Genomic DNA, 57,333 nt, shown 5'->3' with positions numbered 1-57,333 from the left:
TCTTGGCGCCGGCGTCCTTGAGCTGCTTGGTCAGCACCTGGGACTCGTCGTACTGGCCGCCGTAGTAGAGGATGTCGGCGCCCGAGTTCTTGATCTTGGTGGCGAGGGTGGAGAAGTCGCGGTCGCCGGTGTTGACGTGGTCGGTGCCGACGATCTTGCCGCCCTGCTTGGCGAACTGCGCCTTGAAGATCTTGGAGAGGCCGGCGCCGTAGGTCTGCTTGTCGTCGACGACGAAGGCCTTCTTCTTCTTGAGGCCGTTGTACGCGTAGTCGGCCGCGAAGGCGCCCTGGAGGGCGTCGGTGGTGGCCGTGCGGAAGTAGGACTTGAACGGGCGGGACTTGTCGGTCTGCCAGTTCTTGCCCTGGGTCAGCTCGGGCGCGGTGTTGGAGGGGGAGATCTCCACCAGGTTGGCCGAGGCGAGGGTCTGCTGCATCTGGGTGGCCACGCCGGAGTTGAGCGGGCCGACGACGCCGAGGACGTCCTTCTCCGCGACGAGCTGGGAGGCGTTCTGCTGGCCGGTGGCGGGGATCGCCTTGTCGTCCAGTGCCTTGATCTTGAAGGTGACGCCGGGGACGGTCTTGTTCTTGTTGGCGTCGTCGACGGCGATCTGGGCGCCGTACTGGATGCCGAGACCCGTTGCGGAGTTCTGGCCGGTCAGCGGGGCGTCGACGCCGATCGTGACCGTCACGTTGCCGCTGTCGCTGCCCTTGCTGTCGTCATTGCGGGAGCCGCAGGCGGTGAGGGTCAGAGCTCCGGTGGTCAGAACGGAGGTAAGAATCACCAGAGAACGCTGTCGCACAATCGATCCTTTCCGCAGGCACGTTTGCCCCGAGTGGTGGGGATTGGGTGCCGCGCCGGTACCGAACTCCCGATGGAGCGGTGACTGGCCGTGACTCTAAGCGTGTGTGGACAACGTGGAGGAGTGCTTGTCCAAGGCTGTGACGCTCTTGTTATGACACGAGGTAATGCAGAGCGGTACGCCGTGGGGGGAACGCATGAATTGAGGTCGATTCGCCCTGTCCACATTCTGAGAACCCGCAGGACCGTGTCGACGTGTTCAGGCGTCTCGACCGTTTTGGTAATTACGCGACTCTGTTGCTGCAGGCGACTTCCTGGGCGGTCGCGCGGCCCTGGGGCGGGTGGACGCGGTGGCCGAAACCGGGAATCTGGATTGCACGCTTATTACATAGAGTTACCGCAAAGGAAAGGAGTCCGACGGCTTCGGCGCTTTCCCGCACGCCGCCCGCGGGGAGGGTTGCGGTGATCTTGTGGAGAGAGTGTCCCTTTGCCCCGAAGGGGAGGTGCGGCGGTATCCGGACGCGCTCGCCGGCGCCGGCGCCGTTTCGTCCGGGGGTGGTGCACGCGGGCTCGCGGGTCTGTTCGGTCCGTCAACTCGACTGTTTCGGTGCGGTGATGACGCCGCCTCAGATGTCGGAGCCGTCGGACGAGGGTGGGGCGCCGGGGCTCGGGCAGGGGGGGGAGTGACGGTGCGTCAGGTCGCTGCGCGGGGAAATGGCGGGGCGTCAAGTCCCGGGTGCGGCGTGTGCCGCTGTCCCAGGTCGCGCGGGTGGGGAGGGAACGGGTGGGAGGTGGCCGGCGGGACCTCGGCGGCCCCGCCGGACGGCGGTCAGGCGCCGGTGTTCGGCACGTGCGCCTCGTCGCCCTTGCGGACGTCGCGCAGCAGGCAGGTGAGCCGGGCGGTGCAGACCCGGCGTCCCTCCTCGTCGCTGATGACGATCTCGTAGGTGGCCGTGGAGCGCCCCCGGTGCACGGGAGTGGCCACGCCGGTCACCAGCCCCGAGCGGGCGCCGCGGTGGTGGGTGCAGTTGAGGTCGACGCCGACCGCGATCTTGGAGCTGCCGCCGTGCAGCATGGAGCCGACCGAGCCCAGGGTCTCCGCCAGCACCGCCGACGCGCCGCCGTGCAGCAGCCCGTACGGCTGGGTGTTGCCCTCGACGGGCATGGTGCCGACGACCCGCTCCGCCGACGCCTCCAGGATCTGCACGCCCATGCGGGTTCCGAGGTGGCCCGCGGAGAACAGTGCGGGCAGGTCGACGCCGAGCGCGGCGTACTCGTCGACGACCTCCTGCGGGAATTTCACCTGCTGCAGCTCACCCATGGGCGCGGCTCCGTTCTGGTCCAGCCGATCACGTCGCTGAGCGAACGCTCAGTCGGTCGCCGATTGTTCCAGACGGCCTTCCGGACGGGTCCGCGGGCGGTCGCCCGCCCGGTTCCCCGGCGCCTCCGCCGCGGCGTGCTCCAGCCGGATGACGACGGACTTGCTGGCCGGGGTGTTGCTGGTGTCGGCGGTGGCGTCCAGGGGCACCAGCACGTTGGTCTCCGGGTAGTAGGACGCGGCGCAGCCCCGGGCCGTCGGGTAGTGCACGACGCGGAAGCCGGGCGCCCGCCGCTCCACGCCGTCCCGCCACTCGCCCACCAGGTCGACGTACGACCCGTCGGCCACTCCCAGGGCGCGCGCGTCCTCGGGGTTCACCAGCACCACGCGGCGGCCGCCCGTGATGCCCCGGTAGCGGTCGTCCAGGCCGTAGATGGTGGTGTTGTACTGGTCGTGCGAACGCAGCGTCTGCAGCAGCAGCCGGCCGGCGGGGAGTTCGGGGTACTCCACGGGGGCCGCGGTGAAGTTCGCCTTCCCGGTCGCGGTCGGGAAGCGGCGCTCGTCGCGCGGCGCGTGCGGCAGGGTGAAGCCGCCGGGGCGGGCCACCCGCGCGTTGAAGTCCTCGAAGCCGGGGACCACGCGTGCGATGCGGTCGCGGATCGTCGCGTAGTCCCGCTCGAACTCCTCCCAGGGCACCTTGCTGTCCGCGCCGAGCACCCGGCGCGCCAGCCGGCACACGATGGCCGGTTCGGACAGCAGGTGCCGGCTCGCCGGCTCCAGGCGGCCGCGTGAGGCGTGCACCATGCCCATGGAGTCCTCGACGGTCACGAACTGCTCGCCGCCGCCCTGCAGATCGCGCTCGGTGCGGCCCAGGGTCGGCAGGATGAGGGCGCGCGCGCCCGTGACCACGTGCGAGCGGTTCAGCTTGGTCGACACGTGCACGGTCAGCCGTGCGCGCCGTACGGCGGCCTCGGTGACGTCCGTGTCGGGGGAGGCGGAGACGAAGTTGCCGCCCATGGCGAAGAACACCTTCGCCTCCCCGTCGCGCAGCGCGCGGATGGCCCGCACCACGTCGAAGCCGTGCTCGCGCGGCGGCGCGAACCCGAACTCCTTCTCCAGGGCGTCCAGGAAGGCCGGCGCCGGCCGCTCGAAGATGCCCATCGTGCGGTCGCCCTGCACGTTGGAGTGGCCGCGCACCGGGCACACGCCCGCGCCGGGACGGCCGATGTCGCCGCGCAGCAGCAGGAAGTTGACGACCTCGCGGATGGTCGGCACGGAGTGCTTGTGCTGGGTGAGGCCCATGGCCCAGCAGACGATCGTCCGCCGGGAGGCGAGGACCATGCCGAGGGCCCGCTCGATCTCCGCGCGCGTGAGACCGGTGGCCGCGAGCGTCGCGTCCCAGTCGGCGGCGCGGGCGGCCTCGGCGAACTCCTCGTACCCGTGGGTGTGCTCCGCCACGAACTCCTCGTCGACCGCGCCCCGCGTCTCGAGGATCAGCTTGTTGAGGAGGCGGAACAGGGCCTGGTCGCCGCCGATGCGGACCTGCAGGAACAGGTCGGTGAGCGCGGTGCCCCTCAGCATGCCCTGCGGGGTCTGCGGGTTCTTGAACCGCTCCAGACCGGCCTCGGGCAGCGGGTTGACGCTGATGATCCGCGCGCCGTTCGCCTTGGCCTTCTCCAGGGCGGAGAGCATGCGCGGGTGGTTCGTCCCCGGGTTCTGCCCGGCCACGATGATCAGGTCGGCCCGGTGGAGGTCCTCCAGCAGGACGCTGCCCTTGCCGACGCCGATGGTCTCCGACAGGGCCGAGCCGGACGACTCGTGGCACATGTTGGAGCAGTCGGGCAGGTTGTTGGTGCCCAGCTCGCGCGCGAAGAGCTGGTAGAGGAACGCGGCCTCGTTGCTGGTGCGGCCCGAGGTGTAGAAGACGGCCTCGTCGGGGGAGGCGAGCGCGGAGATCTCCCCGGCGATGATGTCGAAGGCGCGTTCCCAGGTGACGGGCTCGTAGTGCGTGCCGTCCTCGGCGAGATACATGGGATGGGTGAGCCGGCCCTGCTGGCCCAGCCAGTACCCGCTGCGCCCGGCGAGATCGGCGACCGGGTGCGCGGCGAAGAACTCCGGGGTGACCCGGCGCAGGGTGGCCTCCTCCGCCACCGCCTTGGCGCCGTTCTCGCAGAACTCCGCCCGGTGCCGGTGGTCCGGCTCCGGCCAGGCGCAGCCCGGGCAGTCGAAGCCGTCCTTCTGGTTCACGCGCAGCAGGGTCAGCGCGGTGCGCCGCACACCCATCTGCTGCTGTGCGACACGCAGGGTGTGGCCGACGGCCGGCAGGCCCGCCGCCGTGTGTTTGGGCTCCGCGACCTGCGGCGCGTCCTGGACCGGATCACCCTTGGGCGGCTTCGTCGCCATCGTCCGCTCCCCTTCGACTGCGTGTGAGACGTCCTACGTCGATCCTCCCACGGCACACCGGCGTGCGGCCGGGCGCACCGGGCCCCGGCACCGCGGCCGAGGGCGGCGGGGCGAGGGGGCGCCGTGCGGCCCCGCGGGGCACCGCCCGCGGCGCCCGGGCGGTGCCGCCGCGGCGCCCGGCGCGTGGCGGGCCGGTCCCGGCTGTCGGTGGGGCGTGGCAGGATCGGGGACGTGGCAGAGACAGCATCGAAGAAGACCGAACCCAACCCCGGCGGCCGTCCCCGGCTGATGCTCATGGACGGGCACTCGCTGGCCTACCGCGCGTTCTTCGCGCTGCCCGCGGAGAACTTCACCACCGCGACGGGCCAGCCGACGAACGCGATCTACGGCTTCGCGTCGATGCTGGCCAACACCCTGCGTGACGAGGCGCCCACGCACTTCGCGGTGGCCTTCGACGTCTCCCGCAAGACCTGGCGCTCCGAGCGCTTCACCGAGTACAAGGCGAACCGCTCCAAGACCCCCGACGAGTTCAAGGGGCAGGTCGAGCTGATCGGCGAGCTGCTCGACGCCATGCACGCGCAGCGCTTCGCCGTCGAGGGCTTCGAGGCGGACGACGTCATCGCCACCCTCGCCACCCGGGCCGAGGCCGAGGGCTTCGAGGTGCTGATCGTCACCGGCGACCGCGACTCCTTCCAGCTCGTCACCGAGCACACGACCGTGCTGTACCCGACGAAGGGCGTCTCGGAGCTGACCCGGTTCACCCCGGAGAAGGTCTTCGAGAAGTACGGACTGACGCCCGCCCAGTACCCGGACTTCGCCGCCCTGCGCGGCGACCCGTCCGACAACCTCCCCGGCATCCCGGGCGTCGGCGAGAAGACCGCCGCGAAGTGGATCAACCAGTTCGGCTCGTTCGCGGAGCTGGTCGAGCGCGTCGACGAGGTCAAGGGCAAGGCGGGCCAGAACCTGCGCGACCACCTGGAGTCGGTCAAGCTCAACCGGCTGCTCACCGAGCTGGAGCGCCAGGTCGAACTGCCGAAGTCGGTCACCGACCTGGAGCGGGCGCCGTACGACCGCAAGACCGTCGCGATGGTCCTGGACACCCTGGAGATCCGCAACCCCTCGCTGCGCGAGCGGCTCTTCGCCGTCGACCCCGGCGCCGAGGAGGCCGAGGCCACGCCGGTCGCGGCCGAGGGCGTGGAGCTGGACGGCACCGTCCTGGGCACCGGCGAGCTGGCCGGCTGGCTCGCCGGGCACGGCATCGGCCCCCTCGGCGTCGCCACGGTCGACACCTGGGCGCTGGGCACCGGCTCGGTCGCCGAGGTCGCCCTCGCCGCGGCCGGGGGAGCGGCGGCCTGGTTCGACCCCGCCGAACTGGACGAGGCCGACGAGCGCGCCTTCGCCGGCTGGCTCGCCGACGCCGGCCGCCCGAAGGTGTTCCACAACGCCAAGGGCGCCATGCGGGTCCTCGCCGAGCACGGCTGGCGCGTCGAGGGCGTCGCGATGGACACCGCGCTCGCCGCGTACCTGGTCAAGCCCGGCCGCCGCTCCTTCGACCTGGACGCGCTGTCCCTGGAGTACCTGCACCGCGAGCTGGCCCCCGCCGCCGCGGCCGACGGCCAGCTCGCGTTCGGCGCGGACGAGGGCGCCGAGGCGGAGTCCCTGATGATCCAGGCCCGTGCCGTCCTCGACCTGGGAGAAGCGTTCGAGGGGCGGCTCGAGGAGGTCGGCGCCGCCGATCTGCTGCGGGACGTGGAGCTGCCCACCTCCGCCCTGCTCGCCCGTATGGAGCGCGACGGCATCGCGGCCGACCGCGCCCACCTCGAGGCGATGGAGCAGACGTTCGCGGGCGCCGTGCAGCAGGCGGTGAAGGAGGCCCACGCCGCCGCCGGCCGCGAGTTCAACCTCGGCTCGCCCAAGCAGCTCCAGGAAGTCCTCTTCGGCGAGCTGGCCCTGCCGAGGACGAAGAAGACGAAGACCGGCTACACCACCGACGCCGACGCCCTGGCCTGGCTCGCCACCCAGACCGACAACGAACTGCCGGTGATCATGCTCCGGCACCGCGAGCAGGCGAAGCTGCGGGTCACCGTCGAGGGCCTGATCAAGACCGTCGCCGCCGACGGCCGCATCCACACCACGTTCAACCAGACCGTGGCCGCAACCGGCCGGCTGTCGTCCACCGACCCGAACCTGCAGAACATCCCGGTCCGCACCGACGAGGGCCGGGCGATCCGCCGCGGCTTCGTGGTGGGAGAGGGCTTCGAGTCCCTGATGACCGCCGACTACAGCCAGATCGAGCTGCGGGTGATGGCCCACCTCTCCGAGGACAAGGACCTCATCGAGGCGTTCACCACGGGCGAGGACCTGCACACCACGGTCGCCTCCCAGGTCTTCTCGGTCGGGCGGGACGCGGTGGACGCGGAGATGCGCCGCAAGATCAAGGCCATGTCGTACGGCCTGGCCTACGGGCTGTCCGCCTTCGGCCTCTCCCAGCAGCTCAACATCGAGGCGGCCGAGGCCCGCGGCCTGATGGACACCTACTTCGAGCGCTTCGGCGGCGTGCGCGACTACCTGCGCCGCGTCGTCGACGAGGCACGGGCCACGGGGTACACGGCGACGCTCCTCGGACGCCGCCGCTACCTGCCCGACCTCAACAGCGACAACCGCCAGCGCCGCGAGGCGGCCGAACGCATGGCCCTCAACGCCCCCATCCAGGGCACGGCCGCCGACATCGTCAAGATCGCCATGCTCAACGTCGACCGGGCCCTGCGCGAGGCGGACCTGAGGTCCCGCCTGCTTCTGCAGGTGCACGACGAGATCGTGCTGGAGATCGCCCCCGGCGAGCGCGCGGCCACGGAGGAACTCGTCCGCCGCGAGATGGCCGGCGCCGTCCGGCTGCGTGCCCCGCTCGACGTCTCGGTGGGCGTGGGCCCCGACTGGGAGTCGGCGGCCCACTGACGCCCGCCCGGTGTCCCGCGCACCGCGCGGCTCCCCGGATCCGCGCCCGGTTCCCCGGACACCCGCCCGGGGACGCGGCGATCCACGCACCGCGTCCCTCCCCGGCGCGGCGCCGGCCCCCTGACCGGCGGAATCCCGGCGGGGTCCGTCACTCACGTGGACCCCGCCAGAACGCACCCCGCCGTCCGCAGCCGCAACACTGCGGACATGGGTATACGCATGCTGCACCGCAGGACGCCCGAGGTACGGGGCGGCATCCGGGCCGAGGCCGGCAGGGCCTCCGGCCCGGCCGCGGCCGCCTCGCCGGTCCCGGCCCTCGCGGCCGGCGCCGGCACCGCCCGCGTCCCCCTCGGCCCGGTCGCGGCCGCCCGCAGAGCCGCCCCCGGCCTGCTGCGCCGGCCGGGCGCCCGGCTCCGCCGCACCGCCGACCGGCGCGCCTGGGCGGACCTCGCCCACGCCTACCTGGCGCTGCTGCTGACCGCGGTCCCCCGGACCCGTCCCAGACGCACCCTCACCGTGTTCGTGGCCGCCCTCACCGAGCGGCCGTCCGGTCCCGGCCCGCACCGGCCACCCCACCAGGACCGCCCGGAACCCGGACCGGACGCCACATCCTGACCCCGGCCGCGTACAGCAGCACCCCGAGCAGCAGTCCGGCCCCGGAGCCGAAGCACAGGGTCGGCACCAGATCCAGCGGACGCACGGACACACCCGGGTACGCCCACCACCGCGCCGCCCGCTGCACCGCCCCCGCCAGGACACAGCCACCGATCACCGCCGCGGCCCGCCAGCGGTCCCGCGCGGACAGCGCCGGCACCCCCGCGGGCTCCCCGGCGGGCGCCCGCCGCAGCGCCCCCAGCAGGAACACGGCGATCACCACGGCCGCCACCGCGGACGAGCCGTACTGCAGCCACGTGTACCGCGGCAGGCCCGCCACCGCCCCGCCGAGCGCCGGGACCAGCCGCGACCCCCACCGGTCGTGGTGCGTGAACGCGTCCCACACGACGTGCGTCAGCGCGCCGAGCACCGCCGAGGCGTACCAGCGCAGCACACGCTCGGCCCCCACGCGCGCGCGTGGCGCCCCGCAGCGCAACAGGGCGGCCCCGCGCCCCTGGCGGGCCCGGGGGAGCAGCGCCACCAGCGGCTCCCGTACGAACAGCCACAACCCCACCAGCGCCCAGGCGATGAGCACGTCCACGCCGGCCACGCCCGGCAGGGAGTGGGTGACCGCCCCGAACCCCATCGCGTCCCGCCGGACGCTCGCCGCGTAGTAGGTCACGTCGGGTGCGAAGGACCCCGCGACGAGCACGGCGGGCACCAGCCGGCCCCGGCCCCCGCCGTCCCGGCGGACGGCCGGCAGGACGGCCGCCGCGTGGCTGAGTGTGAACGGCAACAGGTCCCCCTCGGGCGGGCGTCGGCCACGGCTTCGCGACCGTTGATCACGTCCGGTCCAGTATGCGTCGGCGCCGCAGGTGGTCCCCGCGGCCCGGTGGTGTCGGCCGGCCGGTGAAAACCGCACCCGAACGGGTGCCCCCGGCAAACAAGTTGTCGTAGTGTCACCTGGGCTGCCGTGCCGGGAGGCACGGCAGCCACCCGTCGCACGGACGGAAAGGCGGAACAGGGGCAACCAGAGCACCGGGTCAACCGTCACACCAGAGCGAGGCAGACAGCCGGAGACGGACGCGATGGGCGTCCACGGGAGGGGTTCACTCTATGGCGGCGCATTTCGGCAGGCGGCTGCGCAAGGGAGCGGCGACCACCGCGGTGGCCGCGGCGGCGGTCGCGGCACTGTCCGCGTCCCAGGCTCCCGGAGCGGCCGGCGAGGACCCCGGCAGACCGGCCTCGGCAGGCGTCGGCACACCCGTGCCCGATGCCCCCTCCGGCGGCGACGCCACCGGCAACTCGCCGTACTACACGGACCTTCCGCCGCTCAACAGTCCCAACCCCAGCCCCTCGTCGAAGGCCGGTGACCCCGTCGCCCGGGGAGAGGCGGAGGCCGGCATACCCGCGACCGTCCTCGACGCCTACAAGAAGGCCGAGGCCGAGCTGCGCTCGTCCAAGCCCGGCTGCAACCTGCCCTGGCAACTGCTGGCCGCCATCGGCAAGGTGGAGTCCGGTCAGGCCCGCGGCGGCCGCGTCGACGCGGACGGCACGACGCTCGGCCGGATCCTCGGCCCGCAGCTCGACGGCAACGGCTTCGCGCTCATCAAGGACACCGACCACGGTGAGTTCGACGGCAACAGCCACTACGACCAGGCCATCGGCCCGATGCAGTTCATCCCGTCCACCTGGGCCTGGGCCGGCCGGGACGGCAACGCCGACGGCAAGGCCGACCCGAACAACGTCTACGACGCCGCGCTCGCCGCAGGCCACTACCTGTGCCGCAACGACTGGGACATGTCCACCGAGCCCGGCCTGCACAGCGCGATCCTCAGCTACAACAACTCGCAGGACTACCTGAACCTGGTCCTGAACTGGCTGCACTACTACCGCAAGGGCACCCACTCCGTGCCCGACGGCAGTGGTGGCGCGCCCGGCCGCCGCAGCGACGACGGCACCCCGCGCCCGCACACCCCGGCACCCGCCGACCCGCCGGGGACGAAGCCCGGCCACCAGCCGGACCCGAAGCCCAAGCCCGCGCCCAAGCCCGCGCCCGAGCCCAAGCCCGACCCGAAGCCGCAGCAGCCGGGCGGCGGCGGCCAGAGCCCCGACCCGCAGCCGTCGGAGCCGCCGGTCCCGCCGAAGCAGCCCACCCCGTCCGAGACCGTGGACCACCTCGAGGACGCCGGCACCGCGCAGCTCACCGCGATGGCCGGGGACGCGTTCGGGGAGCGGATCGGCACCCGCGCCGAGACCAGGGCGGGAACCGCCGTCGCCAAGGTCAGGATCCGGTTCACCATCACCGGCGACACCGACGCCGCCTTCGCCGGCGGCGAGAGCGTCGCCACCGTCGCCACCGACGCCAAGGGGGTGGCGCTCGCACCGGCCCTCCAGGCGGGCGAGAAGACCGGCGACTTCAAGGTCACCACGGCTGTCGTCGGGCACCAGGTCAAGGCCGTCGGCTACACCGCCACCGTCACCGCCCGCGCCGCCGACACCCTCAGCCGCACCGGTGACACCGAGCTGACCTGCACCCCCGGCGGCGAGTTCGCCGAGCAGGTCCAGGTGGAGGCGACCTACAAGGGCGCCGCCGCCGACCGGGTCGCGGCCACCGCCACCCTGATCAGGACCGCCGACGACGCCACCGAGAACGACAAGGGCCCCTACTTCAAGGACGCCGACGGCAGGACCGTGCGCACCCTCACCGGCCTCATGACCGACTCCGAGGGCCGGCTCACGCTGCCCGAGCTGTACGCGGACGACACCACCGGCACCTTCCTGCTCCGGGTCACCACGCCCGGCGGCGGCACCGTCACCGTCGAGCTGCGGGTCGCCGCCGCCGACGCCCCGGCGAGCCCCTCGCCGAGCCCGTCCGCGACCGCGACCTCCTGACGCCAGGCACGGCCAGACGCCGCGCGCGGCGCGCATCGCGCGCGGTACGGCCGTCACCCGACGGCCGAGGGCGCCCGTCCGCCGCGGCGGACGGGCGCCCTCGGCCGTACGACCGGTCAGCGCCGCAGCCGCGCGTTGGTGTGCCGGGTGGGTTCCGCGGTCGCCGGGTCCTCGGGCCACGGATGCTTCGGATAGCGCCCGCGCAGCTCGGCGCGCACGCCCCGGTAGCCGTCCCGCCAGAACGACGCGAGGTCGGCCGTGACGGCGGCGGGCCGCCCGGCCGGCGACAGCAGGTGCACCAGCAGCGGCACCCCCGCCACGGCCGGCGTCTCACGCAGCCCGAACATCTCCTGGAGCTTCACCGCGAGGACCGGCCGCTCCGGATCCCGGTAGTCGATCCGGATCCTGGACCCGCTCGGCACGGTGATCCGCTCCGGCGCCAGCTCGTCCAGCCGGGCCGCGTCCCCGCTCGCCCACGGCAGCAGCCGCGCCAGCGCCTGCCCGGCGTCGATCCGCGCGAGGTCGGCCCGCCGCCGGGCCCGGCCCAGCTCCGGCTCCAGCCACTCGTCCACGCGCGCGTGCAGCGCCTCGTCGGAAACCTCCGGCCAGGGCGCCCCGGCATGCGCCCGCAGGAACGCCAGCCGCTGCCGCAGCACCGCCGCCTCCGGCGTCCAGCGCAGCAGCCCCAGCCCCTCCTGCCGCAGCCCGTCGAGCAGGGCCGCGCGCACGAGCACGGGATCGGCCTCCTTCAGCGGCCTGACGGCCAGCTCCACGGCACCCAGCCGTTCCACCCGGCGGGCCACGACGTCCCCGCCGGCCCAGCGCACCTCGTCCCGCTCCGCCAGGAGCGCGCCGGCTGCGGCCCGGGCCACCTCCTCGGAGACGGCCGCGCCGAGCCGCACGCGCGCGTGGCCCCGCCCGGCACCCCGGTCGGCGACCGCGACGACGATCCAGGGCGCACCGTCCAGCGCCGACCCGTCCCCCAGCTCCGCCCGGGTCCCGGAGACCATGAGATACGAACCGCCGTCCAGCCGCGCCACCCGCTCCGGGAACGCCAGCGCGACGGTGGGCCCAACCAGCCCCTCCGTCCCGGACTCCGAGCCCGCGACGGCCCCGGCACCCGCCCGCGCCCCGTGATCCCCGGCGGCCGGAGCGGAGGGATCCGCCGAGACGGCCCGCAGCCGCCGCACCTCCGCGGCCCACCGCCCCGCGTAGGCGTCACCGCCACGCCGGGCACGCCGCAGGGCCCCGGCGAGATCGTCCCCGTACTCCCGCGGCACCTCCTCGGAGAGCAGGGCGACGGCCTCCGCACCGCGGCCCGAGGTGTCCAGCAGGGCCCGCCCCAGCCGCGGATGCACCCCCAGCCGGCCCAGCCGCACCCCGAGCCCGGTGGCCCGTCCGGCCGGATCCACCGCGCCCACGGCCGTCAGCACCTCCCGCGCCGCCGCCATCGCGCCACCGGGCGGCGGATCCAGCAACGCCAGCCCCGAGGCGTCGGGATCCCCCCAGCAGGCCGCCTGGAGGGCGAACGCCGTCAGATCGGCCACCTTGATCTCCGGCGCCGGGAAAGCCGTCAGCCGGCCGTCCTCCGCCTCCGTCCAGCACCGGTACACCACACCCGGCGCCTCCCGCCCGGCCCGCCCGGCCCGCTGCCGCCCGGCGGCACGCGACGCCCGCACCGTCACCAGAGCGCTCAGCCCGCGCGCGTGATCCACCCGCGGCTCCCGCGCCAGCCCGGAGTCCACCACCACCCGCACCCCGGGCACCGTCAGCGACGACTCGGCCACCGACGTCGTCAGCACCACCCGGCGCCGCTCCCCGGGCGCCAGCACCGCGTCCTGCACGGCGGCCGGCGCCCGCCCGTGCACCTGGAGCACGTCCACCGCACCCAGATCCCCGAGCTGCCCCGCCACCCGCGCGATCTCGCCCACACCGGGCAGGAAGCACAGCACGTCCCCCTCCCGCTCGGCCAGCGCCCGCCGCACCACCGAGGCCACGTGGGCGAGCAGCGCCGGATCCACCCTCATCCCGTGCGGGGGCCGCACGGGACGCGCCGGAGGCGCCCACACGACCTCCACCGGATGCGCGACGCCCGCCGCCTCGACCACCGGCGCCCCGCCCAGCAGCCGGGCCCACCCCTGGGCGTCCGTGGTCGCCGACGCGGCCACCAGCCGCAGTTCCGGGCGCAGCGCCTGCCGCACGTCCCACAGGAACGCGGCCACCGTGTCGGCGTCCAGGTGCCGCTCGTGGCACTCGTCGATCACCACGACGTCGACGCCCGCCAGTTCCTGGTCCCGCTGCAGCCGCTGCAGCAGGACGCCCGTGGTCACCACCTCCACGCGCGTGTGCCGCCCCACGACCCGCTCGCCGCGCACCGTGTGGCCGACACTGCCGCCGGGCCGCTCACCGAGCAGCCACGCCATCCGGCGCGCCGCCGCACGCGCCGCGATCCGCCGCGGCTCGGCCACCACCACACGCCGCGCGGGCCCGCCGCCGGCCAGCCCCGCCAGCACGAGCGGCACCAGCGTCGTCTTGCCGGTGCCGGGCGGCGCCACCAGAACGGCCGTGCCGTCCGTCTCCAGGGCGTCGGTCAGAGCGGGCAGGGCGGCCCGCACGGGCAGCGCGTCCAGGGCGTCGTAACGGATCACGCCCCCAGTGTCGTACGGAGGCGGCGACGCCCCGGACGCGCGTGCGTGCCCGGACCCGCGCCCACGGGCCCGGGCATCCGGCCCCGCCCGCGCCCACGGACCCGTGGGCGGCGGTGGGCGGCGCGCACGGACCCCGTGCTCAGTCCCGCTCGCACACGAAGATCGCCGTGCCGGGGATCAGGTTCCCGCGCAACGGGGACCAGCCGCCCCACTCGGAGGTGTTCCACGCCGGCCACTCCGGCTCCACGAGGTCCACCAGGCGCAGACCCGAGGCCACGACGTCCCGGACCCGGTCCCCGAGCGTCCGGTGGTGCTCGACGTACACCGCCCTGCCCTCCTCGTCCTGCTCCACGTAGGGCGTGCGGTCGAAGTAGGAGGACGACACCGACAGCCCCTCGGGGCCCGGCTCGTCCGGGAAGGCCCAGCGGACCGGGTGCGTCACGGAGAAGACGAACCGGCCGCCGGGCCGCAGCACCCGGCGCACCTCGCGCAGCACCAGCCGCGGATCGGCGACGAACGGCAGCGCCCCGTACGCGGAGCACGCCAGGTCGAAGGAACCGTCCGCGAACGGCAGGGCGCCGGCGTCGGCGCAGACGAGCGGAACCGGTCCGCCGATCCGCAGCGAGTGCTGGAGCTGGCGGTGCGACAGGTCGAGGGCCACCGGCCGGGCGCCCTGGGCCGCCAGCCAGCGCGAGCACTGGGCGGCGCCCGCCCCGATCTCCAGGATCTCCTTGCCCTCCAGTTCCTCCGGCGGGCCCAGCAGCTCCGCCTCCACCTCGTCCAGGCCCTCCGGACCCCACACGAAGCGGTCGTCGCCGAGGAACGTCCCGTGCTCGGTCTGGTAGTCGTCCGCGTTGCGGTCCCACCAGCCCCGGTTGGCCCGGCTGCTCTCCGCGACCCCCGCGTGACGCCGGGTGGCCTCCGCCTCGAACCCGTCGGGGTCGAGCTGTTCCGGCTCTTGGATGATCGGCTCCCTCGTCGTACTCTTCCGTCCAACCCGCCGGGCGCGACACGGGGGGACGAAGGCCCGTGTGGCCTCGCGGGACGATTCCTGTGCCGCTTATGCGGCGATCCGCCCCGGGTGTGCGCCTTCGCGCATTGACCATGCCCGGCTGCCCCCGTATGCTACAAGTTGCGCTGCGGGCCTGCGCACCTCAGACGTAGCAGGCTGCGCTCGCATCTGTTGTATGTCCCCTCGGTTGTCGAGGCGCCGTCACCAGTTCCTGGTGGGGCGCTTCCTTGGCTGTCCGGCTTCTGCAGAGCGATACGGGCTCCCGGCGTAGCAGTACCTACGACTTCAATGTCCGTACCGGAGCCCTTTCCCACATGACGAGCAGCACCGAGACCACCGCCACCACCCCGCAGGTTGCGGTCAACGACATCGGTAACGAGGAAGCCTTCCTCGCCGCGATCGACGAGACGATCAAGTACTTCAACGACGGCGACATCGTCGACGGCGTCATCGTGAAGGTCGACCGGGACGAGGTCCTGCTCGACATCGGTTACAAGACCGAAGGTGTCATCCCGAGCCGCGAGCTCTCGATCAAGCACGACGTCGACCCGAACGAGGTCGTGGCCGTCGGCGACGAGATCGAGGCCCTGGTCCTCCAGAAGGAGGACAAGGAAGGCCGCCTGATCCTCTCGAAGAAGCGCGCCCAGTACGAGCGTGCCTGGGGCACCATCGAGAAGATCAAGGAAGAGGACGGCATCGTCACCGGTACCGTCATCGAGGTCGTCAAGGGTGGTCTCATCCTCGACATCGGCCTCCGCGGCTTCCTCCCGGCCTCCCTGGTCGAGATGCGTCGCGTCCGCGACCTCCAGCCCTACGTGGGCAAGGAGCTCGAGGCCAAGATCATCGAACTGGACAAGAACCGCAACAACGTGGTCCTGTCCCGCCGTGCCTGGCTCGAGCAGACCCAGTCCGAGGTCCGCCAGACGTTCCTCACGACCCTCCAGAAGGGTCAGGTCCGCTCCGGCGTCGTCTCCTCGATCGTCAACTTCGGTGCCTTCGTGGACCTGGGTGGCGTCGACGGCCTGGTCCACGTCTCCGAGCTGTCCTGGAAGCACATCGACCACCCGTCCGAGGTCGTCGAGGTCGGCCAGGAGGTCACCGTCGAGGTCCTCGACGTCGACATGGACCGCGAGCGTGTCTCCCTGTCGCTGAAGGCGACCCAGGAAGACCCGTGGCAGCAGTTCGCCCGCACCCACCAGATCGGCCAGGTCGTGCCCGGCAAGGTCACGAAGCTGGTTCCGTTCGGTGCGTTCGTCCGCGTGGACGAGGGCATCGAGGGTCTGGTCCACATCTCCGAGCTGGCCGAGCGCCACGTGGAGATCCCGGAGCAGGTCGTCCAGGTCAACGACGAGATCTTCGTCAAGGTCATCGACATCGACCTCGAGCGTCGTCGCATCAGCCTCTCGCTGAAGCAGGCCAACGAGTCCTTCGGTGCCGACCCGGCCTCGGTCGAGTTCGACCCGACCCTGTACGGCATGGCCGCGTCCTACGACGACCAGGGCAACTACATCTACCCCGAGGGCTTCGACCCCGAGACCAACGACTGGCTCGAGGGCTACGAGAAGCAGCGCGAGGAGTGGGAGCGCCAGTACGCCGAGGCGCAGTCCCGCTTCGAGCAGCACCAGCAGCAGGTCATCAAGTCCCGCGAGGCCGACGCCGCCGCTGCCGCCGAGGGTGGCGAGGCCGCCGCTCCGGCCGCTTCGGGTGGCGGTTCGTACTCCTCCGAGGGTGCGGACACCTCCGGTGCCCTGGCCTCGGACGAGGCGCTCGCCGCGCTGCGCGAGAAGCTGGCCGGGGGCCAGAGCTGATCCAGGCCGCCAAGGCTTGACCGTCGGCAACTGAGGGGCCGCACCTTTCGAGGTGCGGCCCCTCTGGGTTTCCGGGACCCCTCCGCCCCGGCCCCCATCGCGGGGCCGGGGCGGACGGGCTCCGACCGCCTGGCCCGTCGTGGGCCGTCCGCCCACCGCCGGCTCGTCGTGGCCGTCGGCGCCGTGCCCGCCGCACCTCCCGAAGGGTGCTGGCTGACGGGGTGTCAGGGTGACGGGCGAGAGAGACCTGATCAGCACTGCGCTCCGGGAATGCCCACGCTCCAGGGCGCGTTGTCCATGAGGAACACGAGGAGGAGCGGTCACAGTGCTTGATCCGCAGGGTTTGTACGCATGGGAGCCGAAGGGCCTCGCCGTGGTCGACATGGCGCTCGCCCAGGAGTCGGCCGGACTTGTCATGCTCTACCACTTCGACGGATACATCGACGCGGGTGAGACCGGCGACCAGATCGTCGACCGGCTCCTCGACTCGCTGCCCCACCAGCTCGTCGCACGCTTCGACCACGACCGGCTCGTCGACTACCGGGCCCGCCGGCCCCTGCTGACCTTCACCCGGGACCGCTGGACCGACTACGAGGTGCCGGCCATCGAGGTGCACCTCGTCCAGGACGCCACCGGCGCCCCCTTCCTGCTGCTGTCCGGCCCCGAACCGGACATCGAATGGGAACGCTTCGCCGCGGCCGTACGGCAGATCGTGGAACGGCTCGGCGTCCGGCTGTCCGTGAACTTCCACGGCATCCCCATGGGTGTCCCGCACACCCGCCCCGTGGGCCTCACCCCCCACGGCAACCGCACCGACCTGGTCCCCGGGCACCGCAGCCCCTTCGAAGAGGCCCAGGTGCCCGGCAGTGCCGAAGCGCTGGTGGAGTACCGCCTCATGGAGAGCGGCCACGACGTCCTCGGTGTCGCCGCGCACGTGCCGCACTACATCGCCCGCTCCCCGTACCCGGACGCGGCGCTGACCGTCCTGGAAGCCGTCACGGCGGCCACGGGGCTGGTGCTGCCGGGTCCCGCGCACGCACTGCGCACCGAGGCCCACCGCGTCCAGACGGAGATCGACCGGCAGATCCAGGAGGGCGACGAGGAACTGACGGCACTCGTCCAGGGACTCGAGCACCAGTACGACGCGGCGGCGGGCGCCGACACCCGGGGCAACATGCTCGCCGAACCCGTCGACATCCCCTCCGCCGACGAGATCGGGCGCGAGTTCGAACGCTTCCTGGCGGAGCGCGAGGGCGAGAACTGAAGGGGCCCCGCCCCGTCCCGCGGACCGGCCCCGCGCAGCCCCGGCGCCGGCAGGGCCTAAGCTTCCGCCCATGCTGAAAGTGGGCCTGACCGGCGGGATCGGCGCCGGCAAGAGCGAGGTGTCCCGGCTGCTCGTGGAGCACGGGGCGGTACTGATCGACGCCGACCGCATCGCGCGTGACGTCGTGGCCCCCGGAACACCCGGGCTCGCGGCCGTGGTGGACGCCTTCGGCACGGACATCCTCACCCCCGACGGCGGTCTCGACCGGCCCCGGCTCGGCTCCATCGTCTTCGCCGACCCCGGGAGACTGGCCGTGCTCAACGCGATCGTGCACCCCCTCGTCGGTGCCCGCTCCCAGGAACTGGAGGCGGCCGCCGCCGAGGACGCCGTCGTCGTCCACGACGTCCCGCTGCTCACCGAGAACGGGCTGGCACCCCTGTACGACCTGGTGATCGTCGTCGACGCGAGCCCCGGCACCCAGCTCGACCGGCTGGTACGGCTGCGCGGCATGACCGAGGACGACGCACGCGCCCGCATGGCCGCACAGGCCACCCGCGAGCAGCGCCGGGAGATCGCGGACATCGTGATCGACAACGACGTACCGCTGGACGCGCTGAGGAAGCGCGTGGCGGAGGTCTGGGACGCCCTCGCGCACCGGGCACACGAGCCCCGGACGCCGTCCGCGGACGGCGGGCCGCCACCGGGCGGAGCGGAATAGCCGACCGCGGCGGCGCGTTGAACCGCTGCAGCAAGGGAAGGACTCAGCCGTGCCCGAGACCAGTGGTTCGACCGGACGTACTCCGGAGACGCATGTCATCGACTTCCGCGCGGCCGAACAACTGCTCAACGCGCGGGATCCGCGGGGCGCGGTGAAACTGCTCGACGGCGTCGTCGCAGCACACCCCGAGAACACCGCGGCCCGGCTGCTGCGCGCGCGTGCCTTCTTCGCGGCCGCCCAACTGCGCCCCGCCGAACTGGAGTTCACGATCGTGCTGGAGCGGGAACCGGACAACGCGTTCGCGCACTTCGCCCTTGCCCGCACCTACGAACGCCAGGGCCGCCCAGAGCAGGCAAAACGTCACTTCCGGCTGGCCGCCGCGCTCGACCCCAACCCCGAGTACCGCAAGGCCGCCCGGTTCGACTCCTGACCGCGGCGGATCGGGTCGGCACCGTCACGGATGCCGGGCACGCGGCGGCCGCCGGCGCCCCGGCCCGCTCTCCGGCGGCCGGTACGGGGGGACCTCCCGCCCCGGCTGGTAGTGCGGGCCCTGCCGCAGATGCCCGAGGACCACGGCCATGTCCACCGTGGCCACCAGCCACAGCACCCCGCACGCCGCCGCCCAGCCAGGGCGCCCGGCCAGCGAGAACGCCGCCGTTCCGAAGATCGTCCAGACGATCCCCCACAGGCTCAGCCAGAACCGCGCCCGCAGTGCACTGCGCGCGGTCACCGGCTCACTGCCCGTACGCATCCGGATCACCGTTCCTGACTGCAACGTACTCTTCCCGGACGACACGACCAAGGGGGTCACCGCTTGCTGCCCGACGCCGACGAACTCGCCCGGGAACTGATGGACCTGGCCGTACCCCACGAGGACATCAACGACCTCGTACGCCTGAGCCGCCGCGTCCGCGACGACCCGGAACTGCGCCGGTGCCTCGAGAACGCCGTCAGCGACCTCGTACGCGACATGGGAGCGCCCCTCGGTGGCGCCGACCTGCCGGACCTCGACCGGCCACCGGGCCCGCTGCGACGCTGCTTCCCCGTCTACGTCCTCGTCGCCGCCCTGCCGTACGTCCGCCGCCACCACCGAGAACGCGGCATCCCGGCCGACACCACCCGGCGCACCCTCGCCGACCTGGGCCGGAACATGGCCGCCCACCGCGCACGGCACGGCCTGACCGGCCTCCAGAAGCCGCGCTGGCTCACCCTGCACTTCCGCGGCGAGCTGTACCAACTGGGCCGCCTGCAGTTCCAGCGGACCACGCTCGGGCAGCGCACCGGCACGGCCCTCGCGGCGGCCGGACTGGACGTGACCCCGCGAACGCCCTGCCTGACCCTGCACGTACCCGACTTCTCCGGCCCGCTGTCACCGGCCGCCTGCGACCGCTCCCTGGCCCTCGCCGGCGACTTCTTCGCCCGCCACCACCCCCAGGACAGACCCCCGGCCGCCGTCTGCCACTCCTGGCTGCTCGACCCCCAGCTCAAGCGGTACCTGCCCGCGCACTCCAACATCGTCCGCTTCCAGGAACGCTTCCGGACAGCCCACCAGGACGCCGAACCGGCCGACACCGAACCCGTCCGGTTCGTCTTCGGCGACCCCGACCTGCCCCCCGCCGACCTGCCACGGCGCACCTCCGTCGAACGGGCCGTCGGCGACCACCTGAGATCCGGAGGACACTGGTACGTCGGCCACGGATGGTTCCCGTTCCCCTGTTCCTGACTCGAACGAGTGAACCCCGCCCTCCGCGGAACGCCCCTCCCCACCCCACCCGTTGTCCGGGCATGACGATCGAAAGGCGCGAAGGACACGAAGGAACGGGCCCCGGCGCGATCACCCCGGACGGCTGCGCCGTGGAGCTGTACGCCCGGCTCCCGGCCGGCGGCGAACCGGACGTCATCGCGGGCGCCGTGCCTCCCGGGTCACACATCCTCGAACTGGGCAGCGGAGTGGGCCGGGTGACCCACGCCCTGCTCGAACGCGGCTTCACCGTCACGGCCGTGGACGAGTCCGCCGAGATGCTCGCCCGCGTCCGCGGGGCCCGCACGATACGCGGACCGATCGAACAGCTCGACCTGGGCGAGAAGTTCGACGTGGTGATGCTCGCGTCGTTCCTCGTGCACGCCGGTGACGTCGACGTGCGCCGTGCCCTGCTGCGCACCTGCGTCCGGCATGTGGCTGAGGGCGGCTGCGTGCTCATCCAGCGAGAGGGCGAGGACTACCACTCCGACGTGCCGAGGGAGCGGACCGACCCGAGCGGCTTCACCGTGCGGATCGTGTCGGACGAACCGGTCGGCGACGGAGTGCGCTCGGTGCGCGCCGAGTACGTCTTCCCGGACGCGGTCTGGACGCAGACGTTCCGCAGCCGGCCCCTGACCAGGGAGCAGTTCGAGCGGGCGCTGGCCGAGGCGGGACTGAAGGTGGACACCTACCTGACCCCGGACCGCATATGGGTGAGGGCGATACCGGTGGCGCCGGACCGATGAGTTCTCCGGTCGGGCCGGGTCTACCCCCGTGACAGCAACCGGGACCGCTTCACCAGGAGACCACCATGTCCGAGACCGCCACCCCCGCCACCTCTGGTGCCTCCCCGACCGCCCGCGGTCGCCTCGCCCGGATCGCCCTGCGCTCGGTGCAGGTGCTGCTCGCCCTGTTCTTCGGGATCGCGAGCGCGCTGCCCAAGCTGATCGCCCACCCGTCGGCCGCCGAGTCCTTCGACAGGATGGGCTGGGGCAGCGCGGGCATGTACACCATCGGAGCACTCGAACTCGCGGGCGCCGTCGCGCTGCTGGTGCCGGTCCTGCAGTCGGTGGCCGCGATGGCGCTGAGCGCGCTGATGGTCGGGGCGTTCATCGTCCAGCTCACCGTCTTCGACGGTCAGTACGCGGCGACCCCGGTGATCCTGATCGTGCCGCTCGCCCTGGTCGCCTGGACCCGGCGCGCCCACAACCGGGACCTGCCGGCCCTGCTGCGAGGTACCGGACGCCGGGCCTGACCGCGAACGGGCCCGGCCGGCGACGTCGGTGAAGGCCCGCGGCCGCGGCGGGTGCCACACGAGGCGATGCGCGGGACACCGGAGGGCGCGCGGCAGCGGACCGGAGACGAACCGGGGGAGGGAGGGGATGGGGGGGGAGGCCCCCGGAGGTGGAACTCACCGCCCCCGTGTACGCCCTCCGGCGCCCCCGGCCCCACCTGCCCTGCCGCGCCCGCCGGAGCCTCGCGTACGTCCCGGGCCGCCGGGCCCAGCCGGACCACCGGCCGCACCGGGAACACCCGGGCCGCCGGCCGGTGCCCCCGGCCCGCCGGGCAGGCCGAGGCCGCGCAGCCGTTCCAGTTCGCGGCGGTCCCGCTTGGTGGGGCGGCCGGCGCCGCGGTCGCGGAGCCCTGCCGGAGCCACGGCCTCGCGGGGCGGCGGGGGCGGGGAGTTGTCGACGTAGCACTGGACGGCCACCGGGGCGCCGACGCGTTTGCGGATCAGCCGCTTGACGATCACGACGCGTTCCCGGCCCTCGTGCCGCAGGCGCACCTCGTCGCCGACGCGCACGGAATAGGCGGGCTTCACCCGCTCCCCGTTGACGTGAACGTGCCCGCCACGACAGGCGGTGGCGCCCAGGGAACGGGTCTTGATCAGACGGACGGCCCAGATCCAGCTGTCGATCCGTACGGTCTCCCCCTGCCCCGGACCGGCCGCCTCGGCGGCGGCCACCGCGGCGGCCACCCCCGGATCGAGCGGCGGGGAGTCCGCCGCCCCGGAGGCCTCGGCGTCCCGGACGGGGGCCGGTTCGCCCGGCCCGCCGCCGTCACGGTCCACGTTCTCGTCCCCATCCTCGGAAGCCATGCCCCCGACCCTAAACCCCGGGGCGGGGAAGCCCGGCGGGTTTTTGCGGGCGGGCGGCGCGCGGGACGAATCGGCCCCCGGCGGGCATGGCACGCGAGTTCGCCGCAGTGCCCGCCCGGCCGCCCGCCGTCCGTGCGGGGATCGGTGGCACGGGACGGGCGTACGACGGGCATACGGTGGCGGCATGGACGACAGCGGTGACCTGGCCCGGCTCGACCGGCGCGTCGCGGAGTGCCGGGCCTGCCCCCGGCTCGTCGAATGGCGTGAGGAGGTGGCCCGGACCAGGCGGGCCGCGTTCGCCGACTGGACCTACTGGGGACGGCCGGTGCCCGGCTTCGGCCCGGCCGACGCCCGACTCGTGATCGTCGGACTCGCCCCGGCGGCCCACGGCGGCAACCGCACCGGCCGCATGTTCACCGGTGACCGCTCCGGCGATGTGCTGTACCAGGCGCTCCACGACGTGGGCCTCGCCTCGCAGCCCACCTCCGTGCGGGCCGGGGACGGTCTGGAGCTGTACGGAGTCCGTGTCACCGCGCCCGTGCACTGCGCCCCGCCCGGCAACAGACCCACCCCCGGTGAGCGGGACACCTGCCGCCCCTGGCTGGTCCGGGAGCTGCGGCTGCTGCGGCCGACGCTCAGGGCCGCGGTCGTGCTCGGTGGCTTCGGCTGGCAGGCGGCGCTGCCCGCGTTCGCCGGGGCGGGCTGGCCGGTGCCCCGGCCGCGCCCCGCGTTCGCCCACGGCACCCGGGTCGCCCTCGGCGACCTGGACGTCTTCGGCTGTTTCCACGTCAGCCAGCGCAACACCTTCACCGGTCGGCTCACCGCCGAGATGCTGCGCGACGTGCTGCGCACCGCCGCGGCCGCGGCAGGGCTGCCGTAATGGCCCCGGCCTTCGGGCCCCGTCCGCGTGCCCCGGTCCCGCGCGTCCCGGCCCCGCCGTGACGAGCCCCCGGGATGCCGCGGGCAGTCGCTCCCGGGCCCTCCCGGGGTGCCGCCGGGAGGGCCCGGGGCTCAGGGCCGCCACACGTACCGCACGTCCGGTTCCCGTTCCTCGTTGCCGCTGCCGTCCGTGCGTTCCACGGCGACGAACCCGTGCCGTTCGTAGAAGCGGTGCGCGGCCTCGTTGACCTGGAAGGTCCACAGTGCCAGCCCCTGCGGACCGCGCTCCTTGGCGAGGGCGACGAACCGGTCCCCGATGCCGCGCCCCCGCCAGCCCGGATCCAGGTAGAGCTGGGACAGAAGACCGTCGTCCAGGACCATCACGCCGACGATCCCGCTACCGCCCGCCGTGTCCTCGGCGACCCAGGTCTCCCGCCGCGGCACCACCACGTCGCGGAAGTGGGCCCGTACCTCGTCGTCGGTGCGGGGCCGCACGACCGTGGGCAGGGCGGCGGTGAAGGACCGCAGCCAGACGTCGGCGGCCGCACCGGCGTCGGCCGCCACCGCCCGCCGCAGCACGATTCCGTCCCCGGACGTCATCGGTCCGCGCCCGCCTCCGGTACCACTGCCGTCGCCGTGATCTCCACCAGTTGCCCGGTGTAACCGAGGCAGGAGACCCCGAGCAGCGTCGACGCATGGGGTCCACGGCTCAGCCCCGACGCCTCGACGACCTCCCACACCGCGGACAGTACGGAGGGCTCGTCGCTGACGACGTACACCTCCGTCCGCAGCACGTGCTCCAGGCCGCTGCCGGCGGACCGCAGTTGTTCCGTCAGGTTGGCGATCACCTGCTCGGCCTGCCGCACCGGATCCCCCGGACCGACCACCTCACCCTTCTCGTCCAGCGGCACCGTCCCCGCCAGGAAGGCGAGCCCGGTGCCGGCCTCGACGACGGAGGCGTGGGAGTACGTGGGCGGCGGGAAGAGCGCATGGGACGTCACTCGCCGGATCATGGCGGCTCCTGGGGTGGTGGGTGGACAGCCTCCCGATCATCTGAGGATCACCCGGCCCCGCGCACCCGAATTTCCGCCGTGACGGCCGGGACGCCGCCGAGCGGCGTCTCCTCAGGCGGCGTCGCGGCCCCTGGGCGGCGGCCTCACGGCGTACGGGGCCGCGCATCCCGCACGCCCGTCACCGATGCCCCTGCCGCGCCGCCCGCCCGGTCCCGCCGGCCGACCCGCGACCGGGGCGTGCCCCTGGGGAAACCGGGGCGTGCTCCTGAGGAAAACGCCTGTTCCAGGCCGTTTCACCGCGCCGAAAAGCCGTCGTTTCCAGGAGACCGTGGCGCGGCGTCTATCCTGGGAACCGCACCTCACCGCGCCCGGCCACTGTCGTCCGAAGGCCCAACCCGCCCTAGTCCGGACAGGAGCTCCGTGTCGCGCCCCGCCGCACTGTCACCGCCACCCTGGCTCGCGCACGCCCTGCGTACTCAGCGCGGGCCCGTCCCGTGGAGCGCGCTGACCCGGGGCGCGCTCGCCGCCGGGCCGCTGCTGCTCGCCGCAATGCTCGCGGGCCGGACTCCGCTGGGCGTGCTCGCCGCCATCGCCGCGATGCTCGCCGGCATCAACGACCGGCCCGGGAGTAGGCGTGCCTCCGTCAAACGGCTCGGGGCGCCCGCGCTGGCCGGAGCCGCCGGACTGCTCGTGGGCACATATGCCGGGCAGCACCTGTCCGCGGTGCCGCTGACCCTGCTCCTCACCGTGCTCGGACTGGCCGCCGGCGGCATCAGCGCCGTCGGGCCGGTCGCCTCCGCAGCCGGCACCCAACTGCTCGTCACCGCCGCCGTCGGCGCCGGGACACCGGCGCCCGGCAACGGCTGGCAGCAGGGCCTGGCCTTCCTCGCCGGGGCTGGCTGGCTGCTCCTGCTGCGCCTCGCTCTGCCCACGCCCGGCTCGCTCGCCGGTGACTTCCGCTTCGACGGCGAGCGGACCGCGGTCGCCGACGTGTACGACGCCGTCGCCGCGCTGCTCGACGCCGCGGGCAGCGGGAGCGCCACGGCCCGGCGGGCCGCCCTCACCGCCGCCCTGGACCACGCCCAGGACGCCCTCACCGGCCCCCGGCTGCGCCGCCGCGCGAGCTCCGCCGCCGAGCGCCGGCTGCACGCCCAGTTCACCGCCGCGCTGCCCCTCGCCGAGGCCGCCACCGCCCTGGCCTGGGCGGGCGAGCCGGTCTCCGCCCGGGCGGCCGAGGGGCCCCGCCGGCTCGCCGCCGCGGTGCGCGGCAACACCGGCACCGGACCGCTGCCCGCCCCCAGTCGGTCGGCGCCCGCCCTGCGCGCCCTCGACGACGCCCTGCTGCGTGCCGCCGAGGCCTTCGACCGGACCGGGGAAGCCGAGCACCGGCCGCCCGCCCGGCGGCGGGGGCTACGCGACGCCGTCCGGGCCGCGTTCGGTACCGGTGGCCGGGAGTACGGGCTGCGTGTCGCCGTCTGCTTCGGGGCGAGCGCGGCCGTCGCCCAGGCACTGCACGACGCCCGCTGGTACGGGCAGCACCAGCACTGGTACTGGCTGCCCGCCACGGCCGTCTTCCTGGTCAAGCCGGACCTCGGGCCGCTCGCCTCCCGGGTGCTGTGCCGGGTCGCGGGGACCGTGCTGGGGGCCCTGGTGTTCGCCGGGTTCGCCGCGCTGCTGCCCCGGCCGGAGGGGCTGGTCGTCCTGGTGACGGTGTGCGGGGCGCTCGTCCCCCTGTCCACCCGGAACTTCGCCGCGCTGACCGCCGTCATCACCCCCCTGGTGCTCGCCCTGGTCATGATCGGCGGCGAGCCGCAGGCGTCGCTCAGCCGTATCGCCGAGACCCTGCTGGCCTGCGTGATCGTGCTGGTCGTCGGGCACCTGCCGATGTCCGGCAGGCGGGGCGGCGGGGTACGGGCCCGGCTCGACACCGCCGGGAGCGCCGCGCGTGCCTACCTGGCGCACGTCCTGAACGAGTCCGGTGACCGCGCGCAGCGGTGGGCGTTGCGCAGGGAGGCCTACCGCGCCCTCGCCGAGGCCCGTACCGCGATCGCGGTGTCCGCCGCCGAGCTGCCCGCCCTGGCCCGCCACACCGAGGGCACGGACACCGTCGCCGTCGTGCTGGAACGCCTGGTGGACACCACCACGGCCTGTGCGGTGCACCTCGACGACACCGGGCGGCTCACTCCTCGGCACACCGGGCTGCTGCGGGACCTGCTCGACGAGCTGGAGCGGCGTGAGGCGTGGACCGCGCCGCCCGCCGCCGCATAGCCCCCGCCCGGCAGGGACGGCACGGGCGGCAGGGGCGGCCCGGCCCGCACCGGGAGGGGCGGTCCGGGCGGAAAGGTCCTGACGCGCGGCCTCCAGTGCGCCGGGAGCCGCGGGAGCCGCCGGCCGTTGGAGGGCGGACCTCCAGGTGGCCGCCCGTGGGAAGAATCTTCGCGGACTTCGATGAGTTCCGCATCCGTCGGCGGTCACCAACCGGAAGCGAATTGACACAGACCGTAGGACAGGAGGACCCATGTCGCTACCGGAGATCGTCTCGCGTGAGCGGTGGCGCGCGGCGCGGGAGGCGTTGCTGCTCAAGGAGGAGGCGGTCCGCAGAGCGCTGGAGGTGCTGAGCGCCGAGCGGCGGCGGCTGCCCATGGTGGAGGTCGACCCGGAGTACGTGTTCGAGGGCGGTGACGGGAAGGCCACCCTGCTCGACCTCTTCGAGGGCCGGACCCAACTCGTGGTCCACCACTTCATGTTCGCTCCGGAGTGGCCGGCCGGCTGCCCCTGCTGCGCGGCCTTCCTCGACCAGGTCGGCCACCTCGCCCATCTGCACGCGCGCGACACCTCGTTCGCCGCCGTCTCCCGGGCGCCGTTCACCCGGATCCTGCCGTTCAAGGCGCGCATGGGCTGGGTGGTGCCCTGGTACTCCTCCTGTCACAGCGAGTTCGACCGCGACTTCGAGGCGACCGTGGAACGGGCCGGGGACCTCGTCGAACGGCCGGGGCTGAGCTGCTTCCTGCGGGACCGGGACCGGGTCTTCCACACCTACTCGGTCCACGACGGCGCTCTGGACGCGCTGGGCACCACCGCGGGCCTGCTCGCGCTGACCGCTCTGGGCCCCAATCCGCCGGGCGGCGACCGGCTCCGGTACCACGACGAGTACGGGGACTGACGGACCCATGGCCCCGAGGTGCGACGGCCACGACGACCGTTCGCGGGGCGAGGGGCACGACGGCCGGCGCGGGGCGAGGGGCTGACAGGGAAGGCACCGTACCGGTCCCCGGACGTACGGTTCGTGTCGCAAGGTGAACGGACTCTCACGGTCCGCGCCGAACCGGTGTCAACCATGTCTCAGTCGGGTCACCGGGCGAGGCGTTCACCCTCCTCGGAGCGTTGACTCATACGAGTACAACGCTCTCTGGAGGTGCGAGATGGTGAACGGGCGAACGGTGCTCCAACGGTTTCCCGCCGGTGGCCCGCGCGGATCGTGGCCCGCGGAGGAGTTCGCGCACGCGCGCCGGCTCGAGGGACTGCCCGCCGAGGTCGTGATGGACCTGGCGACGGACACGTTCCTGGTGATCGTGCCCGGCGGCGACGGCGCCGAGTGAGGCCGCTCAGGCCGGCTTGGGGGCGGGGACCCTGGCCGTGAACTGCTCGGCCTGCAGCGCGTACAGCTCCGCGTACACCCCGCCCCTGGTCAGCAGCTCGTCCGGGGTGCCCGACTCCACCAGCCGTCCGTGCTCCAGTACGTGGACCAGATCGGCGTGGCGGACCGAGGCCAGCCGGTGAGTGATCAGCACGACGGTCTGGCCGTTGCCCGCCAGCGCCCGGATCTTCTCGAACACCTCCAGTTCGGCCCGCGCGTCCAGCGCCGCAGTGGGTTCGTCCACGATCAGGATCCGGCCGCGACGGTAGGCGGCCCGGGCGATGCCGAGACGCTGCCACTGGCCGCCGGACAGCTCGTGGCCGCCGCTGAACTCGCGTGCGAGCAGGGTGTCCAGACCGCGCGGCAGCTCCGCGACCACGTCCTCGGCGCCCGCCTCGGCCAGCGCCGTGGCCAGACGTTCCTCGGTCAGGGAAGCGGAGGGCCGGCCGACGGCCACGTTCACCCGGGCCGTGAACGGCCAGCGCTTGAAGTCCTGCGCCACCATCGCGACGCGCTCGGCGAGCAGCCGCCGGTCGGCGTCCGCCGCGTCGACGCCGTCCCACAGGATGCGGCCCCGGTCCGGGGCGTAGAGCCCCGCGAGCAGCTTGACGAGGGTCGTCTTGCCCGAGCCGTTCTCCCCGACGAGCGCGATGATCCGGCCGATGGGGAAGGTGAGGGACACGTCGTCGAGGGCCGGGCGGGCCGCGTCACCCGGGTAACTGAACGTGACGTGCTCGAACCGGATCTCCTCGGGCTCCTCGGGCAGCGGGCTGCCGCCGGCCGGGATGGCCCGTTCGGCGCCCTCGGCGTAGAGCCGCTGCAGATCGCCCACGAACAGGGCCTGCTCGTGCAGCTCGTTGATCTGGAGTACCAGGGTGTCCAGGCTCCCCGCCCCGGTACGGATCGCGATCACGGCGGTGCCGGCCACCGCCAGCGCCATCGCGCCGGTCAGCAGCAGCGCGCCCAGGGTGACGTACGTCGCGACGGTCGCGAGACCCGTCCAGGCGGCCGCGATCAGGCCGGTCCGGGCGGCCAGCCGGGACAGCCGGGCCTGTTCGGCCTCCGCGGACTCCGACATGGACCGGTAGTGCCGCAGCAGGAACGGACCGACGCCGTGCACCCGGATCTCCGGGGCCGCCGCCGGTTCGGTGAGCAGGTGGCCGATCAGATGGCCGGCACGGGAGTGCTGTACCCAGACGTGGAAGGACTCGTAGCGGCGGCGGGCGTTGGTCAGGGCGCTCCAGGCGCTGGGCAGGGTCATGGTCACCAGCAGCGGAAGCAGCGCCGGATGCAGGACGGTGAGCACGCCGGCCGCGGCGACCAGGGAGATCACCGCGTTGATCACCCGGGCCCCGTACATGATCATGCGACGGGCGGACTGGGCGCCGTAGCGGGCGGTGTCCAGCAGTTTGTGGAAGGCGTGGTCCTCGATCGCGGCCAGCTCCACATTGGCCGCCCGCTCCAGGTAGAGCTCGGTCGCCACCCGTTCCACCTTGGGTTCCAGCCGTCCGGTGGCATGGGTGGAGGCCGCCCGCAGCAGCGCCGTGACCAGCATCATGGCGGCCACGACCGCCAGGGCGGGTACGGCGTCGCGCAGCCGCCGCTCGATGTCCGTCCCGGCCAGCAGCCTGCCGAGCGCGCTGTTCACGGCCAGCAGACTCACCGCCTGGGCCACGCCCCGGCCCGCCTCGGCGACCAGCACGGTCCGCGCGGCCGGCGGATCCGCCTGCCGGGCCAGCCGCAGGCTGGCGGCCAGCATGCCGGGCAGCCGGGCCACCATCGCCCGGAAACCCAGCTCCAGGAAGGCGTCGGCATGCTTGTTCCATCCCATGTCGTAGCGCAGCGCTCCGCCGAACAGCAGCCGCTCCGACGCAGAGACCTCCGGCCCCGCCGCCGCACGCCTCTTCCGCACCAGGAACCTCCCCCCGGGGCACCGTGAACCGCTCCCCGCTCCCCGCCAGGCCGTGGACCCTTGTCGGGCTCACCGTGCGGCCCGCCCGGGCCTCGGCCGGACGGGCACGGCCACTATCGCGGCCGGGCCGGTGCCGGGGCAGGGCGCGAGCGGGGGTGCCGGGGGCGCACGGGGAGCACGGGCGGGGGAGCGGCGGCTCGGGGAGCGGGGCGCGGTTGTGAGGGGCCCGCGGGGGCGGGTCGCCGAGCCCGGGCCGCGAGCCGCTTCGGGCCGCCGGCCGTGCCACGCCGCAGGTCGCGCCCGGTCACGCAGTGCGTCGGGCGGCCTGCCGCCTCACGCCGAGACGGCTCGGGACCAGTCCGGCGTCGTGCCGGTCACCCGGCACAGGGCCAGGTACAGGGGGATCGGCGGCGTGTAGGGGACGGTGCCCTCGGGGCGGTGGATCAGACGGGCGGTACCGGGGACGGGCGCGCCCAGGGCGTAGCGGGTGGGTGCCGGCCAGGGGAGGGCGTAGTCGGAATCCGAAGGAACGATCCACCACCAGTGGGCCCCGTCGGCGTACACGCAGCCCACCCGGGGCAGCCGCGGCAGGATCAGTGGTCCGAGGTGGTCCGGAACGGCCACGGCGTCGCAGCCGAGCGGGGCCGTCATGCCCTCCGGGACCGCTGGGCGGCGTCCCTGGGCCGGTACCTGCCGGTGGCGTCCGAGACGGACCAGGGTGTCCAGGCCGAGCCCTCGGCCGCACTCCTCCGCGGCGCTCACAGGCGTTCCCGGGTCCGGCGCCGCTGCGCCGGTGCCCGGTGCCGGGCCTGCGCCTCCTCGTCGTCGCCCGGGCCGGGCGGTGGCCCGCCGGGCTTGGGACGGGTGCCCCAGCCCAGGTCGTTGTGCGGTTCGGTGAGGTCGTGGGCCGCGTCGGTCTGGCGGGCCAGCTCGGCCCAGACCAGCAGCCCGGGCCCGTGTTCCTGGGCGCCCCAGGCCCGGCACATCGCGTCCACCAGGAGCAGTCCCCTGCCGTGTTCCTCGTCGGGCCGCTGCGGGGAGGGGTGGGGTTCGCCGGGTGCGCAGCCCTCGTCGTGCACGGCTATGCGCACCGTGTCGTCGTGGTCGTGCAGCTCGCACACGACACGGCTGCTCGCGGTGTGCACGATCGCGTTGGTGACGAGCTCGGATATGACCAGGGCCGCGGTGTCGCAGGTGTCCTCGCACACCGACCAGCCGGTCAGCCGGGCGCGCGCCAGACGTCTCGCCTGCGCCGGGGAACCCGGGTGCGCGGCCAGCTCGAAGCGGAACCGGCGCCCGGCGGCGCTCCCGTCACGGGCCGCCGCCTCACCCGCACTCGAACCTGCCCGAGCCGGGGAACACCCGTCGGCACCGAGACGCAGAGGGTCTGCGGCGGCGTCTGTTCCTAAGGGCGGGGACGGAATCACGCTTGCCACTATCTCCCCGGCGTGGACACTTGGCAAGTGTCACTCTGAAAAATGCAGAGTGTTGTGTGACCCGGTTGTCGGCCGTGGCACACTGCTCGCAACAGCACCTCGAACGGCGCCAATTGGGACCATCGGCGATCCAATGGATCTTCGAACGGGTCTTCGAATGGCGCCGTAGGGCTGTCAGGAATCCTTGTGCCGTGGCGGATCGTGTCGGAGGTGGAGCGTGAGCGAACCGCGGTCCGCGCCGACCGTGGGCCAGGTGGTCCTCGGCAGGCGCCTGCTGGACCTGCGGGAACGGGCCGGGCTGAAGCGTGAGGAGGCGGCCCGCGTCCTGCGCGTCGCCCCCGCCACCATCCGTCGGATGGAGATGGCCGAGGTCGCCCTCAAGATCCCGTACCTGCAACTGCTGCTGAAGGCCTACGGCGTTCCCGACGACGAGGCCGAACTCTTCGTCCAGCTAGCCGAGGAGGCCAACCGGCCGGGGTGGTGGCAGCGGTTCCACGACATCCTGCCGGGCTGGTTCTCGATGTACGTCAGTCTCGAGGGCGCGGCCGGCCTCATCCGCTCCTACGAGCCGCACTTCGTCCCGGGCCTGCTGCAGACCGAGGACTACGCACGCGGCGTGTTGAGATCGGGGGCCATCGGCCAGACCAGCCCCGACGACATCGAGCGCCATGTCGCGCTGCGCATGCGGCGCCAGAACCTGCTCACCCGCCCCGACGCCCCCCGTTTCTGGGCGGTGATGGACGAGACCGCTCTGCGTCGCCAGGTCGGCGGCCCCGAGGTGATGCGCGCGCAGATCGACAAGTTGCTCGAGGCCACGAAGCTGCCCAACGTGACGCTCCAGGTCGCCCCGTTCGCCAACGGGCCGCACCCGGGTACGTACGGGCCCTTCGTGCTCTTCCGGTTCGCCGTGCCCGAACTTCCGGACATGGTCTACAGCGAGTACCTGACCGGCGCGGTCTACCTGGACGCGCGCTCCGAGGTGGCGACCCACCTGGAGGTCATGGACCGCATGGCGGCGCAGGCCGCCACCGCACAACGCACGAAGGAGATCCTCCGGGATCTCCGCAAGGAGCTGTGAATGGACCGCATAACGCCGCGCAGTCACGTCTACAACGGCATGCCCGCGCGGGAGCTGGGCAGCGAGGGGTGGCACAAGCCCTGGAGCGGCGGCAACGGCGGGAACTGCCTGGAGGCGATGAAGCTCGCCGACGGCCGGATCGCCGTACGCCAGTCGACCGACCCGGACGGGCCGGCGCTGATCTACACCTCGGACGAGATGACCGCCTTCATCGAGGGCGCCAAGGCGGGGGTGGCCGACTTCCTGCTCTCCTGAACCGCTGATGACTATTGCTTGTCGCTCAACATCCTTCTTGCGAGATCGACTTGATTCCCCGGCACGTCGGACGCCCGCGGGCGGCGCATGACGGGGCAGACCCCGACGGCCGTCCGGATCGACGCCGGCAGACCGGGTCCGGTGCACAGGTGGGACCGGTGCCTCTGCGGTGGGGACAACCGCGCCGTCGGCCGGCGCATGGGCCGGCGCATGGGCCGGCGGATTGCGGCACTCGGCCCCCGCGTCCCGGTGGAGGCTCCCGTCAGCCGCCGCGTCGGCACGCGCGCGGCGGTGCGCCGCCGTCAGCCGTCAGCCGTCAGCCGTCAGCCGTCAGCCGGTGAGGCTAGGCGGTCATCGGCCGGTCGTACGCCGAAATCGGTGCCGGAAGACGTGAATCACCCGTCAGGTAGTGGTCGACGGCCGCAGCCACCGCCCGCCCCTCCGCTATCGCCCACACGATGAGCGACTGTCCGCGCGCCGCGTCCCCGGCGGCGAATACACCGGCGACGTTGGTGGCGAAGCCCTCGTCCCGGGCGATCGTGCCGCGTGACTGCATGGCGAGCCCCAGCTGCTCGACGAGCCCGTCCTCGCGGTCGGGCCCGGAGAAGCCGAGGGCCAGCAGTACGAGGTCGGCGGGCAGGGTGCGCCCCGTGCCCGGAACCGGCTGCCGCCGCTCGTCGACCTCGACCAGGTGCAGCGACCGGACGTGCCCGCCGTCGTCCCCGGCGAAACGGAGCGTCGACGCCGCGAACAGCCGGGCGTCGGCGTCCGCCGCCGGAGCCGTCCGCAGCTCCCGGGCCTCCTCGTGCGCGGCCGACAGCCGGTAGATCTTCGGGTACGTCGGCCAGGGCTCGCTGTCCTCGTCGCGCTCGGCACCGGGCTGTGCGTAGATGTCGAGCTGGCTCACGGACGCGGCACCCTCACGTACCGCGGTGCCCAGACAGTCGGCACCGGTGTCCCCACCGCCCACGATCACCACGTGCTTGCCGGCCGCGGACAGCGGCGAGACCTCCAGGTCGCCCGCGCACACCCGGTTGGCCAGCGGCAGGTACTCCATGGCCTGGTGTATCCCGCGCAACTCCCTTCCCGGCACCGGGAGTTCCCGCCAGGCCGTGGCACCCGTGGCGAGCACCACCGCGTCGTAGCGCGAACGAAGCTCGGCCGCCGGGACGTCCCGTCCGACCGCCGTCGACGTACGGAACTTCGTCCCCTCGGCCCGCATCTGCTCCAGCCGCAGCTCCAGATGCCGCTTCTCCATCTTGAACTCGGGGATGCCGTAGCGCATCAGGCCCCCGAGCCGGTCGTCCTTCTCGTACACCGCGACGGTGTGTCCGGCCCGGGTCAGTTGCTGCGCCGCGGCGAGCCCCGTCGGTCCCGACCCGATCACCGCGACGGTCCTGCCCGAGAGCCGTTCCGGAGGTCGTGGCGGGGTGAACCCGTCCGCCCAGGCCCGGTCGGCGATCGCGCACTCGACGTTCTTGATGGTGACCGCCGGCTGGTTGATCGCGAGCACGCATCCCGCCTCGCAGGGCGCCGGGCACAGCCGCCCGGTGAACTCGGGGAAGTTGTTCGTCGCGTGCAGCCGGTCGCTCGCCGCCCGCCAGTCCTCCCGGGAGACCAGGTCGTTCCACTCGGGGATGAGGTTTCCCAGCGGGCAGGCCTGGTGGCAGAACGGGACACCGCAGTCCATGCAGCGGTCCGCCTGCTTGCTGATGATGGGCAGCAGCGCCCCGGGGACGTAGACCTCGTCCCAGTCCCGGACCCGTTCCTCGACCGGCCGCCGCGGCCACTCCTGCCGTGGCGTCGTCATGAACCCCTTGGGATCGGCCATGGTCGTGTTCCTCGCGTACGTGTACCCGCGGTACTGGGTGTACGACGGGCCGTGCGTCATCGGGCGGCACCCTTCCGGCCACGATACGTCCCCGCCCGGACCCGCGCAGAGCGGCGGACAGCGCTTTCTCATGGGCCTTCCCCGGCAGGAGACGGGCTGCCTCCCCGCGGTGCCCGGAGCGAGTGGGCGCCGGCCCCCGGAGCCTCAGCCGACTTCGGCGGTCCCGGCCCATCCCCGCAGCACACCGGCCACCGTCGCCGCGATCCGCCGCCGTGCCTCGTACCTCGGCACACCGCTCATCAGCAGCCGGTCGTACGGAGTGTCCGCATGGCGTACGGCGGCCATGACCGCCGAGGTCACCGCCCCTTCCGTCAGCGCGCGCCCGGCCGCGCTGCGCCCCACCCTGCCGCTGCCCCTCGCCGACGCGTGCGCCGCGATCGCCCATGCCCGTTCGGCCGGGCAGCCCGGAAACAGACGCACGATCTCCGCCGCGAACGCCGCCGCGAACCGCTCGTCCTCCGCCGCCCTGCGCCGGGCGTCCCTGGCCCGCCGCAGGCGTCGTGCCTCCGCGTCCGCCAGACAGCGTTCCTCGGCCCGGGCCAGTGCCCGCTCCTCCACGAGCAGGCCCTGCCTTTCGTACCGGCCCCGGCGCCGGTCGAACCGCACCACCACCGCCCACAGCTCGCTCTCCTCCCGCGCTCTTCGCGTCAGGGCCGTGTCACCGCGCGGCAGGAAGACCAGGTGTCCGAGGTCGACGCAGTCCAGACAGCGTGGTGCCCCACCCTCCAGTACGAGCAGCGACAGCGGACCACGCCGGCACCCGGCACAGTGCTTGCGCCGCAGGGGCTGGACCACGACAAGGCCGCCCGGGACCGGGGGAGTTGCGGATGCCGCCATGGGTGGTGCCTTCCCCGTCCCGGCCCTCCCCTCCCGCGCCGCCGGCCCGCACCCGGCATCATGGGCCCGTGCGACTCGAAGCGATCACCTGGGACCGGCTCGCCGAGCGGCTCGCCGACCGGCTGCTCGACCTGGAGCCGGCCGGCGGTGGCGCCTGGACGCGTACCGGCTTCGACGGAGCACCGGCCGCCCGTCCCGGTGACCTCGCCGACCGGGTGGCCCAGGCGCTGCGCGTGCGCGGGCGGCCCTCGCTCGTCGTCGGCGCGGAGGGCTTCCTGCGCCCGGCGTCCCTCCGGCTGGAGCACGGCCGCCGCGACACCGAGTCGTACTACAGCGGCTGGTTCGACACCGGCGCCCTGTGGCGTGAGGTCCTCGGCCCGCTCGACCCCGGCGGCAGCGGCCGCGTCCTGCCCGACCTGTGGGACCCGGTCACCGACCGTGCCACCCGCAGCCCGTACGTCCAGCTCCCGCCCGGCGGCGTCCTGCTGCTGCACGGCCCGCTCCTGCTGCGCCACTGGTTCCCGTTCGACCTGACCGTCCACGTCCTCCTCTCCCCGGGCGCCCTGCGTCGCCGCACCCCGGAGTCCGACCACTGGACCCTGCCCGCGTTCGAGCGCTACGCGGCCGAGGCCGCGCCCGCCGACACCGCCGACGTCCTCGTGCGCGCCGACGACCCCGGACATCCCGCATGGCACGGCTGAACCGGACGGCCCGCCGCCCATCCCCGTACGTGAAGGGCCGTGACCTTCCGCCTGCCCGGGTCAGAGCCAGCCGTTGCGCCTGAAGCCCCGGTACAGCACGAGACAGGCCATCGCCATCACGCCCATGACCAGCGGATATCCGAACCGCCAGTGCAGCTCGGGCATGTGGTCGAAGTTCATGCCGTAGACCCCGCACACCATCGTCGGCACGGCGACCACCGCCGCCCAGGCCGTGATCTTCCGCATGTCCTCGTTCTGGGCGACCGTCACCTGCGCGAGGTGCGCCTGCAGAATCGAGTTGAGCAGTTCGTCGAACGCGGCTATCTGATCCCTGGCCCGCATCAAGTGGTCGGCCACGTCCCGGAAGTACGCCTGTATCTCCGGGGCGATCACCCTGATCGGCCGGGTCGCCAGGTCCTCGACCGGACGTCCGAGCGGCACCACCGCGCGCTTCAGTTCCAGCAGTTCACGCTTGAGCTGGTAGATGCGTCCCGGGTCGGCCCGGGCGCCGCCCTCCGAGAACACGTCCGTCTCCACCTGCTCGATGTCCGCCTGCACCGCGTCCGTCACGCTCAGATACTCGTCGACGACATGGTCGGCGATCGCGTGCAGCACCGCCGCCGGCCCCTTGGCGAGCTGCTCCGGATCAGCCTCCAACTCCTCGCGCAGCGGCCCCAGCGACCCGTGCCGGCCGTGCCGTACCGTGATGACGAACTCCTCACCGACGAACACCATGATCTCTCCGGTGCCGACCACCTCGCTCGTCGCCGTCAACTGCTCGTGCTCCACGTAGCAGACGGTCTTGAACACCGTGAACAGGGTCTCCGCGTACCGCTCCAGCTTCGGGCGCTGATGGGCCTCCACCGCGTCCTCCACCGCCAGCGGATGCAGGTCGAAAAGCCGGGCGAGGTCGCTGAACTCGCCGTCCGTCGGCTCGTGCAGCCCCAGCCAGACGAACCCCTCGCCGCTCTTGCGCACCTTGGCCACGGCATCCACCAGATCCGAGCACCCCGGCACCCGGACCCCGTCCTGATACGTCACGCAGTTCACCACCGACGAACCCAGCGGAGACCGGGCGGGATGGCTCAGGTCCACGCGCGGCCGCCGCCGTGCCAGCCGCGCCACCTTGCGCAGCCCGCCGGCCCTGCCCAGTCCGGTGACCTTCCGCAGATTCCCCGCCATCGACATCTGGATCTCCTCGCGTGGATCTCCTCGCACAACGCTTTCGCGCCCTGCCCGGCAAGTGTGCCAGCCCCGGGAAATGTCCGGGCGGGCCTGTGGGAACAGCCACTTCCGCTTTCCACCCGCCTGTGGACAGCGCCTGTTCCCGCCTACCCTTCCCCCCGAGTGCGATGCCCGCGCCATGACATCGTCCGACGGCTGTCTCCCGGACGACCGGCAGGACGAGGCGGAGGTCACTGCGGCCCGGGGGGCGCCTATTGATCGAGGACGCCGCCCCGGCCCTCCACCCGCTGCCCTGTCCCGACGGCACGGCCCCGAGCAGCGTCTCGCCGACCGGCTGCGGAGCGGCTTCCGCAGCCTGGCCGCCGAGCGGGGCGCCGACCTGTCGTACGGCCGCAGGCCGCCCGCGCCTGCCGCGTGAGGCAGGACTGCACGAGGTCGGGGCCGACGCCTGCTTCCTCCTCACCTCACCGGCCTGCACCGCCCCGGAGTCCGCCACGGTCCGTCAGATCCGGGGCCGGCTGGTCGCCGCGGGTCTCGCCACCGACGAGGACATCGACCGGCACCCGGCCAACGTGCGGGCGGGCGACACGGACCCGGCCACCGCACCGATGATCTCCGCGTGGGGACGCAGGGCCCGGCCAGGTGCCTGTTGCGGAAGTCCCGCCCGCCCCGTGACCGGACGACGGGACTCTCACACCCCTCCCTGGCCGGGCGCCGGGCGTCCTGCCCCGGTGCGGTCGGAACGACCCGGTCAGCCGGGTGGGGGCGGGCCGCCGGAGTCCCGGTGCGGCGGTCTGCCGCCCACCCTCCGCACCGCCAGCGCGCCCGCCCCGCAGCCGCTGGCCGCCGCCTCCGCCGGAGCCGCGCCCGCCAGCAGGGCGGCCAGGAACGCGCCGGTGAAGGCGTCGCCCGCGCCCGTCGTGTCCACCGGATCGGCGGGCACGGCCGGAATCCGGTCCACCAGGATCCCCGAACGCGCCACCAGCGCCCCGTCCGCACCCGACTTGGCGGCCACCAGCGGGACCAGACGACTCAACTCGGCGGCCGCCTCACCCGGCTCGGTCAGCCCCGTCAGCAGGCACGCCTCGTCACGGCTGGGCAGCAGCACGTCGACCCCCTGCGCGAAGGCCAGGAAGCGGTCGACTCCGAAACGCTCCAGGAAGCCCGCCGACGCCGGATCCAGACTGACCGGCACGCCACGCGCGCGTGCCGCGGCAAGAGCCACCCGGGCGAGCGCACGGCTCCGCTCCGAGAACAGCAGGTAGCCCGACAGATGCAACCGGGCGACCCCCTCGAGCAGGGCGTCGCTCCAGTCGGCCGGTGCCAGCCGCAGCGACGCACCGCTGTCCGTGAGGAACGTGCGCTCGGCCGACGCGCCGTTGTCGACGAGGCAGATCACCGTTCCGGTCGCTGCCTCCCCGTCGATCACCAGCAGGGGCCGCACTCCGGCCCCCACCAGCTCCCGCTCGTGCCACCGTGCCGCATCCGCGCCCACCCGGCCCAGCAGCCGCACGTCCGCACAGCCCGTGTGCGCCGCCCAGCAGGCCACGTTGGCGCCCGCGCCGCCCGGCAGGGCCCTGATCGCGGCGGCCGTGTCGGTACCGGCCGCGAGCGGCCCCCGGTGCCGGGCGACGACGTCGGTGACGACATCCCCGACGACCAGCAGCGCTCCGCCCCCGCCGGAGCTCACCCCCTGGCCCACGCCGTGGCGATCCGTGCCGCCAGCCGCACGTTGCCGCGCACCGCCGCCAGGTTGGCGTTCAGCGAGGCCCCGTCCGTGTGCCGGACCAGGTAGTCCAGGAGGAAGGGCGTCACCCCCTGCCCGGTGACCCCGTCCTCCTCGCAGGCGCGCAGCGCTTCGGCGAGCACGCGCGCGTGCAGTTCGGGATCGAGCTGCTCGTCCCGCGGGACGGGATTCGCGACGATCAGTGCGGAATCCGGTGTGTCGAGCGCGTCCTGCGCTCGCATGACCCCCGCGACCTCCTCGGGGTCATCCAGGGTCCAGTCGACCGGATGCCCGGAGTCGGACAGGTAGAAGCCGGGGAACCGGTCGGTGCGGTACCCGGCGACGGCCACGCCCAGCGTCTCCAGCCGCTGCAGGGTCGCCGGCACGTCCAGGATCGACTTCACCCCCGCGCACACCACCGTGATCCGGGTCCTCGCCAGCAGACCCAGGTCGGCCGACTCGTCCTGGGTCACCGTCCACTGCCGGTGCACACCGCCGAGCCCGCCCGTGGCGAACACCCGCACGCCCGCCAGCGCAGCGAGCTGCGCCGTCGCCGACACCGTGGTCGCCCCGCCCGCGCCCGCGGCCACGGCGAGGGCCAGGTCGCGATGGCCCAGCTTGCGGATGCCGTCCTCGTTCGCGACCCGCTCCAACTGCCCCTTGTCCAGGCCGACACGAGGCCGGCCGTCCAGCACGGCGACGGTAGCGGGAACAGCGCCCTCCCGCCGCACCGTGTCCTCCAGTTCCAGCGCCACCGCCAGATTGCGCGGACGCGGCAGCCCGTGCGCGATGATCGTGGACTCCAGCGCCACCACCGGCCGCCGGGCGTCGAGCGCGTCCCGGACCTCTTCCGACACCACCAGCACCACGTGCCCGCCTCCTGTCCGTCGGTCCCCTCCTCATCCCTGGCGGGCGCCGGACCCGGATAAACGCTTGCGGCCTGTGGGGGACACCACCAGCCTGGGCCGCATGACCGACCACACCGCCCGTCTCGACCATGTCGTCCTGTGGGTCGCCGACCCCGTAGCGGCCGCCGCCTTCTACGAGAACGCCGTCGGCCTCGAGCCCCTGAGGCTCGCCGAGTACACCGACGGAAAGGTGTCCTTCCCCTCCGTACGCGTCAACGAGGAGACGATCCTCGACCTCGCGCCGCGGTCCCTCGCGGCACGCATGAACATGCTCCCCGGCGCGGCGGACAGCGCCGGCCACCCCGTCAACCACGTCTGCCTGTCCCTGCCGTCCGCCGGATTCGACGCCCTGCGCGCCCGTCTGGACCAGCGGGCCGTCCCCCTGACCGACGTCGGGTACGGTTCCTTCGGCGCCCGGGGTGAGGCCACGCGCAGCTTCTACTTCCAGGACCCCGACGGCAATGTCGTCGAGGTCCGGCACTACGACTAGCCCTGGCCCGGTCAGAACAGCGGCTCGGGCAGCACGCCCTCCAGCGCGAGCAGCTTCCGCTTGGTCTCCAGCCCACCCCCGAAGCCGCCGATGCCCCCGTCGCTCTCCACCACCCGGTGGCACGGCACGACGACCGGCAGCGGGTTGGCGCCCATCGCCGCGCCCACCGCCTGCGCCCCGCCGGGCTGCCCGACCCGCCCCGCCAGATCCCCGTAGCCGACCACCGTGCCGTACGGCACGGAGGAAGCCAGTTCGCGCAGCACCTGCCGGTTGAAGCCGGAGATCAGCGACCAGTCCAGGGGCAGGTCGAAATCGTGCCGAGTGCCGGCGAAATACGCCTCGAGCTGCCGTATCGCCTCCGCCGCAAGCTGCGACCTCGGATCCTCGACGGGTTCGGCGCCCAGCCGGGCGGCCAGCCGTTCCAGAGCCCGTTCACGCACCCGATCCGTGGCATGGAAGACGACGTTGACCAGTCCCTTGCCGGTCGCCGCCAGCATCAGTGGACCGATGCCGGTGTCCACGACGGCCCACACGACCCGCTGCCCGTCCTGCCCATGACTGTCCATGCGGCCACGGTACGACCCGGCACCGACAACGCCCCCGCTCGCCGGGCCCCGGTCAGCCCGTGCTCAGGGCCGCCCGGACCACGTCCGGCCTGTTGGTGATGATGCCGACGACGCCGTAGCGCGCGACCTTCCGGGCGGTGGCGGCGTCGTCCACCGTCCAGGCGCACACCCCGAGCGGCCGGCCGTGCGGCCCGCGGAAGGCGCGCAGGGCGGCCACGTAGCTCCGGGAGATCGACCCGTACGAGGGATTGATCAGGTCGGTGAAGCGCGCGTACCGCTGAAGCTCGGCGAGGGACGGCCTGCCGAGATAGGCGGTGGTGAGCGCCGGCTTCAGCGCGTGCACGGCGCGCACGCTGTCCGCGCTGAAGCTCTGCACCACGAGCCGGCCGAGGTGCGCCCGGTCCAGCCAGCCCTCGTTGCCGAGCAGCGTCATGGTCTGCCGTTCAATGCCCGGGTACAGCTCGGGGTTCTTGATCTCCAGGAGCAGCTTCTCGTGATTGTGCTCCACCCGTCGCACGTACTGCTTCAGGGTCGGCACGCGCGTGCCCGCGTACGCGGGCGAGAACCAGCGGCCCGCGTCCAGCCGGGCGATCTCCGCGGCGGTGAAGTCCTTCACCTTCCAGGGCGCCCGGCCGGGGAAGACGTCCGCCACGTTCGTGGTGCGCCGCAGACTGTCGTCGTGGATCACCACCAGTTCGCCGTCCTTGGTGCGCTGGACGTCGTTCTCCACCCAGGAGAACCCGAGCCCCGCCGCCTTGTCGATGGACGCCAGGGTGTTCTCGGGCGCGTAGGCCGAGGCGCCGCGGTGGGCGACCACCACGGGCCCGTGGACCCGATCCGCCCGGGCGTCGCCCACGGTCCCGCGGACCTCGCCCGCCCGGGCGTCGGACGTAGGGGTCGGCAGCACCGCCGCCCCCAGGATCGCGGTGGCAGTGGCGGCGATCGCGCGCGCGTGCATGAACCGACTCCTCTCGTCCCGCGAATACCGACAGCATCAGAGTGGCAGCAGAGAGTCAACGGCACTCGGGCGCGGAACGGCCACGCCGTGAACGCATGCGGTCAACTCCGCTCACCGGGGCCGCACATCCGGGGCAAGGGCGTGTTTCTTTGCCGGAAAATCGTTCGACCATTCCGGTGCGGGTCATACTCTCTGCGTCAACCCTGACCGCCCGTGCGGTTCTGGGACGGGGGCGCAGTTCGGATATTCCGGGACGCAACAGGGCGGAAGGGCTGCCGCGCATGCAGGGCACGGTCGACGAATTCAGCTACGGGGTGGTCACCCCGCTGGTGGCCTATGCCATGGCCTGCCTCGGCGGCTCTCTCGGGCTGCGCTGCACCACCCGCGCCCTGCAGGTCACACGGTCGCGACGGCCCGCCTGGCTGGCCCTCGGCTCGGCCGCGATCGGATCCGGCATCTGGACCATGCACTTCGTCGCGATGACGGGCTTCCGCATCGAGGGGGCGCCCATCCAATACGACCAGCCCATCACCTACGCGAGCCTCGGCCTGGCCATCGTGATGGTCGGCGTGGGGCTGTTCATCGTCGGCTACCGGGGGGCCGACGGCACCGCCCTGTTCACCGGTGGCACGATCACCGGTCTGGGCGTCGCCTCGATGCACTACCTCGGCATGGCGGGCATGCGCTTCGACGGACGGTTCAGCTACGACACGGCCACCGTGGCGGCCTCCGTCGTCATCGCGGTCGTGGCCGCCACCGCCGCCCTGTGGGCGGCCGGACGCGTCCGGGGCCTGCTGTGGAGCGTCGGCGCGAGCCTCGTGATGGGGCTCGCAGTCACCGGCATGCACTACACCGGAATGGCCGCCCTGGACGTCCACCTGCACAGTGCCTCCGCTTCCGCCGGCGGCGGGCCGACGGCCTCCGTGCTGGTGCCGATGCTGATCGGGCCGCTCGCCTTCCTGCTGCTGGCCGGTGCCGTGATGATGTTCGACCCGTTGATGGTCATGGGCCGGCCCGCCCCGGCCCCGGTGGAGGACAAACCGGGCGTCCCGGCCGCGGCCGTCGCCTCCCACCTGGCCCGCCGCACACAGCGCTCCCCGGTCCGCCGCCCGGCCGACCGACCGCGGCAGCACGCCTCCCGGACCCCGTAGAGCCGCTGACCGGGACCCGTTGTCAGTGGGGGGTCGTACGGTTGATGGCATGCGGCCCGTTTCCCACATCGAACGCACGGTGGCGCCCATCGAGGTCGTCAGCCCCTACCAGCCCAGCGGTGACCAGCCGACGGCCATCGCCGACCTGGCCAAGCGCGTCGAGGCCGGTGAGAAGGACGTCGTCCTGCTCGGCGCGACCGGCACCGGCAAGTCCGCCACCACCGCGTGGATGATCGAGAGGCTCCAGCGTCCCACTCTCGTGATGGCGCCGAACAAGACGCTGGCCGCGCAGCTGGCCAACGAGTTCCGCGAGCTCCTGCCCAACAACGCGGTCGAGTACTTCGTCTCGTACTACGACTACTACCAGCCCGAGGCCTACGTCCCGCAGTCGGACACCTACATCGAGAAGGACTCCTCGATCAACGAGGAGGTGGAGCGGCTGCGCCACTCGGCGACGAACTCGCTGCTCACCCGCCGCGACGTCGTCGTGGTCGCCTCGGTGTCCTGCATCTACGGCCTGGGCACCCCGCAGGAGTACGTGGACCGGATGGTCCCCCTCCGGGTCGGCGACGAGATCGACCGCGACGACCTGCTGCGCCGCTTCGTCGACATCCAGTACACCCGCAACGACATGGCCTTCGCCCGGGGCACCTTCCGGGTCCGCGGCGACACCATCGAGATCTTCCCGGTCTACGAGGAGCTGGCCGTCCGCATCGAGATGTTCGGTGACGAGATCGAGGCGCTGTCCACGCTCCACCCGCTCACCGGCGAGATCATCAGCGACGACCAGCAGCTCTACGTCTTCCCCGCCTCCCACTACGTGGCCGGACCCGAGCGTATGGAGCGGGCCGTCAACGACATCGAGAAGGAGCTGGGGGAGCGCCTGGCCGAGCTGGAGAAGCAGGGCAAGCTCCTGGAGGCGCAGCGCCTGCGCATGCGCACCACGTACGACATCGAGATGCTCCGTCAGATCGGCACCTGCTCCGGCGTGGAGAACTACTCGATGCACTTCGACGGCCGCCTGCCCGGCTCGCCGCCCAACACCCTGCTCGACTACTTCCCGGACGACTTCCTGCTCGTCATCGACGAGTCGCACGTCACGGTCCCCCAGATCGGCGCCATGTACGAGGGCGACGCCTCCCGCAAGCGCACCCTGGTCGACCACGGGTTCCGGCTGCCCTCCGCACTGGACAACCGGCCCCTGAAATGGGAGGAGTTCCAGGAGCGCATCGGGCAGACCGTCTATCTGTCGGCGACCCCGGGCCCCTACGAGCTGTCCCGCGGGGACGGGGTCGTGGAGCAGATCATCCGGCCGACGGGGCTGGTCGACCCGGAGGTCGTGGTCAAGCCCACCGAGGGGCAGATCGACGACCTGGTGCACGAGATCCGCAAGCGCACCGAGAAGGACGAGCGCGTCCTGGTCACCACGCTCACCAAGAAGATGGCCGAGGATCTCACCGACTACTTCCTGGAACTCGGCATCCAGGTGCGCTACCTGCACAGCGACGTCGACACCCTGCGCCGCGTGGAGCTGCTGCGCGAACTGCGCTCCGGCGAGTTCGACGTCCTGGTCGGCATCAACCTGCTGCGCGAGGGCCTGGACCTGCCCGAGGTGTCCCTCGTGGCCATCCTCGACGCCGACAAGGAGGGCTTCCTGCGCTCCGGCACCTCGCTGATCCAGACCATCGGGCGCGCGGCGCGCAACGTCTCGGGCCAGGTCCACATGTACGCGGACAAGATCACCCCGGCGATGGAGAAGGCCATCGACGAGACCAACCGGCGCCGGGAGAAGCAGGTCGCGTACAACAAGGCCAACGGCATCGACCCGCAGCCGCTGCGCAAGAAGATCAACGACATCGTCGCGCAGATCGCCCGCGAGGAGATCGACACCGAACAGCTCCTCGGTTCCGGCTACCGCAAGCTGAAGGACGGCAAGGGCGCCAAGGCACCCGTCCCCGCACTCGGCGACCAGGCGGCCAGGGGCGCGAAGGCCGGCAAGGCCGCGAAGTCCGCCAAGGGCAAGGCGGCGGCCCCGGTGCCCACGGACCGCCCGGCGGCCGAACTCGCCGAGCAGATCGAGGAGATGACGGAGCGCATGCGGGCAGCGGCTGCCGAGCTCCAGTTCGAGATCGCCGCCCGGCTGCGCGACGAGGTGTCCGAGATGAAGAAGGAACTGCGGCAGATGCGGGAGGCGGGCCTCGCCTGAGGACCCGTCGGCGACCGCCTCCTGGCCCTCCGGCGGTGCCGGACCTCGGTATATGCGCCAAGTGTTGCAACACCGACACAAAGCGCGAGCCGGGGTTCGGCCCCGTCAGGGCCCCTGCGTAGGGTTCTGGCAACCGCGCGGTGCGCGGCAACCGGGGAACACCGAGAGGGGAATCAGCCGTGACCGTCAACTTGTCCAAGGGTCAGGCCATCAGCCTGGAGAAGCAGGACGGGGCCAGCCTGAGCGCGGTCCGTATGGGTCTCGGCTGGCAGGCGGCGCCGCGCCGCGGCCTCTTCGGCTCGCGCACGCGGGAGATCGACCTCGACGCCTCCGCGGTGCTGTTCGCCGACAGGCAGCCGGTCGACGTCGTCTTCTTCCGGCACCTGGTGAGCGACGACGGCTCCGTGCGCCACACCGGTGACAACCTCGTCGGCGGTGCGGGCCAGGGCGGCGACGACGAGGCGATCCTCGTCGACCTGCAGCGCGTACCGGTCCACGTCGACCAGATCGTCTTCACCGTGAACTCCTTCACGGGCCAGACCTTCCAGGAGGTGCAGAACGCGTTCTGCCGCCTCGTCGACGAGACCACGGGCCAGGAACTCGCCCGCTACACGCTGGCGGGCGGCGGCCAGTACACCGCGCAGATCATGGCGAAGGTGCACCGGTCCGGCTCGGGCTGGACGATGACCGCCCTCGGTGAGCCGGCCAAGGGACGTACCTTCCAGGACCTCATGCCGGCGATCCAGCCGCACCTGTAGGACCGCCGCCGGACCCGGCGCGCGCGGCACACGACTCAGAGGGGCGACGGCGATGGCGGCCGAGCTGGTGCGGGGACAGAACCACCCACTGCCCCAGGCACGGCTGGAGATCCGGATCTCGGCCGGATCGCCGGTCCTGGCCGGTGCCACGCTCGGCGACGAGCGCGGCACCGTGCGCGGCGCCGAGTGGGTGGCTCATCCCGGCGCCCCCACGCTGCCCGGGATCGAGGTGTCGCCGCAGGCCGCCGCGGAACACCGCCTTGCCGTCGACCTGGCCGCGCTGCCGGAGGCGGTGCACCGCGTGACCGTGCTGCTGGCCCTGCCGGAGCGCCCGGGAGGCCCGCTCCGGTTCGGCTCGCTGGCCGCCCCGAGGGCGGCGGTCACCGCTCCCGGCGGCACCGAGATCGCCCGCTTCGTCCTGACCGGCCTGGACGCGGAGTCGGCCGTGGTCGCTCTGGAGCTGTACCGGCGGCAGGGCGCCTGGAAGGTGCGCGCGGTGGGCCAGGGCTACGCCGGTGGCCTCGCCGCCCTGCTCGCCGACCAGGGTCTGGCCTCGGCCGCCGAACTCGCCTCGGACGTCCGGGAGGCGGTGGCCCGGAGTCTGGCCCGGGCCGTACCGGCACCGCGGCCCCCGGACCCGTCGCCCGCCTCCGGTTCCGCGCAGACCGGACCGGCCGCGGCTCCGCGGGAGGCCGACCCGGCCGGACGGCGGGCGGCGGACGGCCCGATCGACTACACCCACCCCGGCCGCCGCTCCGGCACCTGCCCATCGCCCGCACAGCCGCCCGCCGCGCCTCCCGCGGCCTCCGGCGGGCAGCCGCCGAGACCGGTCGCGGGCGACGCGGTGGGCTGGTCGATGGACGAACGGCTGTACAACCAGGTCTGGGGGATGTTCGAGGACCTGGCCCGCACCACGGCCGCGTACCGCAGCGCCGTCGACTTCGCCGGCTCCCGCCTGGAGAAGGAGACCGACCAGGCCCTCGCCGACCCGCGCGTCCGGCTCGGCGCGGCGGGCGACGCCGCGCGGGAGGCGGCGCGCGCCCGGCACGCCCGACTCATCGAACAGGCCCGGGCCGCGCTCGACCGTGACGTCGCGCAGCTCACCGCCGAGTCCGAGGTGGTCGAGCCCGCGCTCCCCGCGGCCTGCGCCCGCTGGGACAACCCCGTCTGGCACGGCTACCGGGTGCCGGCCGAACCGCCGATGGCCCTGCGGCTCGGCGACCTCCACCTGCCGGAGAGCGCTCCGCTGCGTATACCGCTGCTGGCCAGGCTGCCGCTTGAACGCGGCCTGTGGATCGACAGCGGCTCCGCGCCCGGACCGGACGACGCCTCGCCGGACTCCGCGGGGACCCGCCGGCTCGCCATGGACGTCGCGGTGGCGCTCGCCGTCCGGTTGCTCGCCGTCCATCCGGTGGGGGAGTTCGACGTCCAGGTCCTGGACCCGGCCGGTACGGGCGCCCAGGCACTCCTGCCGCTGACCCGGACGGGGGCCGTCACCGGGCCGCCCGCGGCCGGAGCGGCGGGCGTGGCCGCCGTCCTGGGACGGCTCACCCGGCGGGTCGACCTCGTGCGGATGGCACTCCGCGGCGGGGCGACCGACTCACTGCCGCCCGGCTTCGACGCCGCCCAGCAGTTGCTGCTCGTCAACGACTTCCCGCACGGCTTCGACGACCGGGCGGTGAACCAGCTGCGCTATCTCGTCGACGAGGGCCCGGCCGTCGGCGTCCACCTGCTGATGGTCGCGGACCGCGCGGACGCGGCCGCCTACGGCCCGTTGCTCGACCCGCTGTGGCGTTCGCTGATGCGACTCACCCCTGTCCCCGGCGACCACCTCGCCGACCCCTGGGTCGGTCACGCCTGGACGTTCGAGCCCGCCCTCGTTCCGCCCGGCAGCGGCATCCTCCAGCAGGTGCTCACCGAGGTGACCGCCGCCCGCATCAAGCATAGGTAAAGTGCTCCTGAGCTGCTAATTTGAGCTCTCTTTTACCAAATACTTTACCTTTCCTTGGTAATTGGGGTACTGTTTTCCGTGCGGAGGGGAGTACTCCCCGACTGCGGCGCACCCGTCAGTACGGACCGTCATGGATCCCGGGGCGCCGGCCCACGCGGGTGGAAGAGACCTCCGGCAATGACAACGCGGATGTGTTTGCCATGACCTGTGCCGGAGGTGCCGTGGAAGTCTCCCCGACCCTGTGGGTCCTCACCATCGTGGGTCTCGTCGTCCTCATCGCGGTCGACTTCGTCATCGGGCGCAGGCCCCATGACGTGTCGATCAAGGAGGCGGGCATCTGGACAGCCGTCTGGATCGCCCTCGCCGGGCTCTTCGGCCTCGGCCTGCTCCTCCTCGGCGGCGGCGGGCCGGCCGGCGAGTTCTTCGCCGGATTCATCACCGAGAAATCGCTGAGCGTCGACAATCTCTTCGTCTTCGTCCTGATCATGGCGAAGTTCGCGGTGCCCTCGCAGTACCAGCAGCGGGTGCTGCTCGTCGGTGTCCTCGTGGCCCTGGTGCTGCGCGCCGTGTTCATAGCCGCCGGCGCCGCGATCATCGCCAGCTTCTCCTGGGTGTTCTACCTCTTCGGTGCCTTCCTGATCTGGACCGCCTGGAAGCTCGTCCAGGACGCGCGGGCCGGCGAGGAGGAAGAGGAGTACGAGGAGAACAAGCTGCTGAAGGCCGCGGAGCGCAGGTTCGGCGTGGCGGACCGGTACCACGGCACCAAGCTGTGGATCCGGCAGAACGGCAAGCGGGTCATGACCCCGATGCTGGTCGTGATGCTGGCCATCGGCACCACGGACGTGCTGTTCGCGCTGGACTCCATCCCCGCGATCTTCGGCCTGACCCAGGACCCGTACATCGTCTTCACCGCCAACGCCTTCGCGCTGATGGGGCTGCGTCAGCTGTACTTCCTCATAGGCGGCCTGCTGAGGAGGCTGGTCCACCTGTCGTACGGCCTGTCGATCATCCTGGGTTTCATCGGCGTCAAGCTGGTGCTGCACGCCCTGCACGAGTCCGGGGTCCACGTCCCCGAGATCGGTATCCCGGTGTCGCTCGGCGTGATCTGCGCCGTCCTGGTCGTCACCACCGTCACCAGCCTCGTCGCCTCCCGGAAGCGGGCGGCGACCGAAGCGGCGGACACCGGGAGCGACGAGACGGCCAGGCGCGGCGTCGACGCCTGACCGGCCCGGCGCGCGACAGACCGGCGCCGAAGCCGTGGGCCCCGGCCGCACCACGACCGGGGCCCCACGCGGAAAGGACGGTAAGAGATCCGAAAAGAACGCAATGCGAACCCTGTACGTGTCTGCCACGATCGCAGCATGATCGTTCGGCTCCGATCGCTCACCACCCAGTGGACGTTCCTCGTGCCGGTCCTCGCGGTCGTCCTGCTCGTCCTCACCTGGGGCCGCGGCCTCCCCGGCCCGCTCGTCGCGCTGGTCACCCTGGTCCTCGCCGCGGCCGTCCTGGCGGCGGTGCACCACGCCGAGGTGGTCGCGCATCGGGTGGGCGAGCCCTTCGGCTCCCTGGTGCTGGCCATCGCCGTCACGATCATCGAGGTGGCCCTGATCGTCACCCTCATGGTCGACGGCGGTGACAAGAGCGCCAGCCTGGCGCGGGACACCGTCTTCGCCGCCGTGATGATCACCTGCAACGGCATCGTCGGACTCAGTCTCCTCGTGGCCTCCCTGCGGCACGGCACCGCGGTCTTCAACCCGGAGGGCACCGGCGCCGCCCTGGCCACCGTGGCGACCCTCGCCACGCTCAGCCTGGTACTGCCGACATTCACCACCAGCAAGCCCGGCCCCGAGTTCTCCACCGTCCAGCTCACCTTCGCCGCGCTGTCCTCGCTGATCCTCTACGGACTGTTCGTGGCCACCCAGACCGTGCGGCACCGTGACTACTTCCTGCCGATCAGCCGGCAGGGCGGTGTGATCACGGGGGACGACCACGCCGGGCCCCCGTCCGCGCGCAGGGCATGGATCAGTCTCGGTCTGCTCGGCCTCGCGCTGATCGGCGTGGTGGGACTCGCCAAGGGGGTGTCGCCGACCATCGAGTCGGGGGTGGAGGCGGCCGGCCTGCACCAGGCCGTCGTCGGTGTGATCATCGCCCTGCTCGTTCTGCTGCCCGAGACCATCGCGGCGGCGCGCGCGGCCCGCAGGGACCGGGTGCAGACCAGCCTCAACCTCGCGCTCGGCTCGGCGATGGCCAGCATCGGCCTGACCATCCCCGCCGTCGCCCTGGCCTCGATCTGGCTGTCCGGACCGCTCGTCCTCGGCCTCGGCGCCACCCACATGCTGCTGCTCGCGCTGACCGTGGTGGTCAGCTCCCTGACGGTGGTGCCGGGCCGGGCCACACCCCTGCAGGGCGGAGTGCACCTGGTGCTGTTCGCGGCCTACCTGGAGCTGGCGATCAATCCCTAGGGTCCTACGTCCGGGTCGGGCCGGATCAGGGAGCGGGGCCGATGCCGTGCGTCGGGAGGCGAAGGAGGGCGCCATGGCAACCGACGGCGCCGCGGCGAGGGGCATGACCCGAAGGAGGCCCCGCCCCCGCCGGTGCGGCGCCGGAGCGTTCGCTCAGCCCGTGGCCGGTTCCCTCGCGGGCACGGGCGTCGGCGCGGGCCGTGTCTCCGGCAGCAGGGCGAAACAGACCAGGCTCACCAGGGCGATCCCGGTCAGATAGACGCCCACGCCCCACGGGACGCGCCCGCCGTGGTCCGTCAGCGCCGTCGCCACCATCGGGGTGAGGGCGCCTCCCAGGACGCCGCCGAGGTTGTAGCCGACCGCGGCGCCCGTGCAGCGCACCCGCGCCTCGTACAGCTCCGGCAGGTACGCGGCGATCACCGCGAACATGGTGATGAAGGCGATCAGCGCGCCCAGGATGCCGAGGAACATCAGCACCGGTTCACCGGTCCCGAGCAGGGCGACCATCGGCAGCATCCACAGCGCGCAGCCCGCGCAGCCCGCCAGGCACAGCGGGCGCCGGCCGTAGCGGTCGCCGAGCAGCGCCATCAGAGGTGTCAGCGCCCCCTTCACCACCACCGCGACCATGACACAGGTGAGCATGACGGTCCGGCTCACCCCGAGCCGTCCGGTGGCGTACGCGAGGGACCAGGTCGTCACCGCGTAGAACACCGCGTACCCGACGGCCAGCGCGCCGGCCGTCAGCAGCACCAGCCGCCCGTGGTGCCGTACGACCTCCACGAGCGGTACCCGCGCGTGGTCGTCGATCTGGAGGAACCGGGGGCTCTCGGTGAGCGAGGAACGAAGCCACAGTCCGGCCAGGGCCAGTACCCCGGCCGCCCAGAACGGCACCCGCCAGCCCCACTGGGCGAACGCGTCGCCGGGCAGGGCGGCCGACAGGGCGAGCATCACCCCGTTGGCGAGCACGAAGCCCACGGCGGGCCCCACTTGGGGAAAGCTCGACCACAGGGCACGCCGTGCGGCCGGCGCGTGCTCGGCGGTCAGCAGTACCGCCCCGCCCCACTCACCGCCGAGTCCCAGCCCCTGCAGGAAACGCAGCAGGAGCAGCAGCACGGGGGCGGCCGCTCCGATGGTCCCGTACGCCGGCACGCAGCCGACGGCGACCGTGGAGGCGCCGGTCAGCAGTAGGGAGGCGACCAGCACCGGCCGCCGACCGCGCCGGTCGCCGAGGTGCCCGAACAGCACCGAGCCGAGCGGCCGGGCCACGAATCCCACCCCGAACGTCCCGAACGCGGCGAGCGTCCCGGCCATCGGCGAGAACGTCGGGAAGAACAGCGGCCCCAGCACCAGGGCCGCCGCGGTCCCGTAGACGAAGAAGTCGTAGAACTCGATCGCGGTCCCGGCGAGCGAGGCGGCCGCCAGCCGCGGCAGGGAAGGCGCCCTCAGGGGGCGTACGGGCTGCATGCCACGCCAACCCCCCGTGGTGATCTTGGGTTACGGGGGCGCACGGAGCTGATCGGGAACAACGGCGTGAGCCGGACCGGCCGACGCAACTCCGCCACCGCCCCTCGGCCGCCCCCGGCCGCTCGTCGTGCCGTGATAGACCGGGTCCGAGCAGCGGTCGTGAACGCGCCGCCCCGAACGGACCGGAGGAACCCGTGCCCCGCACCCTGGCCGACGCCCCGATCATGATCCTCAACGGGCCCAACCTGAACCTCCTCGGCCGGCGCCAGCCCGAGATCTACGGCAAGGACACGCTCGCCGACGTGGAGGCGATGTGCGCCGGGGCCGCGGCCGCGCACGGCGGCACGGTGGACTGCCGGCAGTCCAACCACGAGGGCGAACTGGTGGACTGGATCCACGAGGCGCGGCTGAACCACTGCGGCATCGTCATCAACCCCGGCGCCTACTCCCACACGTCGGTGGCGATCCTCGACGCGCTCAACACCTGTGACGGCCTGCCGGTGGTGGAGGTGCACATCTCCAACATCCACCAGCGCGAGTCGTTCCGGCACCACAGCTACGTCTCGTTGCGCGCCGACGGCGTGATCGCCGGCTGCGGGGTGCAGGGCTACGTGTTCGGCGTCGAACGGGTCGCCGAACTGGCGGGCGCGGCCCGGGCCGACGCGTAGTCCGCGGGACGGCCGCGGGCCACGGCTCGGGTACGGGGGCCCGGGCGACGCCGGGTGGGCCCCGGCCCGGGCCGCCGGTCGAGGGCGGGGTTGGAGACCGGCGGCCCACACCGCTCGGGATCCGTCGTCCCGGGCGGGGCATTCACCAGTTGACCGCGCGTCACGGGGGCCGGGGAGCGCGCACGCGGACCCGGCGCGTGTGCAAAGTTCACACGGGGCGCGTGCTTCGGCGTGCGCGCTGGCCACGCATCAAGGGCGTACGCCCGGCGTGTGCGATGCCTTCGGGTCTACCACCCGCGCCGGACTACCACCCGCGCGAGTGCCACTCCGGCAGGTGCGGCCGTTCGGCGCCCAGCGTGGTGTCGTTGCCGTGCCCGGGGTAGACCCAGGTCTCGTCCGGCAGCACCTGGAAGATCTTCGTCTCGACGTCGTGGATCAGGCTGGCGAACGCCTCGGGATCCTTGCGGGTGTTGCCCACACCACCCGGGAAGAGGCAGTCGCCGGTGAAGACGTGCGGGTGGCCGTGCGGGTCGTCGTAGACCAGGGCGATGGAGCCCGGGGTGTGCCCGACGAGGTGGCGGGCGGTGAGCTCCACGCGTCCGACCCGGACGACGTCGCCGTCGTCGACGAGGACGTCGGTGGCCACCGGGATGCCGGGCGCGTCCTCCCGGCCGGCGTACGTACGCGCGCCGGTGGCGGCGACGACCTCGGCGAGCGCCTGCCAGTGGTCACCGTGCCGGTGGGTGGTGACGACGGACGCGATGCCGTCGTCACCGATCATGCCCAGCAGCGCCCCGGCGTCGGCCGCGGCGTCGATCAGCAACTGCTCGTCGGTGGCCCGGCAGCGCAGCAGGTAGGCGTTGTTGTCCATCGGGCCGACCGCGATCTTGGTGATCATCAGGTCTTTCAGCTCGTGCACGTCCGCGGGTCCGCCGACCCTGACCTCTCCGCTGTACGTCATGGTGATCAGCCTATAGCGGGCCGGCGTCCGCGGAGCCGTGTCGCGCTACAGCGGTGGCAGCGTCGGCAGTGCGCCCCCCGTCACCTCCAGCGCGGTTCCCGCACGGCGGCCGGCGAGCCAGCCCAGCAGGTCCGCGGGCGCGCCGGTCACCGTGATCGCGGCTGCGGCGGCGTCACGGCCGGTGCGCCACGTGCGCGTGCCGTCCGTGATCCGGGTCGCCGGGACGTCGGGGTGCCCGGCGAAGCGATCCGCCAGGAATCCGGTCTCGCGCTCCGTGAACTCCGCGGGCAGGTCCTCCAGCTCGTAGCCGATGCCGAGGTCCACGTGGTGCAGGTCGACCTCGACCCACCGCCGGAACGGCAGCCGGGCGGCGGTGTCGGTGACGCCGTTGCGCAGCTCCACCGTGCGCGTCCAGTCCGCCGGAACGTCCGACGCCCGCTGGAGGTCGGCCGCGCTCTCGCGCACGTCGGCGAGCTGGGCGTCCAGCGGGCGCAGGGCGTCCCGCTCGATGTCGGCGTCCCGCGCCTCGGCGCTCTCGTACATGGGGCGGCCCTCGAGGACGTTCACGAGGGCGTCCGCGTTGCGGGCGAGGTGGGCGAGGACGTGCCCGCGGGTCCAGCCGGGCAGGCGTGACGGCTCGGCCACCGAGGCGTTGTCCAGCTTGGCGGCAGCGGTGAGGAGCCGCTCGGTCGCCTCCCGCACACGGGCCAGGTCATGAGCGTGATCAATCATGGCCCTGACCCTAGTCGCGCCACCCCTTCGGGTGAAGGTGGTGAAGCTCGCCCGTAAATCGAAAGCACGTGCTATATCGTCGAGCACGGCGTCGGGCATGCAGGAGGGCCCGGGATTGTTATGCATCCCGGAACCCGACCGGCGCTGTCAGTGGCTCCCCCTAGTCTCGAAGAAGCACGGGGGCCCCGGCCCCTGTCACTTCTCTCAAGAAAGGTGCGGACCGGCGTGGCCGACCGTCTCATCGTCCGTGGAGCGCGCGAGCACAACCTGAAGAACGTCTCGCTCGACCTCCCGCGCGACTCGCTCATCGTCTTCACGGGCCTGTCGGGGTCGGGCAAGTCCTCGCTGGCCTTCGACACGATCTTCGCCGAGGGGCAGCGGCGCTACGTGGAGTCGCTCTCCTCGTACGCCCGGCAGTTCCTCGGCCAGATGGACAAGCCGGACGTGGACTTCATCGAGGGCCTGTCCCCGGCCGTCTCCATCGACCAGAAGTCGACCTCGCGCAACCCGCGTTCGACGGTCGGCACCATCACCGAGGTCTACGACTACCTGCGGCTGCTCTTCGCGCGCATCGGCAAGCCGCACTGTCCCGAGTGCGGCCGCCCCATCTCGCGGCAGTCGCCGCAGGCCATCGTCGACAAGGTCCTGGAACTGCCGGAGGGCAGCCGCTTCCAGGTGCTGTCTCCGCTGGTGCGCGAGCGCAAGGGCGAGTTCGTCGACCTCTTCGCCGACCTGCAGACCAAGGGCTACTCCCGCGCCCGCGTCGACGGCCGGACCGTCCAGCTCTCCGAGCCGCCCACACTGAAGAAGCAGGAGAAGCACACCATCGAGGTGGTCGTCGACCGCCTCACGGTCAAGGACTCCGCCAAGCGCCGGCTCACCGACTCCGTCGAGACCGCGCTCGGCCTGTCCGGCGGCATGGTCGTGCTCGACTTCGTCGACCTTCCCGAGGACGACCCCGAGCGCGAGCGCATGTACTCGGAGCACCTGTACTGCCCGTACGACGACCTGTCCTTCGAGGAGCTGGAGCCCCGCTCCTTCTCCTTCAACTCGCCCTTCGGCGCCTGCCCCGAGTGCACCGGCATCGGCACGCGCATGGAGGTCGACCCCGAGCTGATCGTCCCGGACGAGGACAAGTCCCTCGACGAGGGCGCCATCCACCCCTGGTCGCACGGTCACACCAAGGACTACTTCGGCCGGCTGGTCGGCGCCCTCGCCGACGCCCTCGGCTTCCGCACCGACATCCCCTTCGCGGGCCTGCCCCAGCGGGCGAGGAAGGCCCTGCTGCACGGCCACAAGACCCAGATCGAGGTCCGCTACCGCAACCGGTACGGCCGCGAGCGCGTGTACACCACTCCCTTCGAGGGCGCGGTGCCGTTCGTCAAGCGCCGGCACAGCGAGGCCGAGAGCGACGCCAGCCGCGAGCGCTTCGAGGGCTACATGCGCGAGGTGCCCTGCCCCTCCTGCGAGGGCACACGCCTGAAGCCGATCGTCCTGGCCGTGACGGTCATGGAGAAGTCCATCGCCGAGGTCTCCGCGATGTCGATCAGCGACTGTGCGGACTTCCTGGGCGAGCTGAGGCTGAGCGCCCGCGACAAGAAGATCGCCGAGCGGGTCCTGAAGGAGGTCAACGAGCGGCTGAGGTTCCTGGTCGACGTCGGTCTGGACTACCTCTCGCTCAACCGCGCCGCCGGTACCCTCTCCGGCGGCGAGGCCCAGCGCATCCGCCTCGCCACCCAGATCGGTTCCGGTCTGGTCGGCGTCCTGTACGTGCTGGACGAGCCGTCCATCGGCCTGCACCAGCGGGACAACCACCGGCTGATCGAGACCCTGGTCCGGCTGCGGGACATGGGCAACACGCTCATCGTCGTCGAGCACGACGAGGACACCATCAAGGTCGCCGACTGGATCGTGGACATCGGCCCCGGCGCCGGCGAGCACGGCGGCAAGGTCGTGCACAGCGGTTCCCTCAAGGAACTGCTCGCCAACGCCGAGTCCCAGACCGGCCAGTACCTCTCGGGCCGCAAGTCGATCCCGCTGCCCGACGTGCGGCGCCCCCGCGACCCCTCCCGGCAGCTGACGGTGCACGGCGCGCGCGAGAACAACCTGCAGGACATCGACGTGTCCTTCCCGCTGGGTGTGTTCACCGCCGTGACCGGCGTGTCCGGGTCCGGCAAGTCGACGCTGGTCAACGACATCCTGTACACGCACCTCGCGCGTGAGCTCAACGGCGCGCGCAGCGTGCCCGGACGGCACACGCGCGTGGACGGCGACGACCTGGTCGACAAGGTCGTGCACGTCGACCAGTCGCCCATCGGCCGCACCCCGCGGTCCAACCCGGCGACCTACACCGGTGTCTTCGACCACATCCGCAAGCTGTTCGCCGAGACCACCGAGGCGAAGGTCCGCGGGTACCTGCCCGGCCGCTTCTCCTTCAACGTCAAGGGCGGCCGCTGCGAGAACTGCGCGGGCGACGGCACCATCAAGATCGAGATGAACTTCCTCCCGGACGTCTACGTCCCGTGCGAGGTCTGCCACGGCGCCCGGTACAACCGGGAGACCCTGGAGGTCCACTACAAGGGCAAGTCCATCGCCGAGGTGCTGAACATGCCGATCGAGGAGGCGACCGAGTTCTTCGAGGCCGTCCCGTCCATCTCCCGGCACCTGCGCACACTGAAGGACGTCGGCCTCGGCTACGTCCGGCTCGGCCAGTCCGCGACCACCCTGTCCGGCGGTGAGGCGCAGCGCGTGAAGCTCGCCAGCGAGCTGCAGAAGCGCTCCACCGGCCGCACGGTCTACGTCCTGGACGAGCCGACCACCGGTCTGCACTTCGAGGACATCAGCAAGCTGCTGAAGGTCCTCTCCGGCCTGGTCGACAAGGGCAACACGGTCATCGTCATCGAGCACAACCTCGATGTGATCAAGACCGCCGACTGGCTCGTCGACATGGGCCCGGAGGGCGGCGCCGGCGGCGGCCTGGTGGTGGCCGAGGGGACGCCCGAGGAGGTCGCGGGGGTACCGGCCAGCCACACCGGCAAGTTCCTGCGCGAGATCCTCGGCGCCGACCGGGTCAGCGACGCGGAACCGGTGAAGGCACCGCGCGGTAGCGCGGGGAGGAGGACGACGGCCGCCCGGGCGACGACGAGGAAGACGGTGACCGAGGCCGGTGACGCGGCCACCGCAAGGAGCACCGCCGCCACCAAGAAGGCGGCGAAGAAGGCCGCGCCGGCGAAGAAGGCGACCCGGGCCCGCAAGG

At 72.9% G+C, this 57,333-nt stretch carries 49 protein-coding genes and 1 pseudogene (1 of these 50 only partly in view); 27 read left to right on the top strand and 23 right to left on the bottom strand.

What is annotated here, in order from left to right; genetic code table 11:
- The 3 genes from MXD57_RS12690 to MXD57_RS12680 form a co-directional block, all read right to left on the bottom strand.
- Positions 1-799: the 5' portion of a branched-chain amino acid ABC transporter substrate-binding protein gene (locus MXD57_RS12690; RefSeq protein WP_250401473.1), read on the bottom strand. It extends 425 nt beyond the left edge of the window; 799 of the gene's 1,224 nt are visible here — the first part of the coding sequence; its start codon is at positions 797-799; its stop codon lies off the left edge, out of view.
- 828 nt (positions 800-1,627) lie between these two features.
- Complete coding sequence (locus MXD57_RS12685) at positions 1,628-2,119, bottom strand: hotdog fold thioesterase (protein WP_250401472.1); 492 nt, start codon at positions 2,117-2,119, stop codon at positions 1,628-1,630.
- A 48-nt stretch (positions 2,120-2,167) separates the two neighbouring features.
- The gene (locus MXD57_RS12680; protein ID WP_250401471.1) at positions 2,168-4,519 is read right to left on the bottom strand and encodes an FdhF/YdeP family oxidoreductase; all 2,352 of its coding nucleotides are present in this window, start codon (positions 4,517-4,519) and stop codon (positions 2,168-2,170) included.
- A gap of 231 nt (positions 4,520-4,750) precedes the next feature.
- On the opposite strand from MXD57_RS12680, the gene polA reads away from it, so the two are divergent.
- Together polA and MXD57_RS12670 are read left to right on the top strand one after the other, a co-directional pair.
- Positions 4,751-7,474 carry a DNA polymerase I gene (polA, locus tag MXD57_RS12675; RefSeq protein WP_250401470.1) on the top strand — a complete coding sequence of 908 codons (2,724 nt, stop codon included), beginning with the start codon at positions 4,751-4,753 and terminating at the stop codon, positions 7,472-7,474.
- Positions 7,475-7,681: 207 nt separating this feature from the next.
- Positions 7,682-8,089 (top strand): hypothetical protein, encoded by a 408-nt coding sequence (locus MXD57_RS12670; RefSeq protein ID WP_250401469.1) that lies wholly within the window; start codon positions 7,682-7,684, stop codon positions 8,087-8,089.
- Here MXD57_RS12670 and MXD57_RS12665 read toward each other — a convergent pair.
- Positions 8,007-8,864 (bottom strand): DUF4184 family protein, encoded by an 858-nt coding sequence (locus tag MXD57_RS12665; protein ID WP_250401468.1) that lies wholly within the window; start codon positions 8,862-8,864, stop codon positions 8,007-8,009. The two genes, MXD57_RS12670 and MXD57_RS12665, sit on opposite strands and share 83 nt — an antisense overlap.
- A gap of 320 nt (positions 8,865-9,184) precedes the next feature.
- On the opposite strand from MXD57_RS12665, the gene MXD57_RS12660 reads away from it, so the two are divergent.
- Complete coding sequence (locus tag MXD57_RS12660) at positions 9,185-10,963, top strand: lytic transglycosylase domain-containing protein (protein ID WP_250401467.1); 1,779 nt, start codon at positions 9,185-9,187, stop codon at positions 10,961-10,963.
- A gap of 116 nt (positions 10,964-11,079) precedes the next feature.
- Here the strand turns inward: MXD57_RS12660 and hrpB are convergent, their stop codons facing one another.
- Together hrpB and MXD57_RS12650 are read right to left on the bottom strand one after the other, a co-directional pair.
- Positions 11,080-13,611 (bottom strand): ATP-dependent helicase HrpB, encoded by a 2,532-nt coding sequence (hrpB, locus tag MXD57_RS12655; RefSeq protein WP_250401466.1) that lies wholly within the window; start codon positions 13,609-13,611, stop codon positions 11,080-11,082.
- Between the two features lie 139 nt (positions 13,612-13,750).
- Positions 13,751-14,578, bottom strand: coding sequence for a class I SAM-dependent methyltransferase (locus tag MXD57_RS12650; RefSeq protein WP_250401543.1), 828 nt, complete (start codon positions 14,576-14,578; stop codon positions 13,751-13,753).
- A 359-nt stretch (positions 14,579-14,937) separates the two neighbouring features.
- Between MXD57_RS12650 and rpsA the strand changes: the two genes are divergently transcribed.
- The 4 genes from rpsA to MXD57_RS12630 all read left to right on the top strand — a co-directional run bounded on the left by rpsA (position 14,938) and on the right by MXD57_RS12630 (position 18,843).
- Positions 14,938-16,431: a 30S ribosomal protein S1 gene (gene rpsA / locus MXD57_RS12645; RefSeq protein WP_009322963.1), complete on the top strand. Its 1,494-nt coding sequence runs from the start codon at positions 14,938-14,940 to the stop codon at positions 16,429-16,431.
- A gap of 325 nt (positions 16,432-16,756) precedes the next feature.
- Positions 16,757-17,695 (top strand): PAC2 family protein, encoded by a 939-nt coding sequence (locus MXD57_RS12640; RefSeq protein WP_250401465.1) that lies wholly within the window; start codon positions 16,757-16,759, stop codon positions 17,693-17,695.
- A gap of 70 nt (positions 17,696-17,765) precedes the next feature.
- A complete protein-coding gene (gene coaE, locus MXD57_RS12635) occupies positions 17,766-18,413 on the top strand; it encodes a dephospho-CoA kinase (protein WP_250401464.1) in 648 nt (215 codons plus the stop codon).
- 49 nt (positions 18,414-18,462) lie between these two features.
- Positions 18,463-18,843, top strand: a complete 381-nt coding sequence (locus MXD57_RS12630) for a tetratricopeptide repeat protein (protein WP_250401463.1) — start codon at positions 18,463-18,465, stop codon at positions 18,841-18,843.
- A gap of 24 nt (positions 18,844-18,867) precedes the next feature.
- Here MXD57_RS12630 and MXD57_RS12625 read toward each other — a convergent pair whose 3' ends face one another.
- Complete coding sequence (locus tag MXD57_RS12625; protein WP_250401462.1) at positions 18,868-19,164, bottom strand: DUF6343 family protein; 297 nt, start codon at positions 19,162-19,164, stop codon at positions 18,868-18,870.
- Positions 19,165-19,227: 63 nt separating this feature from the next.
- On the opposite strand from MXD57_RS12625, the gene MXD57_RS12620 reads away from it, so the two are divergent.
- The 3 genes from MXD57_RS12620 (at position 19,228) to MXD57_RS12610 (ending at position 21,409) form a co-directional block, all read left to right on the top strand.
- A complete protein-coding gene (locus MXD57_RS12620; RefSeq protein WP_250401461.1) occupies positions 19,228-20,136 on the top strand; it encodes an acyltransferase domain-containing protein in 909 nt (302 codons plus the stop codon).
- Between the two features lie 62 nt (positions 20,137-20,198).
- Entirely contained in the window at positions 20,199-20,900 is a 702-nt protein-coding gene (locus tag MXD57_RS12615) for a class I SAM-dependent methyltransferase (protein ID WP_250401460.1), read from the top strand.
- A gap of 65 nt (positions 20,901-20,965) precedes the next feature.
- A complete protein-coding gene (locus MXD57_RS12610) occupies positions 20,966-21,409 on the top strand; it encodes a DoxX family protein (RefSeq protein WP_250401459.1) in 444 nt (147 codons plus the stop codon).
- Between the two features lie 156 nt (positions 21,410-21,565).
- Here the strand turns inward: MXD57_RS12610 and MXD57_RS12605 are convergent, their stop codons facing one another.
- Positions 21,566-22,252, bottom strand: coding sequence for an RNA-binding S4 domain-containing protein (locus MXD57_RS12605; RefSeq protein ID WP_250401458.1), 687 nt, complete (start codon positions 22,250-22,252; stop codon positions 21,566-21,568).
- Between the two features lie 184 nt (positions 22,253-22,436).
- Here MXD57_RS12605 and MXD57_RS12600 point away from each other — a divergent pair, with 184 nt between their 5' ends.
- Positions 22,437-23,132 carry a uracil-DNA glycosylase gene (locus MXD57_RS12600; RefSeq protein ID WP_250401457.1) on the top strand — a complete coding sequence of 232 codons (696 nt, stop codon included), beginning with the start codon at positions 22,437-22,439 and terminating at the stop codon, positions 23,130-23,132.
- 131 nt (positions 23,133-23,263) lie between these two features.
- On the opposite strand, the gene MXD57_RS12595 is transcribed toward MXD57_RS12600, so the two are convergent.
- Together MXD57_RS12595 and MXD57_RS12590 are read right to left on the bottom strand one after the other, a co-directional pair.
- A complete protein-coding gene (locus tag MXD57_RS12595) occupies positions 23,264-23,731 on the bottom strand; it encodes a GNAT family N-acetyltransferase (protein ID WP_250401456.1) in 468 nt (155 codons plus the stop codon).
- Positions 23,728-24,144 carry a RidA family protein gene (locus MXD57_RS12590; protein ID WP_250401455.1) on the bottom strand — a complete coding sequence of 139 codons (417 nt, stop codon included), beginning with the start codon at positions 24,142-24,144 and terminating at the stop codon, positions 23,728-23,730. Before MXD57_RS12590 ends, MXD57_RS12595 begins: the two co-directional genes overlap by 4 nt.
- A gap of 420 nt (positions 24,145-24,564) precedes the next feature.
- Between MXD57_RS12590 and MXD57_RS12585 the strand changes: the two genes are divergently transcribed.
- From MXD57_RS12585 to MXD57_RS12575, 3 genes are all read left to right on the top strand, one after another.
- Positions 24,565-26,412: an FUSC family protein gene (locus MXD57_RS12585; RefSeq protein WP_250401454.1), complete on the top strand. Its 1,848-nt coding sequence runs from the start codon at positions 24,565-24,567 to the stop codon at positions 26,410-26,412.
- Positions 26,413-26,662: 250 nt separating this feature from the next.
- Positions 26,663-27,307 carry a DUF899 domain-containing protein gene (locus tag MXD57_RS12580; RefSeq protein WP_250401453.1) on the top strand — a complete coding sequence of 215 codons (645 nt, stop codon included), beginning with the start codon at positions 26,663-26,665 and terminating at the stop codon, positions 27,305-27,307.
- A gap of 259 nt (positions 27,308-27,566) precedes the next feature.
- Complete coding sequence (locus MXD57_RS12575) at positions 27,567-27,743, top strand: hypothetical protein (protein WP_250401452.1); 177 nt, start codon at positions 27,567-27,569, stop codon at positions 27,741-27,743.
- A 6-nt stretch (positions 27,744-27,749) separates the two neighbouring features.
- Here MXD57_RS12575 and MXD57_RS12570 read toward each other — a convergent pair whose 3' ends face one another.
- The 3 genes from MXD57_RS12570 to MXD57_RS12560 all read right to left on the bottom strand — a co-directional run bounded on the left by MXD57_RS12570 (position 27,750) and on the right by MXD57_RS12560 (position 31,156).
- A complete protein-coding gene (locus MXD57_RS12570; RefSeq protein WP_250401542.1) occupies positions 27,750-29,612 on the bottom strand; it encodes an ABC transporter ATP-binding protein in 1,863 nt (620 codons plus the stop codon).
- A 414-nt stretch (positions 29,613-30,026) separates the two neighbouring features.
- The gene (locus MXD57_RS12565; RefSeq protein WP_250401451.1) at positions 30,027-30,455 is read right to left on the bottom strand and encodes a hypothetical protein; all 429 of its coding nucleotides are present in this window, start codon (positions 30,453-30,455) and stop codon (positions 30,027-30,029) included.
- Positions 30,452-31,156, bottom strand: coding sequence for an ATP-binding protein (locus MXD57_RS12560; RefSeq protein ID WP_284505461.1), 705 nt, complete (start codon positions 31,154-31,156; stop codon positions 30,452-30,454). The genes MXD57_RS12565 and MXD57_RS12560 overlap by 4 nt, the downstream gene beginning before the upstream one ends.
- Before the next feature lie 190 nt (positions 31,157-31,346).
- Here MXD57_RS12560 and MXD57_RS12555 point away from each other — a divergent pair, with 190 nt between their 5' ends.
- On the top strand, positions 31,347-32,207 hold the full coding sequence (locus tag MXD57_RS12555; protein ID WP_250401449.1) for a helix-turn-helix domain-containing protein: 861 nt from the start codon (positions 31,347-31,349) through the stop codon (positions 32,205-32,207).
- On the top strand, positions 32,208-32,462 hold the full coding sequence (locus MXD57_RS12550; protein WP_250401448.1) for a DUF397 domain-containing protein: 255 nt from the start codon (positions 32,208-32,210) through the stop codon (positions 32,460-32,462).
- 343 nt (positions 32,463-32,805) lie between these two features.
- Here MXD57_RS12550 and MXD57_RS12545 read toward each other — a convergent pair whose 3' ends face one another.
- A complete protein-coding gene (locus MXD57_RS12545; RefSeq protein WP_250401541.1) occupies positions 32,806-34,293 on the bottom strand; it encodes a glutamate synthase subunit beta in 1,488 nt (495 codons plus the stop codon).
- A 204-nt stretch (positions 34,294-34,497) separates the two neighbouring features.
- A complete protein-coding gene (locus MXD57_RS12540) occupies positions 34,498-35,190 on the bottom strand; it encodes a DUF2293 domain-containing protein (RefSeq protein ID WP_250401447.1) in 693 nt (230 codons plus the stop codon).
- Between the two features lie 68 nt (positions 35,191-35,258).
- On the opposite strand from MXD57_RS12540, the gene MXD57_RS12535 reads away from it, so the two are divergent.
- Positions 35,259-35,891 (top strand): uridine kinase, encoded by a 633-nt coding sequence (locus MXD57_RS12535; protein WP_250401446.1) that lies wholly within the window; start codon positions 35,259-35,261, stop codon positions 35,889-35,891.
- Between the two features lie 60 nt (positions 35,892-35,951).
- Here the strand turns inward: MXD57_RS12535 and corA are convergent, their stop codons facing one another.
- A complete protein-coding gene (gene corA / locus MXD57_RS12530; protein ID WP_250401445.1) occupies positions 35,952-37,079 on the bottom strand; it encodes a magnesium/cobalt transporter CorA in 1,128 nt (375 codons plus the stop codon).
- 224 nt (positions 37,080-37,303) lie between these two features.
- On the opposite strand from corA, the pseudogene MXD57_RS12525 reads away from it, so the two are divergent.
- Positions 37,304-37,708, top strand: a pseudogene (locus MXD57_RS12525) (SAM-dependent methyltransferase); the annotation flags it as partial.
- A gap of 119 nt (positions 37,709-37,827) precedes the next feature.
- Here the strand turns inward: MXD57_RS12525 and MXD57_RS12520 are convergent.
- On the bottom strand, positions 37,828-38,778 hold the full coding sequence (locus tag MXD57_RS12520; protein WP_250401444.1) for a carbohydrate kinase family protein: 951 nt from the start codon (positions 38,776-38,778) through the stop codon (positions 37,828-37,830).
- Complete coding sequence (locus MXD57_RS12515) at positions 38,763-39,671, bottom strand: pseudouridine-5'-phosphate glycosidase (RefSeq protein ID WP_250401443.1); 909 nt, start codon at positions 39,669-39,671, stop codon at positions 38,763-38,765. The genes MXD57_RS12520 and MXD57_RS12515 overlap by 16 nt, the downstream gene beginning before the upstream one ends.
- Before the next feature lie 100 nt (positions 39,672-39,771).
- On the opposite strand from MXD57_RS12515, the gene MXD57_RS12510 reads away from it, so the two are divergent.
- Positions 39,772-40,200 (top strand): VOC family protein, encoded by a 429-nt coding sequence (locus MXD57_RS12510; RefSeq protein WP_250401442.1) that lies wholly within the window; start codon positions 39,772-39,774, stop codon positions 40,198-40,200.
- An 11-nt stretch (positions 40,201-40,211) separates the two neighbouring features.
- Here MXD57_RS12510 and MXD57_RS12505 read toward each other — a convergent pair whose 3' ends face one another.
- Together MXD57_RS12505 and MXD57_RS12500 are read right to left on the bottom strand one after the other, a co-directional pair.
- Complete coding sequence (locus tag MXD57_RS12505; RefSeq protein ID WP_250401441.1) at positions 40,212-40,766, bottom strand: methylated-DNA--[protein]-cysteine S-methyltransferase; 555 nt, start codon at positions 40,764-40,766, stop codon at positions 40,212-40,214.
- 52 nt (positions 40,767-40,818) lie between these two features.
- Positions 40,819-41,724 (bottom strand): glycerophosphodiester phosphodiesterase, encoded by a 906-nt coding sequence (locus MXD57_RS12500; RefSeq protein ID WP_250401440.1) that lies wholly within the window; start codon positions 41,722-41,724, stop codon positions 40,819-40,821.
- A 281-nt stretch (positions 41,725-42,005) separates the two neighbouring features.
- Here MXD57_RS12500 and MXD57_RS12495 point away from each other — a divergent pair, with 281 nt between their 5' ends.
- The 6 genes from MXD57_RS12495 to MXD57_RS12470 all read left to right on the top strand — a co-directional run bounded on the left by MXD57_RS12495 (position 42,006) and on the right by MXD57_RS12470 (position 50,252).
- The gene (locus tag MXD57_RS12495; protein WP_250401439.1) at positions 42,006-42,875 is read left to right on the top strand and encodes an MHYT domain-containing protein; all 870 of its coding nucleotides are present in this window, start codon (positions 42,006-42,008) and stop codon (positions 42,873-42,875) included.
- 49 nt (positions 42,876-42,924) lie between these two features.
- Entirely contained in the window at positions 42,925-45,081 is a 2,157-nt protein-coding gene (gene uvrB, locus MXD57_RS12490; protein ID WP_250401438.1) for an excinuclease ABC subunit UvrB, read from the top strand.
- A 179-nt stretch (positions 45,082-45,260) separates the two neighbouring features.
- Positions 45,261-45,839 (top strand): TerD family protein, encoded by a 579-nt coding sequence (locus tag MXD57_RS12485; protein WP_250401437.1) that lies wholly within the window; start codon positions 45,261-45,263, stop codon positions 45,837-45,839.
- A gap of 52 nt (positions 45,840-45,891) precedes the next feature.
- A complete protein-coding gene (locus MXD57_RS12480) occupies positions 45,892-47,790 on the top strand; it encodes a TerD family protein (protein WP_250401436.1) in 1,899 nt (632 codons plus the stop codon).
- Positions 47,791-48,011: 221 nt separating this feature from the next.
- Positions 48,012-49,013, top strand: a complete 1,002-nt coding sequence (locus tag MXD57_RS12475; protein ID WP_250401540.1) for a TerC/Alx family metal homeostasis membrane protein — start codon at positions 48,012-48,014, stop codon at positions 49,011-49,013.
- A 138-nt stretch (positions 49,014-49,151) separates the two neighbouring features.
- On the top strand, positions 49,152-50,252 hold the full coding sequence (locus MXD57_RS12470) for a calcium:proton antiporter (RefSeq protein WP_250401435.1): 1,101 nt from the start codon (positions 49,152-49,154) through the stop codon (positions 50,250-50,252).
- A gap of 153 nt (positions 50,253-50,405) precedes the next feature.
- Here MXD57_RS12470 and MXD57_RS12465 read toward each other — a convergent pair whose 3' ends face one another.
- The gene (locus MXD57_RS12465; protein WP_250401434.1) at positions 50,406-51,716 is read right to left on the bottom strand and encodes an MFS transporter; all 1,311 of its coding nucleotides are present in this window, start codon (positions 51,714-51,716) and stop codon (positions 50,406-50,408) included.
- A 194-nt stretch (positions 51,717-51,910) separates the two neighbouring features.
- On the opposite strand from MXD57_RS12465, the gene aroQ reads away from it, so the two are divergent.
- Positions 51,911-52,384, top strand: coding sequence for a type II 3-dehydroquinate dehydratase (gene aroQ / locus MXD57_RS12460; protein WP_250401433.1), 474 nt, complete (start codon positions 51,911-51,913; stop codon positions 52,382-52,384).
- A gap of 304 nt (positions 52,385-52,688) precedes the next feature.
- On the opposite strand, the gene MXD57_RS12455 is transcribed toward aroQ, so the two are convergent.
- Positions 52,689-53,345: an MBL fold metallo-hydrolase gene (locus MXD57_RS12455; protein WP_250401432.1), complete on the bottom strand. Its 657-nt coding sequence runs from the start codon at positions 53,343-53,345 to the stop codon at positions 52,689-52,691.
- Between the two features lie 45 nt (positions 53,346-53,390).
- The gene (locus MXD57_RS12450; RefSeq protein WP_250401431.1) at positions 53,391-54,077 is read right to left on the bottom strand and encodes a maleylpyruvate isomerase family mycothiol-dependent enzyme; all 687 of its coding nucleotides are present in this window, start codon (positions 54,075-54,077) and stop codon (positions 53,391-53,393) included.
- 225 nt (positions 54,078-54,302) lie between these two features.
- Between MXD57_RS12450 and uvrA the strand changes: the two genes are divergently transcribed.
- The coding region (gene uvrA / locus MXD57_RS12445; protein ID WP_250401430.1) for an excinuclease ABC subunit UvrA at positions 54,303-57,333 on the top strand (3,031 nt) is incomplete at its 3' end.

The organism is Streptomyces cellostaticus (assembly GCF_023630175.1).
Taxonomy (GTDB): Bacteria; Actinomycetota; Actinomycetes; order Streptomycetales; family Streptomycetaceae; genus Streptomyces; species Streptomyces cellostaticus_A.
This window is presented reverse-complemented; position numbering and strand designations above follow the sequence as displayed.

What these genes read in the sequence shown, in the direction of transcription:
- MXD57_RS12685 (WP_250401472.1), bottom strand. Translation starts at nt 2,119, where the DNA reads ATGGGTGAGCTGCAGCAGGTGAAATTCCCGCAGGAGGTCGTCGACGAG.
- MXD57_RS12680 (WP_250401471.1), bottom strand. Translation starts at nt 4,519, where the DNA reads ATGGCGACGAAGCCGCCCAAGGGTGATCCGGTCCAGGACGCGCCGCAG.
- MXD57_RS12670 (WP_250401469.1), top strand. Translation starts at nt 7,682, where the DNA reads ATGGGTATACGCATGCTGCACCGCAGGACGCCCGAGGTACGGGGCGGC.
- MXD57_RS12660 (WP_250401467.1), top strand. Translation starts at nt 9,185, where the DNA reads ATGGCGGCGCATTTCGGCAGGCGGCTGCGCAAGGGAGCGGCGACCACC.
- rpsA (WP_009322963.1), top strand. Translation starts at nt 14,938, where the DNA reads ATGACGAGCAGCACCGAGACCACCGCCACCACCCCGCAGGTTGCGGTC.
- coaE (WP_250401464.1), top strand. Translation starts at nt 17,766, where the DNA reads ATGCTGAAAGTGGGCCTGACCGGCGGGATCGGCGCCGGCAAGAGCGAG.
- MXD57_RS12625 (WP_250401462.1), bottom strand. Translation starts at nt 19,164, where the DNA reads ATGCGTACGGGCAGTGAGCCGGTGACCGCGCGCAGTGCACTGCGGGCG.
- MXD57_RS12615 (WP_250401460.1), top strand. Translation starts at nt 20,199, where the DNA reads ATGACGATCGAAAGGCGCGAAGGACACGAAGGAACGGGCCCCGGCGCG.
- MXD57_RS12610 (WP_250401459.1), top strand. Translation starts at nt 20,966, where the DNA reads ATGTCCGAGACCGCCACCCCCGCCACCTCTGGTGCCTCCCCGACCGCC.
- MXD57_RS12605 (WP_250401458.1), bottom strand. Translation starts at nt 22,252, where the DNA reads ATGGCTTCCGAGGATGGGGACGAGAACGTGGACCGTGACGGCGGCGGG.
- MXD57_RS12600 (WP_250401457.1), top strand. Translation starts at nt 22,437, where the DNA reads ATGGACGACAGCGGTGACCTGGCCCGGCTCGACCGGCGCGTCGCGGAG.
- MXD57_RS12595 (WP_250401456.1), bottom strand. Translation starts at nt 23,731, where the DNA reads ATGACGTCCGGGGACGGAATCGTGCTGCGGCGGGCGGTGGCGGCCGAC.
- MXD57_RS12590 (WP_250401455.1), bottom strand. Translation starts at nt 24,144, where the DNA reads ATGATCCGGCGAGTGACGTCCCATGCGCTCTTCCCGCCGCCCACGTAC.
- MXD57_RS12580 (WP_250401453.1), top strand. Translation starts at nt 26,663, where the DNA reads ATGTCGCTACCGGAGATCGTCTCGCGTGAGCGGTGGCGCGCGGCGCGG.
- MXD57_RS12575 (WP_250401452.1), top strand. Translation starts at nt 27,567, where the DNA reads ATGGTGAACGGGCGAACGGTGCTCCAACGGTTTCCCGCCGGTGGCCCG.
- MXD57_RS12570 (WP_250401542.1), bottom strand. Translation starts at nt 29,612, where the DNA reads ATGGGATGGAACAAGCATGCCGACGCCTTCCTGGAGCTGGGTTTCCGG.
- MXD57_RS12550 (WP_250401448.1), top strand. Translation starts at nt 32,208, where the DNA reads ATGGACCGCATAACGCCGCGCAGTCACGTCTACAACGGCATGCCCGCG.
- MXD57_RS12545 (WP_250401541.1), bottom strand. Translation starts at nt 34,293, where the DNA reads ATGGCCGATCCCAAGGGGTTCATGACGACGCCACGGCAGGAGTGGCCG.
- MXD57_RS12540 (WP_250401447.1), bottom strand. Translation starts at nt 35,190, where the DNA reads ATGGCGGCATCCGCAACTCCCCCGGTCCCGGGCGGCCTTGTCGTGGTC.
- corA (WP_250401445.1), bottom strand. Translation starts at nt 37,079, where the DNA reads ATGTCGATGGCGGGGAATCTGCGGAAGGTCACCGGACTGGGCAGGGCC.
- MXD57_RS12510 (WP_250401442.1), top strand. Translation starts at nt 39,772, where the DNA reads ATGACCGACCACACCGCCCGTCTCGACCATGTCGTCCTGTGGGTCGCC.
- MXD57_RS12505 (WP_250401441.1), bottom strand. Translation starts at nt 40,766, where the DNA reads ATGGACAGTCATGGGCAGGACGGGCAGCGGGTCGTGTGGGCCGTCGTG.
- MXD57_RS12500 (WP_250401440.1), bottom strand. Translation starts at nt 41,724, where the DNA reads ATGCACGCGCGCGCGATCGCCGCCACTGCCACCGCGATCCTGGGGGCG.
- MXD57_RS12495 (WP_250401439.1), top strand. Translation starts at nt 42,006, where the DNA reads ATGCAGGGCACGGTCGACGAATTCAGCTACGGGGTGGTCACCCCGCTG.
- uvrB (WP_250401438.1), top strand. Translation starts at nt 42,925, where the DNA reads ATGCGGCCCGTTTCCCACATCGAACGCACGGTGGCGCCCATCGAGGTC.
- MXD57_RS12480 (WP_250401436.1), top strand. Translation starts at nt 45,892, where the DNA reads ATGGCGGCCGAGCTGGTGCGGGGACAGAACCACCCACTGCCCCAGGCA.
- MXD57_RS12470 (WP_250401435.1), top strand. Translation starts at nt 49,152, where the DNA reads ATGATCGTTCGGCTCCGATCGCTCACCACCCAGTGGACGTTCCTCGTG.
- MXD57_RS12465 (WP_250401434.1), bottom strand. Translation starts at nt 51,716, where the DNA reads ATGCAGCCCGTACGCCCCCTGAGGGCGCCTTCCCTGCCGCGGCTGGCG.
- MXD57_RS12455 (WP_250401432.1), bottom strand. Translation starts at nt 53,345, where the DNA reads ATGACGTACAGCGGAGAGGTCAGGGTCGGCGGACCCGCGGACGTGCAC.
- MXD57_RS12450 (WP_250401431.1), bottom strand. Translation starts at nt 54,077, where the DNA reads ATGATTGATCACGCTCATGACCTGGCCCGTGTGCGGGAGGCGACCGAG.